Consider the following 44,344-nt stretch of genomic DNA (forward strand, 5'->3'; position numbering starts at 1 on the left):
TAATTTGTCCATTGGGTTTATAAAGAAAAAGTGCGCTACCTTCTCCATCTGTCACTTTTGTGGCCATAAGAGGAATCAATTCTAAAAACTGATTTAAATTATGGAAGCTTCTGAGAGCAAATCCTAAAGAACCCAACAAGTCTTGAATTTTATTTTGTTCTCGATGTAGCCTGGCCACGAGTTCCTTAAGTGCCACCACAGGAGTGACATCTGTTGTGGCACTGTTATTACTATCAGTAGGATGAGGTGGAAATTGTGACACAGGTTAATATTGCAATTGATAATACCAAATTTGTGGTTATTTCTAAATACTCTTTTTTGATAAATTGTTAAATTATATTGGCTGAGATTCGTTATTTTAGCAAGAGTAGAAGCAGGGTAGGACGGAATTTCTTGTGGTTGATGATTAATCTTCTGATTTTGTCAAAAATATTTCTTTGGTAATCAGTATTAATCAGAGGCTTCCAATTTTTTCATAACTGAATTAGCCATTCATATATCTTGAGAAATATAAAGTTGATCATCAATAAAATTACCTCTATTTCTTACAGGGTAGATATTAGTAATCATCAAACCAAAAACCATATAGATTTATGGTCAGTTAATTGATGATTTTTGGGTAGTTGGGTTTTTGTGAAAAACAGAGTTGTCATCATGCTTTTAACCTATATACCACAAATTTTGGCAATATTTCCGCAGATAGATTTCTTTTATGAAAAAATTCTCTTTTTTTTCCATAAATACGTAAGTTTTAGGTAACATAGATAAAACTAATTTACGCAATTTAAGGACTTCGACGCTAACACCAACCCCATTTGTCTAGATCACACTAAAATATCCGGTACGTTCCTGAAATTACAATAAGTGACTTAACTGTAATTTTAGTTATATACTTGACTCAGTACGATGAGGGAATTTGTTTGAGTTATAAATCTTGCTTTTGCGTCACATCTCAATCAAAAGCAATATCAAAAGCAATATCAACCGCTCAATAATGCTTCTACAAATTCATAACTAGAAAAGGGACGTAAATCTTCAATTCCTTCACCAGCACCAATAAAACGAATAGGTAAGCCTAACTGCTGAACAACAGCCAGGGCGACACCTCCTCTAGCTGTTCCGTCTAATTTGGTTAAAACAACGCCACTGAGTTGGGCTGCTTGGGAAAATACTTCTGCTTGTCGCAGTCCATTTTGTCCTAGAGTAGCATCAAGAACTAAAAGAGATTCAACATGGGTATTAGGAGCTTTCTTGGTGATAATTTTGCGGATTTTACTGAGTTCCTCCATCAGATTTTTCTTATTTTGCAGTCTTCCAGCGGTATCTATTAATAATAGTTCAGTTTCCCTAGCCTGAGCAGCGGTGATCGCATCAAATACCACGGCTGCTGGATCAGTGTTTTTACCTGGATTAGCGATAACTTCTACACCGCTTCTATTCCCCCAAACTTTAACCTGTTCCACCGCAGCCGCCCGGAATGTATCAGCCGCACCAATTAAACACTTATAACCGGATTTTTGTGCTAGGTGAGAAATTTTACCAATGGTTGTAGTTTTCCCCGCCCCATTAACTCCAGTAATTAACCAAATCGTGAGAGTATCTTTTTCCGGCGCGAACCTAGATTTTACATGATTTTGTAAGGGTGCATCTAGCATATCCCTAAGAATTTCTTTAAGATAGGCTATTGCTTGTTCTGGTGGAGTTACTTCTGTGAGTAGTTTTTTTTGCAGCGCAGTAATAATATATTCGGTTGCTTCTACACCTACATCAGCTTGTAGAAGTAATGATTCAATTTCATTTACAGCATCTTGATTGAGCGGTCCTTGACCAACAATTGATTTTAGGCGATTAATAATATTTCGTCGGGTTTTATCTAAACCTTGACGCAGTTTTTTCAACCAAGTAATCTCTTCTATGGAAATATCTTCCGCTTTTCTCCCTTGGGCGGCTAAAACCTCTGCTGACCATCTAAAACCATCATCAAATGCTAATTCGGGAATTGTTACCTCTGTTTCCGTGGTTATTGTCAGTATTTCTGGAATTTCGGTTTCTATGGAACTAGCAATCAATTTCTCTTGTTTAGCTTGTCTTTCTGCCGCAGCCCGTTCTAAAAAAGATAAATTAGCTGCTTCTGGTTGTAATTCGTTAACAATATCTTCGGTAGTTTCTACTGCATTTTCAGTTAGTGTAATTACTTCCTCTGTGGCTACTATTTTTTCAGGAATAGTATCTTCTGCAACAGTTACAGGTGTTACTGTTTCTATTTGTTGTTTTTCTTGAATATTTTTATACGCAGCTTTAGCAAAAGCTAACAAATCCTCCGTATCTGGTACTGTTGTTTCTGATTGAGTTGCTGCTACTGCGGGTGGTTCTGTTTGGGTTTGGGGAGTATCAGCGGATTGATGATGGGGACGATTAAACCAATTGAAAGCCATTGTAGTTGATTTAGATAAGAATTTAATTAGGAACCATGGAAGGACTTAGAAATCAAGGAAGAAAGAGAAAGAAAAGCCTTAGCACTGACCAATGATCACTGACTAAGGACAAATTTAAGCAGTTTTTTTCCGTTCACTGACTCGACGAAGAACGCCATTAATAAAACGGTGACCATCTTCTCCACTATAACGTTTAGCTAATTCTACAGCTTCATTAATAGCGATACTATCAGGGACTTTCATGAATTTTATTTCTGCGGTAGCTATTTGTAGAATATCTCTGTCAATTTGGGCTAAACGGGTCACTTGCCAATCTACTAAAGCATTAGAAATAAGTTCTTCAATAGCCTGACGATTTTCATTTACGGTAATAATTATTGCTTTGGCATAATTACGAACTTCTTTATCTTGATTAGCTAATTGAATCAATTCAGGAAAATCAACAGATGTACCTAATTGATTAATAGCGGTTTGGGTATAGGAAATTGCCTCCTTTAGCATAGTTCTAGCCGTATTCAAGTCAGCGGCTCTAGTTTCACTAGTCAATAGACGCTCATTACTCCGTTGCAGTTCTCCTGCGGCATTATTCAATGTGTCCTGTACTTCTAATGTGAGGGTGCGTACTGCCCCTAAGACTAGCTTAGAGACTAATTGTTCGTCTGATAGGGCTTCTAGTTTTTTGGGGTTTATTGGTAACTGACTGAGACTTAGCAGTGCCAATTCACGCGCTATTTGCTGGGGTTTACGACGTTGCATACAGTTGGGATGATAAAAATATGTGAATTTTGGCACAGACAAACAATTAGCTTATCTATTTTCGGATCACTTTGCCAGATTTGCATCAAGTTCAATTTTTGCTGCTGGTATTTTCGCTATTGTCTTATTTCTAGAGGTAATACTGTTGCCAGCATTGTCAGATCAGATGTTTCCATATTAGGAGCGACTATACCACCAGATACAATTATTTTAAAAGCATCTTCAACGGATATAGAAAGATTAATTACCTCTTCTTCTGGGACTATTGCATACCAGCCTGTTGTTGGGTTGGGGGTAGTGGGAATAAATATACTGATTACAGGACGAGAGATATGATTTTGGATTTCATGGCTAATTATTCCTGTCACAAAACCAATCGCCCAAATTCCCCGACGAGGATATTCTACTAATACTACACGGCGAAATTTACCATGGGAATCCTTTAGAAGTGTTTCTAATAGTTGTTTGAGGGTTTTATATACCTGACCGGCTAAAGGAATCGCGTGTAATAACCGTTCACCTAGATCTAATAACCACCTTCCAGCAATGTTTCTAGCCATTAAGCCAATGACGAGAATACTTAATAGTGGTACAGCTAATCCGACGAATAAATTAAGTATATTTACCAGGATTGGGTTTAAACCGTCAAAAGGATTAAGTTGTTTGGGAATTTGGGTAAGAAAGTTAATTACCCAGGTGGCTATGGTAATTGTTAACCAAATGGTAGTTGCTAGGGGAATTAACACCAACAAACCAGCAATTAGGTCATTTTTCAGGTCTTGTTTTAAGCGTTCCACTACCAAACTCTGGTTCTCCTTGTTTAGCTTCGTTAAACTGTTGTGATTATTTTCCATATCAGCTTAGTCACATTTGGAATATCAGAAACTGATTAGAGCAGGTTTCAGTATCTTGCAACAGGTTATTTTTCATCCCTAGAAAACACTTTTTGTATCCGTCTCTAATGGTAAAAAGTCACACTATCGCTACAAAATTCAGCCATTTCTTGCTTAGACGTAAATATAGACATCAGTACACCATGGCTCGGATTGTGAATTTGTGAGAGTGTTACTTATCTTTGCAATCATTGTAAATGATTGTTGCAAGTCTGAGAGATATTATAACAGGGAACAGGGAACAGGTAACAGGGAACAGGTAACAGGTAACAGGGAACAGGGAACAGGTAACAGGGAACAGGTAACAGGGAACAGGTAACAGGTAACAGGTAACAGGTAACAGGGAACAGGGAACAGGTAACAGGGAACAGGTAACAGGGAAAAGATTTTAAATCTCAAACTTTGCGCCTTTGCGCGAAATATAATTAATCTTTCATTTCCAAAATACCAACTAAAATATGACCGATTTCTTCAATATCATCAGGGATTCTCAAAAGAGTCATATCTTGGGTAATTTGTTGTTGTTGACGATCTAATTTACCAAAGCGCCAAATTTCTCCAGTGGTAACAGCACCATAAAACACAGATTTATTTTCTTCAATTTCCGATAAAGCAATTAACTCTACTGCGAGTTGAGTAAATCCTCTAGTTAAATCATCATTTTTGGCTTCAATAACTAACAAGCTTTGCTGAGAACGCAACAAATAATCTAGATTTCCTTTTAACCAATTATTCACATTAACTGTATACTCAATTTTTAGCTGACATTGACAACAAGTGATAACCTCCAATAAAAGGGGTGAAACTAGAGTTTCTCGTCTAGCAGTTTCATTATTCAAACTAACTAATGGTAAGAAAGAGGTGATTTTATCTTTAAGTTCTGCAATGTTCTTTAAAGGATTGGAAGTTTTAGGTAGAGTAATGGCTTTTTTAATAAATGAGTAACCTAACTCAGAGAGAATTTCCTCTATATCGTAAGGTAATTCAAAATAAGAGCGAAATGTGTAAGATTGTCCTTCTTGAAGTATTTTTTGTTTAGTCATATAGCAGAGAATTTAATTTCTCAAACTCTTATTCTTTGTGCTTTTTTGTAAGTTACGTAAGTCCTGCTTCCATTACTTTTCGCACTAAAGTTGCCAATTTATCCGCACTATCAGGAACAGAGATTGCTTTGGCATTTTTCCCCATTTTCGCCAATTTTTCTGGATATTGCAACAAATTTAAAACCTGAGTTGTGAATATTTCCTGTGTCAAATCAGACTGTTTAAACGACAACGCAGCGCCAGCTTTAGTAAACACTTCTGCATTATAAGATTGATGATCTTCTGCTGCAAAGGGATAGGGAATTAAAATTGCTGGCGTACCACAAACCGCCAATTCTGTCAAGCTACCCGCACCAGAACGACTAATAGCTAAATTAGCCCTTCGCAACAAAGCCGCCATATTGTTATAAAAAGGCAAAGCGATATATTGAGGATGTTGTAGACTGTTAATATCAGGATCATTATCACCTGTTAAATGGACTATATAAGCACCGGCTTGAAACCAAGCCTCCGCAGACTGACGTACCAATTTATTTACAGCTACAGCCCCCTGACTACCACCAAATACCACAATTAAGGGAACACCATCGGGAACAGATAAATCTAACCTATTATTACCTCCCTCGTGCAAAAATTGAGAACGGACCGGAGTACCCACAGAAAAAGTTTTAGATCGAGGTAAGTATTGAGCCGTAACATCAAAACCTATGGCCACTGCATTACACCAAGGACCAAAAAAGCGGGTAACTTTTCCTGGTAAAGCGTTAGACTCATGAAAAACCACGGGTAAACCCAAAGAACGGGCTGCAATTACCGCAGGACCTGCAATATAACCACCTGTAGTGAAAACTCCGTGGAATTTTCCCTGTTTAAGAATGCGTCTGACTTTCAAAATTGCACCAATGAGTTTAACAAAAGTGCGAAGAGAACGAAGACTCAAACCCTGCTGAAAACCCTCAACAGCGATGGTATTTAAAGGATAGGTCTCTGGAACTAAGTGAGTTTCTAAGCGGTTTGGTACACCTAACCATTCAATATTGTATTCTGGCAGTTTTTCTGCCAATGCGATCGCGGGAAACAAGTGTCCACCTGTCCCACTAGCTGCTATAAGTAATTTAATTGCTGCATTTACCATTCCTGACTATACCATTTATCGCCCAGCTTCATTAAGATAAAACAAATTCCTTATCTTTAGATCATCAAATCAGTAAAATCTTACTTATGACTAAAATTATCCCTTTATTAATGAAACGTAACAAAACATTACCCTTAGGGTTTGCCCTCCTTTCCAGTTTACTAGCAATTGGTTTATCTGTTCCTGGGCAATTGGCGCAAGCAAGTCAACCGGAGAATGCACCTTCTACACTCACTAAGCTCTTAACACAGATTGATACTGCTGCTAATCAAGGTAATGTTAAAGCTGTGATGCAATTTTACAGCCCTACATTTACTCATAGTGACGGCTTAAACCGTAAAGGCATGGAACAAGCCTTAACAGGACTGTGGAAGCGATATCCTCAATTACGTTATACTACAAAGCTAGAATCTTGGAAATCTCAAGGTAATACAATTATTGCGGAAACTGTTACCAACATTAGCGGTTTACCTGCATCTGGTAATAATAATTTAACCCTCCAGTCTACAATTAAATCACGTCAAAAAGTCACAGGTTTAAAAATTGTTCATCAAGATATTTTGTCAGAACGGACTCAACTAACCGCTGGGAGTAAACCACCCCAAGTAGAAATTAAATTACCACAACGGGTAAAAGTCGGTGAAAAATATAGTTTTGATGCCATTGTTCAAGAACCATTAGGTGAGGATTTTCTACTGGGAACAGCTATAGAAGAACCTATTCAAGCCAATAAATTTCTCAAACCCACAATTGCAAATTTACAATTTCTCAATGTTGGAGGACTTTTCAAAATCGGACGCGCACCCTCCACTCCTGGTACTCAGTGGATTTCCGCAGTTATTCGCAGGGGTGAAAATATGACTATTATTACTCAACGGTTACAAGTAGTTAAAAAGTAGGTGACAGGTGATAGGTGACAGGTGACAGGTGACAGTTAAGAGAGAATAGGGAATAGGCAATAGGCAATAGGCAATAGGCAATAGGGAATAGGCAATAGGGAATAGGCAATAGGGAATAAAAAAAATACCCAATTACTAATTACTAATCCATGCAAAACCAAATTGTTTTTATTACTGGTGCAAGTAGCGGTATAGGTGCTGCTTGTGCCAAAATTTTTGCTCATGCTGGTGCAAAACTGATTTTAGCGGCACGACGGTGGGAACGGTTACAGCAATTAGCTGATTCTTTGGATATCCCATCTGATAAAATCCATTTATTAGCACTTGACGTGTGCGATCGCTTGGCAGTAAAATCAGTTATTAATAATTTACCCCCTTCCTGGTCAAATATTGATATATTGATTAATAATGCCGGTTTAAGTCGCGGTTTAGACAAATTACATCAAGGTGACTTTCAAGACTGGGAAGAAATGATTGATACTAATATCAAAGGTTTGCTTTACCTCACCCGGTACATAGTCCCAGGAATGGTGGAACGGAATTTTGGTCATGTTATCAATATCGGTTCTATAGCCGGACATCAAACCTATCCTGGTGGTAATGTCTATTGTGGGACAAAAGCAGCGGTTAAAGCCATTTCTGAAGGCTTAAAACAAGACCTTTTAGGAACTGCTGTGCGGGTAACTTCTGTAGACCCTGGTATGGTAGAAACAGAATTTAGTCAAGTGCGTTTTCATGGTGACACAGAACGGGCTAAAAAGGTGTATCAAGGCCTTAAACCCCTAACTCCTGATGATGTGGCTGATGTGATCTTTTTCTGTGCCACTAGGCCAAGTCATGTTAATATTAGTGAGGTCTTACTGATGCCCGTTGACCAAGCCAGCGCTACTTTAGTAAATCGTCAAGTGTAACTCTCGTTCCCAGACTCCATCTGGGAATGGGTTGACAGCTTCAGATTTGTGTGTTATCGTGAATGAAACCAAGGCTGTAAGAGTTTCTGTCAAATTAAATAGCTCGAATTTCTCAAAAGTCACAAAATAAAAAAAGATCGCTCCACTCCGTTACGCTTGGCAAGGGTAAAGAAGAAAAGAGCAGAGAGCAAAAGAGCAAGAGTATAAAGGGCTACTAAGTCCTCGCCGCACCACTACATACAACCCGAAAACCAATACTGCCGTAGTAGTAGCCGAGGATGTTGTAGAGGCGAGAAGCAGAACGGCAAAGCCCAGGATTGCTGTTCCACGAACCACCGCGCAGCAGCCTAGCGTTTTGATTAGTTTTGCTTATCCATGCACTTCCATCATTAGGCGCACCATGATAGTTACCATGCCAAGTATCAGCGCACCATTCCCAGACATTGCCGTGCATATCACATAAACCAAAGGCGTTGGGCTGAAAAGTTCCTACTGGAGTTGTTCTTCCTCGATATTCTCCCTTGGAGGCATTACCATAGGTGAAGTTACCATCATAGTTTACCATATCTGTGGTGATTGTGTCACCAAAAGCAAAAGGTTTTGCAGAACCTGCACGACAGGCATATTCCCATTCAGCTTCACTGGGTAAACGGTATTTTTGTCCTGTCTTCTGAGATAGTCTAGCACAAAACTCAACCGCATCGTGCCAAGATACTTGTTCTACAGGTAGTTTATCACCTTGGAAGTAAGCAGGACGAGGATTTAATTCTCTAGCAACTGGAGGACAGGAATAAACGACTTTTTCCCATTGTTCTTGAGTAATAGTGTATTTCCCCATGTAGAAGGGCTTCACCTCTACATAGTGTTGGGGACGTTCATCATCTAAACTCTTTTCTTCTGTTTTTGGTGCGCCCATTAAAAATGTGTCACCAGGAATATAAACCATCTCTAATTTTACACCAAGACCCAAATCTTGGCTAAAAGATTGATTTGAAGATGAATTTGGAGAAGTGATAGGTAATTTATTTAATTCTTCTTGATGCTTTTTGATTTCTAGTTTGATTGACTGAATGTTAGTCTCCCACCTATTAAGAAGTCGTGGATCATTTTCATTACGTTTCCGATCTTCATACTCTTTAAGAAGTTGACGCTCTTTTTCTAATTGTTCTTTAATGTGCTGATGCCAATCCATAATTTACTTTATCCCTAATTTTTTGATCACGAACTCCCAAGCAGACTTGATATTAAAACCAGTTCCCAATTCTAATTCACCTTCATAATTAATTAAAAAAGGAACAATTGGTAAAGTGAATGTAATTTTATGTCTAGTATCTAATTCAGGAGATTTGATAATTTCGGCAATTTCTGCTTGCCTATTGGCCGGTAAAGAAGGTATACGTGATTCTAGAACTGCCAACATTTCCAGCATTTCTGACTCAGATACTTGATTAGCTGCTACTGCATTTAACATATTTTCTGTCAAAGCTAATTGAGTCTGATTTAGCTGTTCAATAATAACCCTCAAAATTGCTTGTTCAGAAGCTTGATAACGACTTAAAAGTGAGTCTTGCTTAATAAGAACAATATTTAATTTTGTGTCTAGTTGCTGTAATTGGTTTTCTATTATTTGCAGTTGATTTCCTACTACCTGGATTTGCGGTGTAGATATACAAGTTAACTGTTGTTTTAGTTCTGTATATTCTTGTGTATAATTCTTAATAGATTCCTTTTGTCGTTTGATTTCTTGTTGATATCTTCTCAGTGTCCGAGGGTTGTCTTCAACAGTTAACGCTTCCTCAAATTCTTTCAGTAATTTTTGGTCTTGGGTAATATGATCTAGTAAATCTGTCAGTCTTTGTTGGAAAATCTGGCAAAGCATGAGTTAAATACCTTAATTTAACGATTGTTGAGGTTTTAGGGAATTATTGAGGCTAGTGTATCATAAATCCCGGCTAAATTGGTATCCCGTCATTTCAAACTTTTGCGCTATGCTAAGTAGGTTGGCGTTAAAAATTGTCGTTATGACAAGGGAACAGGGAACTCTTAACAGGGAACAGGGAAGAGGTTTTGGGCAACTTTTCGTTACTTATGTTGGTTTTTTTCCGTTCACCTACTTATCAAATAGATAAATACAGATTATACTTAGGTGATGCACCCTGCCAATATGTAACTTGCGTAGATTCTACCAGAAATTGTCCAGAGGATAAAATTAAATGTCTAAACGATTGATTGAGTTAATGACACTAGCGGACGCACTTACACCAGATGAACAATTAAGTTTAATATCACACCTAACCCAAAGACTGCAACATTGCGAAATTAAACGTAAACCAAGCCGCAATTTGATGGAATTTGCCGGAATAGCACCCAATTTACTAGGTGGTATGGATGCTCAAGAATATGTTACACGCATGAGACGTGGTGAATTTCCAGATTTAGAACTTGCGAACCAGCAATTGGAAAAACAGAAGTGAGTATTACCAATAATTTACAGGGTGTGAGACGCTTATTTTTGGATACTGCTCCAGTTATTTACTTCGTAGAACAACATCCAAAATACTTTCATCTGTCCCTAGAAGTATTTGAGCAGCTTCAAAACACACCTTTAATTGGTGTTGTTTCACCTATTACTTTAGCTGAATGTTTAGTTCAACCCTATCGCTTAAAACAAACGGAATTACAGCAAGAGTTTATAGAGTTAATGACTGAAAATGACAATATTGAATTTGTGGGATTTATTAATGAAACTATAGCAATAGAAGCTGCTCAAATACGCGCTAGATATAATCTACAATTACCTGATGCTTTGCAAATTGCTGTGGCTTTAAACGCAGAATGGGAAGCTTTTCTGACTAATGATCTCACTTTCAAGCGAATTACAGAATTGCGTGTGTTGGTGCTGAATGATTTTAACAATGCTGTGTAAGCAAGAACTTTAGATGGTGCGCTACATTGTGTAAATCCACATTAACGCACCTGATAGTTAATTAAGGAACAATCAAAACAGGACAGGGAGAAAGATTGATTACTCGCGTAGTAACGCTATCAGTCGAGCCTTCTTCCGTTAAGCCTAGTCCTCGACAACCCATAATAATTAAACTGGCCTCAATTTCATCAGCAACATCACAGATAGTAAAGGCTGGTTTACCTTGTCTTTCTAGTAATTCCGCTGTAATTCCCTGTTCAGAAAATAGGGTGCGGGCATTTTCTAGAAGTTGAGCAACTATTTCTGAAGATACCATGGGACTAGTAGTAGATGCTTCCGAGTTTGGCTCTTCAACAACTGAAAGCAGAATTAAGCGGCTATTATATTTTTGCACAATATTGGCAACTATATCAGCGGCCTCTCTGGCTTCTCGACTTTGATCAATGGGAAATAAAACTGTTTTAAACATATCTCACCTCTGCGCCCCTCACTCCGGTAAAATTTTGATGGTCATATTTTCAAGACAATAACAAAAAAGTAATCAGGAGAGTTGTACTGTGTCTAAAAAAAGTTTAGCAAGTTTATCTGCGGCTGATATATCTGGAAAACGCGCTTTAGTACGGGTTGATTTTAATGTGCCTGTGGATGATCAAGGCCACATTACTGATGATACTCGGATTCGGGCGGCGCTACCAACTATCCAAGATTTGACCCAAAAGGGTGCTAAGGTCATTTTAACAAGCCATTTCGGTCGTCCCAAGGGTGTAGATGAAAAATTGCGTTTAACTCCCGTCGCTCAACGTCTTTCTGAGTTGTTGGGACAGGAAGTTATCAAAACTGATGACTGTATTGGTGATGATGTTGCTGCTAAAGTTGCAGCTTTGGACAATGGCCAAGTGCTACTGTTAGAAAATGTCCGCTTTTACAAGGAAGAAGAAAAGAACGACCCCGAATTTGCTCAAAAATTAGCAGCAAACGCTGATTTTTATGTAAATGATGCTTTTGGAACTGCACACCGCGCCCACGCTTCTACTGAGGGTGTAACTAAGTTTTTAAGCCCTTCTGTAGCTGGTTATTTGGTTGAGAAGGAATTGCAATACTTACAAAGTGCCATTGAAGCTCCTCAACGTCCTTTAGCGGCTATTATCGGTGGTTCTAAGGTTTCTAGCAAAATCGGTGTGATTGAAACTTTGTTAGAAAAATGCGATAAGTTGATCATTGGTGGGGGGATGATTTTCACCTTCTACAAAGCCCGTGGTTTGAGTGTTGGTAAGTCCTTGGTGGAAGAAGATAAACTGGAATTAGCGAAATCTTTGGAAGCAAAAGCTAAAGAACGGGGTGTGGCCTTGTTACTACCTACAGATGTGGTACTAGCAGATAAATTTGCTCCTGATGCGAATTCTCAAACCGTCAGCATTGATGCAATCCCTGATGGTTGGATGGGTTTAGATATTGGTCCTGATTCTGTAAAGGTTTTCCAAGCGGCTTTGGCTGATTGTAAGACTGTAATTTGGAATGGTCCAATGGGTGTGTTTGAGTTTGATAAATTTGCTGCGGGTACAGAAGCGATCGCTCACACTCTAGCAGAAATTGGCAAAACCGGCGCAATTACCATTATCGGTGGTGGTGATTCCGTGGCCGCTGTAGAAAAAGTAGGTTTGGCTGATCAAATGAGCCATATTTCTACTGGTGGTGGTGCGAGTTTGGAGTTGTTAGAAGGTAAGATTTTACCTGGTATTGCAGCTTTAGATGAAGCATAATTAACGTCAGATTCCCGGCTTCTTAGATAAGTCGGGAATGTAGATATTTGAGTTAGATAAGTGATAATGTGATGGCAACAATTGAAGAAATTTCTGTCAAAAACTATAGGGTTTTGCAAAATATTACCCTAAAAGATATCAAACCTTTTTCTGTTTTCCTTGGTCCTAATGGTAGTGGCAAAACTACCTTTTTTGATGTCATAGGATTTCTTTCAGATTGTCTCACTACTAATGTGAAAAAAGCCTTAGAAAAGCGGGGAAGATTTCAAGAAGTTATTTCCCGTGATTGTGGAGGTCAGGAAATTGAAATTGTAATTATATATCGTGAAAATAAGAAATCTCCTAAAATTACCTATACAGTTGCTATTGCTTTACAAAATGGCTCACCAATTGTTTCCAGAGAAACTCTCAAATGGAAACGAGGTATTCATGGCAAACCATTTGATTTTTTGAAGTTTGAAAATGGTGAAGGTGTAGTAATTAGTGGTGAAAATCCAGAAATAACTGACAATAGAATCTCCTATAAAATGGATGATCCAAGTTCTTTAGCAATTAAAACTATTGGTCAATTGTCAGATAACCCACGTATTGCGAGTTTAAGACGTTTTATTGAAGGATGGTTTCTTTCCTATTTTATCCCAGATCAAGCTCGTCAATTAGCAACGGCTGGTGCAACGGAACATCTTACTCGTGAAGGAGACAATATTGCCAATGTAGTTCAATACCTTGCTGATGAACATCAAGAAACTTTATCCAAAATTTTGGAGTTATTAGCCAAACGTATTCCTAAATTAGAAAAAGTAGAATCTGAAACGACAATTGATGGTAGACTCGCTCTTTTATTTAAAGATGCACCTTTTAGTAAACCATTTCTAGCACGTTTTTCTTCAGATGGAACACTTAAATTATTGGCATATTTGATATTATTAAATGATCCTAATCCCCCCCAATTGCTTTGTATTGAAGAACCAGAAAATGGGCTTCACCATCGGCTGCTTGATCCTTTGAGTGAAGAGTTACAAGCTTATGCAGTACGCGCACAAGTTTTTGTTTCTACCCACTCACCATTTTTTGTTAATACTATCACAGATGCTAAACAACTCTGGATTTTTCAACGAGATGATAATGGTTATGCAACTGTTACCAGGGCTGATAAAATTGAGAATGCTAAACATTTTATAGAAACCGAAGCTGGTTTAGGTGATCTCTGGTCTGAAGGATATCTGAGAGGATTACCTTATTAGTAATATCAATTATGCACATAGAATTTTTAGTAGAAGAAGCCTCCACAGAAATTGCTTTAAATTTAATTGTTCCTAAAATTATAGGCAATATTCATACTTTTAAAATTCATAACTTTCAAAGTAAAGATAGACTTTTAAAAAGATTGCCTGAGCGCATGAAAGCCTATGCTAATTTTGTAACTGATGACTTGCGAATTGTGATTTTAGTAGACGAAGATAGATCAGATTGTCAAAAATTAAAGAAGAAACTCTGTGATGCTAGTAGTATTGTAACCCAAAAAAAAGGAAATATTGTTCTTCATCGAATTGTTGTAGAAGAACTGGAGTCTTGGTTTATCGGTGATGTAGCAGCAATCAGGGCTGAATATGAAAAAATTCCTGCTTCTTTATCCCAGCAAGCTAAATTTCGTAATCCAGATGCTATTCAAGGTGGGACATGGGAAGAATTAGATAAAATTTTGAAAAAGTATGGCTATGAGACAGGGTTACAAAAAATGGACTTTGCTCAAAAAGTATCCCCCCACATGGATGTGGAAAACAACCAATCAAGAAGTTTTCAGGTTTTTCGTGATGGATTAAGAAGAATGATTAGTTAAAATTTATCTGATTATGATACAATCAATCAAATTTTATTAATGCTCAATAATTATGCTTACTTTTCTACCTAATTAACCTACTCTGGCAAAAATCAGTCAATTGTCAATTAAGTGTATTTCTTGTATATTGGTAGATACTTAATCACATTCATCATAAACCTATCTACCACTGCATAAACATGAATCAGATATGTTGTCTCAACCCGGAATGTAATCACCCATCAGTTCCCCAACATACCAAATTTTGTCCTATCTGTGGAATCCCCTTAGTTATATTAAAAAACCGCTATCAACCCTTTAAACCTTTGGGTGGTGGGGGATTTGCTAAGACCTATTTGGCGGTAGATATTGACAAATTAAACGAAAAGTGCGTTATTAAACAATTTGCACCTCAAACCCAAGGAACAACAGAACTACAAAAAGCCACAGAATTATTTTTACAAGAAGCGCAACAATTACAACAACTTGGTGAATGTCCACAGATTCCGGCTTTATTAGCATACTTCAGCGACAATAACCGCCTGTATTTGGTACAACAGTTTATTGATGGTGAGAATTTATCAACAGAACTAGAACACCAGGGAATATTTAACGAGTCTAAAATTTGGCACTTATTACAGGACTTATTACCAGTTGTGCAAGCAATTCATAGCCAGGGTATTATACACCGAGATATTAAACCAGAGAATATCATACGTCGTTATAGTGACAACAAACTATTTTTAGTAGACTTTGGCGCAGTTAAGGTAGTAAAGCCACAGCAGCGGACAGCCACAGGAACAATTATAGGATCGGCTGAATATTGCGCTCCTGAACAGTCTATGGGTAAACCATTATTTATCAGTGATTTGTATAGTTTGGGTGTGACTTGTCTGCATTTATTAACAGGAATTAGTCCCTTTGATTTATATAGTCCCTTAGAAGGTGAATGGGTATGGCGAGATTACTTGAATGGGAATGTGGTTAGTGATAAATTGGGTAAGATTTTGGACAAATTAGCTCATCCTATTCCCAAGCATCGTTATCAATCTATTCCAGAAGTTATTAATGAGTTTAATTCTGTACATCAAAATATTAACCTAGTTTCTTCTCTAGCTGTTCCGCAATTACCTGTACCTAGTGGATATCAAAAATTAAAGCAATTTTTAGAAGCTGGTAAATGGAAAGAAGCAGATGAGGAAACATTCAGGATAATGTTAGCGGTAACACAACGAGAAAAAGAAGGTTGGTTAAATGAAACAAGTATTGATAATTTTCCTTGTGATGATCTCCGTACCATTGATGATTTGTGGATAAAGTACAGTAATGGGCGCTTTGGTTTTTCTGTGCAGAACCAGATTTATCAAGGTTTGGGAGGAACGAGAAAATATAATGATGAAATCTGGGCTGCCTTTGGCGATAGAGTAGGATGGAGGACAGGAAATGAGTGGTTGTATTATGAAGAGTTAACTTTTCATACATCTGCACCACAAGGACACTTGCCCGCAATTTATCCACTGAAAAAAAATGGAAAATATCGAGGTGATGTACGACGAGGGTTTTCTTTTCTGGTATCCAAACTTCAATCTAATTCAGAAGTTATTAATACTATACCAAGTTGGTATCAAAAATTAAAGCAATTTTTAGAAGCTGGTAAATGGAAAGAAGCGGATGAGGAAACATTCAGGATAATGTTAGCGGTAACACAACGAGAAAAAGAAGGTTGGTTAGATGAAACAAGTATTGATAATTTTCCCTGTGATGATCTCCGTACCATTGATGATTTGTGGATAAAGTACAGTAATGGGCGCTTTGGTTTTTCTGTTCAGAACCAGATTTATGAAGGTTTGGGAGGAACGAGAAAATATAATGATGAAATCTGGGCTGCCTTTGGCGATAGAGTAGGATGGAGGCAAGGAGAACGGAGATTGTGGTATAAGGATGTAATATTTAATATATTTGCACCACAAGGACACTTACCTGCTAGATTTTGGGATGATTGGGATGGAAAGGGTGTAGGTGGAGGAAGTAGGTCTATAGGTCGTGTCACTTTTCTTTTGTTAAGACTGGTAAACTGTAACATCTAAAGCTATAGCAATTCCCATTCAAGTCAGGTACAAGCATTAATAATTAAACACAGATAAACGCAGACAAACCCAGATAATTTTGTACTTTATTAGACTAGGCAATGCTATAACAGAGAAATAATGAATTATTGCAGGTTCTTGGTTTCCAATATTAGGGATAATAATATGCAGCTAAAAACTCATAACCATACTTATACACCTGAAGAATATTTAGAATTAGAGGAAAAAGCACTTTATAAAAGCGAATATCGCAATGGAGAAATTATACCCATGACTGGAGGAAGTGGTAATCATAATAAAATTACACTAGCCATTGCTGCTATTTTATTATATGCCCTGAGACGCAAAAAATATGAAGTTTTTATGGCAGATATGCGTTTATGGATTCCACAATTTAAAGAATATACTTATCCTGATGTAATTGTAACTGATGGTCAGGCTAGTTATACAAGTAAAAATAATACTACAGTGACTAATCCTTTATTAATTGTTGAGGTTTTATCTAAGTCTACAAAAAATTATGACCAGGGTGAGAAATTTACTTTTTATCGTTCTATTCCCCAATTTAAAGAATATGTTCTAGTGGAACAAAATCAATATCAAGTCATGCACTATAGCAAAACTAATGAAGGAGAATGGATTTTTAGAGAATATAAATCTGAAAATGATCTTGTTAAGTTACAACATCTTGATTTGGAAATTAGTTTAATTGATCTTTATCAAGATGTTAATTTTAACGATAAAGAATAATATCAAGTTCAGATAATTACTTACGATATAAAAAGTAAAATTATGGAAACCCAAGAACTAAAAGCCTTGATTAAGGAGATGGTTAGAGAAGTATTGCAAGAAGAAAGACTAACACCTTATAATACCCTATTCTCATCTAGGAATAATACAGAAAATCAAGAATGGAATCAATTTTCTCTTGAACAGGCCATGAGAGGTTTAGAAAATGATCATCTTCCCGAATACACAGAAGCGGACATTATAGAAAAATGGCAATAGTTGGTCAAATTGTTTTATTCAAATTTCCCCTAGTTTAACTATATTATATATTTACAGTCCAATCTTCCATTTTTAAATCAGGAACTTTGATAAAATCTTGGTAATTTTGAGTTACTAAAATTGCATTTTTAACTAAAGCTATAGCAGCAATTCTTAAATCTTGTGTACCTATGTTTATTTTCTGCTGACGCAGTTTTTTAAAACATTCGCAACATTCTTGATTAAATTCTAATAAATTCATGTTACAGAAATAACGTTGAGTTATTAGTAAATTTTGGTGAGCAATTGGTAATAATTCTGGTTTAGTGGCACATCTACTAACAGCTTAATCTACCTTTTAATTGTTCTTCAAGTGTCACAGTTGTAATAAATATATTGGCAATTCCCACAATTTTGGCACGTTGAGCAATATGAGAATTTCCGTGTTGAGAAAGAGTCACAATATTAGTATCAAGAATATATCTACTCACGCTGTTTGATTCTCCTCTAAAGAAGATTCATAAGCAGCTATTTCTGCATCTAATTCACGGCGATTTGCAGCCATATCTTCTACAAATTGATCAAAAAGTGGGTCATCTTTAAAAATACCATCAAATTGAACAAAGGGATTAGAATTTTCAATATCTTCTGGCAAGATATGTATGTTTTGAACAATCTCAGTTTGTTCTATTTTGTGATCTTGATCAAGATAGATTTGATTAATTTTTTCGTCAACAATTCTATTAATCAAGGATTCTAAATCCTGTAAAGTCAGTTCGGTAATAGACTGATTATTTAGCATTTTTGCTCAATCTCCAGTGGTAATATCAGGTTTGTTTTAACTACAATTTATATAATATCAAAATTGTCTGTGATAGTGGTATGCACTTGAGTGAGATAGAGTCATCCAATCGCAAAGCCTGTAGGGGCGCAGGGTCTGCGATCTGGATTGTATTGCGTCCAAAGGATAACCGCTATAACGAAACTGGTTTAATTCTAGCATACTTACTTACTGGGGAAAAAATCAGTCAATTATCAATTTAAGTCTATTTCGTATATATTAGTAGATATTTAATCATAAATGTATCTACCACCCCACAACCATGAATCAGATATGTTGTCTTAACCCAGGGTGTCATAACCCCTCAGTTCCCGAACATACCCAATTCTGTCCTAACTGCAACGTTGCCATAGTCACCTTGAAAGACCGCTATCGTCCGATTAAATCATTAGGTAGTGGGGGATTTGGCAAAACCTATTTAGCACAAGACATTGACAAACTTAACACCCAGTGCGTAATTAAACAATTTGCACCGCAGATTACTGGTACAAACGCCTTCCAAAAAGCCAAGGAATTATTTTTACAAGAAGCACAGCAACTACAAGAACTCGGTGAACATTCCCAAATTCCCACTCTGTTAGCTTATTTTGAACAAGATAACCGTTTGTATTTAGTACAACAATTCATTGACGGTGCAAATTTATTAGAAGAATTAGAAAAACAGGGAATATTCTCAGAATCAAAAATCCGCGCCTTATTACAAGATTTATTAACAACCTTGGAGGTAGTTCACGAGTATGACGTAATTCATCGAGATATTAAACCAGAAAATATTATGCGTCGTCGTAGTGATGGCAAATTAATATTAATTGATTTTGGGGCATCAAAACAACTCCAGGGAACAGTTACAACAGGAACATTAATTGGTACTTTTGGTTATGCACCTTTAGAACAAATGCGGGATGGGAAAGTATATCCTGCCAGTGATTTATATAGTTTGGGTGCGACTTGTTTTCATTTACTAACAGGAGTTCATCCTGGGGAACTTTACCAAGAATATGGCTATGAATGGGTGAAAACTTGGCGTGTTCACTTACAAAAACCTGTTAACCGAGACTTGGACACAGTTTTAGATAAATTATTACAAAAATATTATCAAGACCGTTATCAATCTGCTGAAGACGTTTTAAAAGATTTAAAAACTTCACAATTAACAACTAAAACAGCTTATCAGTCTTCAAGCAAATCTTCTCAGGTAACATCTCAGCAACAAAAGTCACCATCACAAACATCATCTACTCAAATTAAATCAAAGCAAAATTCAATTATTCCAAAGCGGCGTATTTCTCAGCCAAATAACTCACTTGGGATAATCATGTGGAGTTCAATAGGAATTTTCGTACTGGGAACAGTTTTTTTAGGAACTCAATCGGAGCATATTCCTATTATTTGTAAACCACTGGATAACTGTGCTAGTGATGAGGAATTTAGTTCTAAATACAAACAAGCAAAAGATATAGCTGTTACTGCTCAAAATTTGTTTGAAAGTGCCAAGAATGTGGAAGAATTACGAGCATCTCAAGAACAGGTACAAGATGCGATCGCTCAAATAAAAACTATACCAACATCTGCTAAGATATACAATACTGCCCAAAAGGAACTTTCAGACTATCAAAGTCAATTAACCAAGATACAACGTCGTTTAGATAAAGAAAATCAAGCGATTGACTCCATTAACCAAGCCAAACAACAAGCTCAAGATGCAGAAGAACAGATGAGAAAGGCTAATGAACCTGAAGACTATGAAGCGGTTAAGGAGAAATGGGATAAGGCACTGGCGATTTTAAATGATATCCCTTCTGATGTTTTTATTTCAGTTACTAATCTGAAAAACAGTTATGAGTCAAAAAAGGAAGAAGTAGTTATTATAATTGGAGATTTGAACAAGCCAACACCATCACCTGAACCAACACCTACATCAACTCCTACACCTGATCCCACTCCAACACCAACTCCTACTTCTGAACGGACTCCAAGTTTATCAGATCCAAAATGGGATTATAGTGTTTTTAATTCTAGAAAAACTTACAGCGATCGAGAAATACAATATATTTTGAAATCAGGAGCTAGATATGATGATTCTAATAAACAGGTAGAGTGGATTGTTGATGAGAAAATTAACTGTTTTGGAGGTTCTCAAATTTTTGATGGCAGCAGAGTTTGCTTCAATTTTAAACTAGGAGTAGAGTTTAGTGCTGTATTTAAGGATGTAGATGGAGTCCCTATTGGTTCTCAGGTTCTTTTTGAAGATGGAGGGAATAATCCAAAGCGAGAAGGAAATATAACTACATATCGCTATAGATATATACTAACAATTCCTGATTCAGTATGGTCAGGATGGTCAAAAGTTAGTCAAGTTATTATTGAAAAACAGTAAGTTAGTAGGGTTCGTCAGTATGAGTAATTTATCGGTGTGGTTGGGATTTATAGCGCTGACGCACTCCAAGTTGAGATAAACGTGCTGATTTTCTCATTCAACTTTCTAATTCAAGCATAATTGTAGAATGTAAAAATAGTCTCATGTCTCTTGATACAAGTAAATATTTCCATCCTCCAGGAATTGGAGAACTTTGTGCGATCGCTCATACTTAAATCCAATCTTTTATCAGTTGAATATTTTGTATTTTTGGATAAATAGCATTGTACGATTTTGCATCAGCAGTAATAAATTTACAGTTTTCTCTGATGCTTAAAACTACGTAAAGGCTATCATAGACGGTTCTTTGATAATTCACGGCAAACTGATAGGCATCTTTTAATAATTCATCGGCAGGGAATATTTTTAATTGTATTTGTTGAAATAAATCAATTATCATCTCAGCTTCGTGATTTGTTAAACCTTGAAATCGCTGTATTTTCCAAACAATATTACCAATTTCTGCATAAATTAAGTCTGGTGCAATCAAGGTAATTTGTTGTGCTTGATAAGCATCAAGAATTTTATTTGCTTCTAATGAATAATCTTGAGCAATAAACCATTTAATGGCTACACTGCTATCAATGACAATTTTATCTGTGATCATCTCTCTCTATCTTCTCGTAATAATTCTGTCAAATCAGAAAATTCTCCATATTTTTGCTTTAAGTTTTCTTGCAGGGTATGTATTTTTTGAACAATTTCAGTTTTTTCTATGTTGTTGCGTTTACCAAGATTAACCTGATTAATTCTTTCATCAACAATTCTATTAATTAAGGATTCTAAATCCTGTAAAGTCATTTTGGCAATAGATTGGTTTAGCATTTTTGGTCAATCTCCAGTGGTAACACAAGGGTTTTCTTAACTACAATTTATATACTATACCAGTAGTTTACTCAATCAACTTAGCTTTATTATAGCATACATATTTACTAAGATGATTTGATTACAAAAATGAGACAGTTTATTCTTGATATTTGAATGGGCGTTTTTCTATTTCTTCAATGGGTAATAGTAGGGTTTCTTCGATATAAGAGCGAACTTAGGTTGACTTCCTGATTCCTATACCTAACTAAGATCGGAAATGCTATAAACTTTTCAATTATTCTCAGGGTTTGGGGTTTCTGTTGGTGTTTCTATGGGTGTTGGCTCTGGTTCTGGGGGATTTTCTGCTATGATAGTTAGTTGATAATCTACGGTTTCTGAGGCTGTGGAAACAACCACAAATTCATAAAATCCTGTTTCTGGTAATGTATTAGATATACTTCTTTCTTGAGAATCTTCTAAAAATGCAGTTTTCCCAGTAGGAGAATAAATTGATATTAAAACTTTTGAATTTGCTTTTAGTTTAACTTCTAAATTTTGATTTTTGGCTAGTCCAGCAATGAAAACTTTACCTCTTCCTGGTTTGAGACTCCCACTCACTGTTTTACCGGTAGCACCTTCAGGAAAGACTAATCTTTGAAATGCGCTTCTGTCAAGAATGGCGTTAAGTTGATCGTTGACAAATCCATACCAAACTTGTCCAATGGGTTGTTTGATAAAATCTTTACTTCTTTGTTCAGGAAATTTACTGAAAAAAGCAACATCCCCCAAATCATACAAAGAACGACTAGCAACGTTAATTTTATTAACTTCGGCTTTCCAGTTAGTGAGGACTGATAATGTATAAGTTCCTAGTTGACTACGGGATTCAGAACTGAGTTCTGACAGTTGTTCTAGAACTTCAGCGGCGGTTTGATCCCATTTTGCGCGTAACTTCTCATCTTCTGGACTATCGCTGAGAATACGCCCTTTTAAACTGGGGTATTTTGCCCAAAATAGATCGTTTGTAATTTTAACATAGAAGTTATAATTTATGTCTAATTCTTCACGGCGATCGCTTAATTTTTGTTTACGTTGTTTTTCCGCTGGTGAAAAATTAACTTCTGGTTTTACTGATTCCCTAGAATTGGGGTTAGATGTAATTATTGAGTGACTCCCGTTTAAATTATGACTGCGGTTTTTGAATCCCCACGTAAGTAAGCCACCGCTGGTAATTACAGCAAAGGTAATTATAAAAACATTTGTTGCCGTCCAAATACTCGGTTGAGGAGCAGTGGGAGTAATTTTAGGTGGGGAAACTGGGGTTTTCGGGGGAGAAAAAGCGATAGTTGCGGCGGTGGGGGGTTGAGTTTGGGGATAGTTAATAGGTTGAGGATTAAGGGCTTGCAGAACTTGACTAGCTGTTTGATAGCGATTACTGGCAATTGGTGATAACATTTTATCAATAATTTGCCCCAATGTAACACTTAAGCTAACTTCCCTTCGCCACTGCCAACTCAGATTATAAGTATCAATTAATTCTTGTGGTTCTTTACCTGTCAATAATACTAACATAGTGGCAGCTAAAGCATATAAGTCACTTTGGGCAGAAACCATACCCGTTTGCATTTGTTCTGGCGGGGCAAATCCCATTTTTCCCAACAAAGTTTCACTGGGAGAAGGTGTTTTTGCCCCTGTTTGATAATATTGAGAAGCGACATTTGCGGCTACTTGTTTCACGCCACCAAAATCAATTAAAACAGGTAATTGATCACTATTTCTCAACATTAAATTATCAGGAGAAATATCACGATGAATAACACCAAGAGAGTGAATATATTCCAGAACTGGTAAAATTTGCTGTAATAGTTGACGAATTTCTGTTTCTGTAAATTTTAAACCGCGTTGTTGACGATGTTTTAATAAAGAATTATAAGTTTCACCATCTACATAATCTTGAATTAAAAAAAGACTTTCTTTACCTTGTAAATTAATTGGTAATAATTCCCGAAATCTAGGAATTTGGGAATGTTGTAATTTATAAAGAACACTTGCTTCCCTTTGAAAAAGTTCCGCTGCTTTTTGGAGCAGGTCAGGAGTTTGTATTTGGGGAGAAAATTCTTTTAAAACACAATTTTCTTGAAAACGGTTAATATCTGCGGCTAAATAAGTCCGGCCAAATCCTCCTTGGCCAATTTGCCGAATTATAACATAGCGATCGCCTAAAATTTGACCTGGTTGAATATGGTGATTTACAGATGTTGGTATATTGGCAATTTTCTCTCCACATTGACGACAAAAGCTACTACCAGGGGGATTTTGATGTCCTTGAGAACAATAAAGATTAGTCATCTGTCATTTGTCATTTATCAATTGTCAACTTAGAGACTTAGCAATTAGAAGTCGCGGCTATACAAACAATGTCCGCAGCGGCGGACTCAGGAAAAATTAGGAATTTCAAACCGATTTAGGTGGTTTTTACCTGTGTAAAGCGGTTTTTAACCCCAATTTAACTAGCTATTTTATCAGATGCGATCGCATACCAAATCTGTAAAAAAGTTTTTTGATTCAGTTGACCGCGTTTTTGACCAGGAAACAAGGGTTCAAAGGTTCGATATGTGTCCGTACGTAAATCTCGGAAAGATTTATATTTACCCAATTTACCAGCTTTAGCCAGTTGTTCCCACCGTTGGGAATCTTGTTGACTATAATTACCTATTTTCCGTCTAGCTGTTTGACTTAAATTTGCCTTTTCCAAATTATTTAATAACTGATTAGCAATGTTGCTCCATTGTTCCCGTAAAGCAGCATCTTCTGGTTTTTCCGTTAATTTCCGTCCCCTCAGATTCGGATTTTGCATATAGAAAATCTCATTAACTGTATTGGCGAAAAATACCCCAGAAATTTCTAATTCTTTGAGACGACTCAAAACCTCTTGAATACTGCGTTTACTATTTTTTCCACCCCCAGAATTATTAATAGCAGGTATCTTGGGAACTGCAAATTCAGGAAATGTAATTGATGATATCTCCTTCACCGCAAAATTACTCAAAGCGAACATACCCACACCTGTTAATAACACCCCCGTTGTCATCATCAAGCTAACAGTAAAAGGACGTAACCATGCTGGCATAGGTATTTTCTGTACAAATAATGTCGTCTTATTGTGGAAGCTACCACCGATAGTACGGACTTTTTTGATACCTGGTGCGACTATTTGAGTTTTCAGCTTAGTCATATCAGGATGGGAATGATTGTGAGAATTTATCATAGTTTGCCCCCTAGATGCCATAGATGCCAAAGGTAAATCTTTAATAACTTGTTCAGCCTTTTGATAGCGATCGCTGGGCTTATGGGCTAACATCTTTCTTAACACAGTCTCTAACTTGGGACTCACCTTAATTTCCTTACCCCAAAGCCAAACCCCATTAAAACCATCATAAAGTAAATTTGGTTGTTTCCCAGTAATTAGCACTAAAGCTGTCACCGCTAAAGAATAAAAATCGCTACTTTTATATACCTTTCCTTGAAGTAACTGTTCTTCCGGTGCATAGCCTTTTTTACCTAATAAAGTTCCATTTCCCGCCAATTGCGTCCGCAAAAACCCTTGATAAGCTGGTAACTGTTTCACACCCCCAAAATCAATCAACACGGGTAAATTATCACTTTGGCGTAAAATCAAATTATCCGGGGAAATATCGCGGTGAACAATATCTAAACCATGAATATAAGCCAGCACCGGAAGAATATTGTGCAGTAAATTAATCACCTCCTCCTCACTAAAACACTTTCCCCGACTTTGACGCTGTGCCAATAATTGGTCGTAATTATCACCCTCAATATAATCTTGCACCAAAAAGAAAAGATCCTTAATTCCAATTTTTACCTGAAAAGCGGAGTGAAAAAACGGAATTTGGGAGTGTTGGATTTTTTTCAGAACACTCGCTTCCCGTACAAACAAGTCCTTGGCCTTTTGTAAATCCTGGGGTTTGACAACTTGGGGCGCAAATTCCTTTAAAACGCAGATTTTCCGAGATTTTTGCCTATCAATAGCCAAATAACTGCGTCCAAAGCCACCTTGTCCTAATATACGTCCAATTTCATAACGATTATCAATAACTTGCCCCACAGTCAAGGGTAGTGATTCACCGCAAAAAGTACAAAAACGGTGATTACTATTATTTGCGTGTTTTTGACTGCAATATACTTGCATAATACTACGAGATAAATTAAGTCTAATCAAGTTATACAACATCACCAGAAGGATTTACGCAATATTTGCTCACGGAGTATGAAAATAAAAATTCCATTATAAATATTAATAATTAGCAATATTCTGTAATTTTGAGTAAATATCTATTTTTAGGGTTGACATCTCAAGATTTTTGTTCTATTGTCATTATAATGATTAAGTCTAGCCTTTTAAATCTTAAAAACTTAATACTAATTAAAATTACCCGAAAATTACCCGCGTTCTTTGGTCTTTATTTAAAAATATAAATAAAATATATTGGAAATTTAAGATCAACGAACCACAGAGGACACAGAGGACACAGAGGACACAAAGACGGAAAAGAAAACTTTGAAAAAATTTGATGCAGTTTTACGGGAAAATGGTATGATTACCAGTCTATTTTCGACATGATAAACATAAATTAAATAAATCTAGTCAACAGCATAGTTTTTACCTGAGATAAATTATGAAATCCCCAACGGAAACCCAAAATATAATTCAAGAACTCACCAACTTTATATCTCTTCCTTTAAAGGAAAAACTTCAACGGTGTCCTGATGATGATCTAGAAATAACTGTGATCAAATTATTTCAGAAAGTCGCAGCCAATGTACCTGCATATCAAGAATTTTTGGCAAAAGCCGGAATTAAACCAGATACTATTCAAACTTTAGCAGATTTTCAGAAAATCCCGAAAATTAATAAGGAGAATTATCTAGCAAAATATCCTGTATCTCAATTGTGTTATCATGGAAAAATAGAAAACTGTGATTTTATAGCTGCTTCCTCCGGTTCTACAGGAAAATCAACATTTTGGCCGCGTTTTTTAACAGATGAATTACACATAGCCACCCGCTTTGAGCAAATTTTTCATAATAGTTTTTACGCAGATTCTCAAACTACTTTAGCAGTAATTTGTTTTTCCTTGGGAACTTGGGTAGGAGGAATGTTTACTACTAATTGTTGTCGTTATTTAGCTGCTAAAGGTTATCCCCTGACCGTCATTACTCCAGGTAATAATAAACCGGAAATTTTGCGAATTGTCCAGGAATTAGGAACTAACTTTCAGCAAGTTGTATTATTAGGATATCCACCATTTTTAAAAGATGTCATTGATACGGGTCTTGCTCAGGGAATGCAATGGAAACAATATAATATTAAATTGGTAATGGCCGGAGAAGTATTTAGTGAGGAATGGCGAAATTTAGTCGCTGAAAGAATGGGTTCTGAAAATCCCTGTGATGATTTTGCTTCTTTATATGGAACAGCAGACGCGGGAGTTTTAGGAAATGAAACCCCTTTAAGTATATGTATTCGACGGTTTTTAGCGCGTACTCCCGCAGCAGCCAAAGCATTATTTGGAGAGTCCCGTTTACCTACTTTAGTCCAATATGATCCTAGCAGTCGGTTTTTTGAAGTTGAAGAGGGAAATCTCCTATTTTCTGGGGATAATGGAGTTCCTTTAATTAGATATAGTATTCTTGATCATGGTGGTTTAATTTCCTATCCAGAAATGCTAGAATTTTTAGCAACTTGGGGTTTTAATCCTCTCATAGAATTAGAAAATCATCGCGGAATTAATCAGTTACCTTTTGTCTATGTTTTCGGACGTTCTAACTTTACAGTTTCCTATTTTGGCGCAAATATCTATCCAGAAAATATTACAGTAGGTTTAGAACAACCAATTATTAGAGAATGGGTAACGGGTAAATTTGTATTACAAGTAAAAGAAGATTTAGACAAAAACCGCTTTTTATCTGTAGTCGTCGAACTAGCACCAGGAATAGAAGATCAAGAACAGAAAAAATCATCTATTACTAACTCTATTCTGACCCAATTATTACGTCTGAATAGTGAATTTGCTAATTATGTTCCCCCCCAATATCAAACCCCCTTAGTAGAATTAAAACCCATTGGTGATCTTGAATATTTTCCCATAGGAGTCAAACACAGATATACTCGAAACAACACGAGTAAATAGGTAAGAATTGAATATCTCAAACTTTGTTTATTTGCGTATCTGCGCGAAACAACAATAATAATAACGCAACGCAACGCAATGTTTAAGACATTATCAAACTCCTACCTACAATCAAGTTATTTGCATACTGCTTACAAAGTTTGCCAACCAGTACCTTGATAACCATAATCAAAGATATCAGGATGCAATATTTCTGCTAATATCTCCACAGAATCTACCAATCGTGGACCAGGACGGTTAAAATAAGCATTACCATCGGTAATGAAAACCCTTCCACTTTGAACAGCGTGGAGTTTTTTCCATTCTGGACGTTGAGTTAATAATTCAGCTTGTTGCTGAGTCCGTTGCAAATCAAAGCCACAAGGCATGAAAATAATTACATCTGGGTTACTAGCTACTAGTGTTTCCCATTGTACATGAACAGCGGGTTTACCCATCAAACAAAACAATGATTGTCCCCCTGCTAAATTAATTAATTCAGGAACCCAATTTGCAGCAGCTATTAAAGGATCAGTCCATTCAATACAAGCTACCCTCGGCATTTCTGCATTAGAAAGCCCCTGTAGTTTGCGCTTGCAAATTTTAATACGGGCTTCTAAGTTATCCAGTATTTGTACTGAATCTACGCCGAAAGTGCGACTAACTCGTTCAATATCACCCCAAACATCTTGTAATGTGTTAGGCTGTAAAGATATAATTTGGGGTGAACTGTGGGTAAGTTGGGCAACTGCTGCTTCTACTTCTGGTAAAGTAACAGAAAAAGCATCACATTGGTCTTGAGTGACAATGTGGGTAGGGTGCAATTTCTCCAAAACATCAACTTTGATCTTGTGAATACTTAAAGCAGATTGTAGTACATCATTGACTTGATTATGAACAGAGTTCTTACTAGCATGACCATTAAAACGTGCTTGGGTACAAACTGGACGATTTACGATTTCTGGAGGATAGTCACATTCATGAGACCTGCCTACTATAGCATCAAATAAACCCAGTTTAGCGATAATTTCCGTAGCACTCGGAATTAAAGAAACAATTCTGATATCGTTATTTGTACTAATCATAGTTCCACCCCCTGCTAATAGGAGTTCAGGAGTTAAAAATAGAAAATGGTGTTAAGTTTTTTTAACAGACGTTTCTACTTTCATTGTGGCATATTTTCTGAGGGTGGGTATCTATCTTGAGGATGTTAGTATTTTTATTTTTCGCTAAGATGCTAAGGTACAAAGTTTTATTCTAGACACGAATACGCAGTTACCCATCTTAATTAGTAATTATATTAGTAATTATATTTCAAGCTGGGGATTTTATCTGAATTTAGATATTCAGATCAATAAGGTTCATGAATTGATTTACATTCCCAAAACAGTCCGGGTCCTACTATTAAAATTTGCTCATTTGGCATCATTAATTCCCAATAAGCCAGCCCAGAATCATCTTCTAAATCTGGTTCTAAAATTAGTTCGTAATGATCCTCAAATGATAAAGTAAGTTTAAAATTATGATTACCACCAAGCGCAAAATTAGTTAGTTTTTTATTTTCCAAATACTGTAACGGTATTTTAGTAAGTTCGGCAGCGTTTTGATAATTTGCGTACATATATGAATGACTGAAAATATTATCTCCTAGCATTAAATACCAAGGTGTAGCCCTAGTGCTAAGTTGCCAGCTTCCTTTGCGTAAATGTGCTAATCTAGGATGATTGTAGGCAGTCATTTCACCAAAATCTAACAGTAATTCATCACCATAACTAAATGCAATTTGATGGCAAGTTTCGCCAATAATTGGTTGAGTAATTTGATTTAGATCTAGTATTGAATTAGCAAGAGATGTTTTAGGAGTCATAATTAATATCCTCTAAAAATTCTTTAGCCTTCTGACGGAGTTCTGGATAAGTAAAATAACCTCTATCATTTAAAGTTCCACCATAACCATTTGTTTTTTCTTGCTCCAGAAATCTACCAAAAGCTTTTCTTTCTTTCCCTAACATACCAAATTCTCTCGCAATTGCATCAACCTGTTTAATATCACCTTTTTTACCCATAAATATAGATAAACCCTGATTCTGCATTTTAACATAAAAATATTAACATCTGTCAGAAACAGGATTTAAAGATTGACAAGATAAAAAAGATCCCTGACTTCTGTAATAATCTGTTATAAATTGATGGTATGAATAACAAAATATGGTCAAAAGTCGGGTATTTGTGTCAGATATAATTATTCATTACCCTCAATTGGCGCAAAACCTTGACGTTGGATGTTTTCTGTGATATGGCGTGGTTCTAAGAATTGCAAAAGATAATCTGGTCCTCCTGCTTTTGAACCGACTCCAGAAAGTTTAAATCCACCGAAAGGTTGACGAGATACTATTGCACCAGTTATATTCCGGTTAATGTATAAGTTCCCTACTTCAAATTCAGCTTGCGCTTGTTCAATGTGGGAAGGGGTACGGGAATAAAGACCACCTGTTAAAGCGTAATTTGTGTTATTTGCAACTTCTAAAGCTTCTTGAAAATCTTTAACTCTAATTACCGCTAAAACAGGTCCAAATATTTCCTGTTGTGCAATAACTCCATTTGCGGGTACTTCCGAAAAAATCACAGGACCGATAAAATATCCTTGGGTGGGTGCGGGTAAATCTAAAGCTAATTTAGCTTCTTTTTTGCCTTCTTCAATATATTCTAAAATGCGAGCTTGGGCATTAGCGTCAATTACCGGACCAACTTGGGTACTGGGTAACTCCGCTTCTCCAATATTTAAAGATTTTGTCGCTTCTACCAACCTTTCCACAAAAGCATCATAAATAGGTTCAAGCACAATTACCCGTGAACAAGCAGAACATTTTTGTCCACTATAACCAAAAGCAGATTGCACAACGCCGACAACAGCTTGGTCTAAATCAGCACTTTCATCAACAATGATCCCATTTTTGCCTCCCATTTCCGCAATTACTTTTTTGAGGTGCTTTTGACCAGGTTTTAAGATGGCGGCTTCTGCGTAAATTCTACAGCCTACTTCCTGAGAACCAGTAAAAGCAATAACATGAGTATCAGGATGATTTACCAAATAAGCACCCACTTGAGAACCCTTGCCTGGGACGTATTGAAAAACACCTTTAGGGATTCCTGCTTCTATTAATATTTCTGTAAATTTTGCTGTAATTACAGAAGAAGTTTCCGCAGGTTTGAGTAGAGTACAATTTCCTGAAACCAAAGCAGCGACGGTCATACCGCAGGCAATAGCTAGAGGGAAATTCCAGGGAGAAATTACAATTGCGATTCCTTTGGGCTGGTAAATATAACGATTAGTTTCGCCAAGAACATCGTAAATTATACCTTTATCCAGCCTTTCCATTTCCTCAGCGTAATAAAGACAAAAATCAATTGCTTCCGAAACTTCCGCGTCAGCTTCCTTAACGGGTTTTCCTACTTCCAAAACTATCCAAGCCGAAAGTTCAGCGCGTCTTTGTTCCATCAACTTCCCAGCTTGACGCAAAATATTAGCGCGTTGTTTAACGGGAGTTTTTTTCCAAGCGGGAAAAGCAGCTTTAGCAAATTTCATTGCTTCCTCAGCTTGTTCAACGCTAAGTAAACCTACTTTACCAACAACCTGACTAAAATTAGAAGGATTAAGAGAATCAACAAAAGTTGTCGTATTCACATATTCACCATTGATTAAAGGTAAATAAGTGTTACCCAACTGCGGACGCACACCCTCAAAAGCTAACCGCGACCTATTTCTGCTTTCCTCATTAGCAAAATCAGTATCCGCAACACCGCAGAACCCCCCCTTAGTCCCACCCGCAAGTGAGGAGGAAGTTAGAACTGGTATTGGTGGTGCTAACAACTCCTCAACGGGACGATTTTCCAGATTTTGGCGTAAAAAGGAGCTATTTGCGGTATTTTCCAACAACCTCCGAATTAAATAAGCCATTCCCGGTAATAAGTCACCGTAGGGACAATAGACCCGGACACGATAACCCTTATCTACCAAGGCTTTGGCTATTTTATCACCCATGCCGTAAAGCACTTGCATTTCAAAGCGACGACGGGGAACTTGAAGACTTTCCGCAATGGCTATGGCGCGAGATTGCGATCGCACATTATGACTACCTATGGCAGAATAGACATACTGATGATTTTCTAACAATAACTGGGTAATAGCTTCAAAATTGGCATCTGTGGCGACTTTATCATGATAAACCGGTTGCGGCCAATGTTTTTGAGCGGCTTTGATAGTTTCCTGGTCCCAATACGCACCTTTAACCAAGCGAATAGTAAGAGGATAACCCCGCTGTTGTAACCAAGCAATGATCTTTCTAGCGTCCTGTTCACTGTCGCGGAGATATGCTTGAATGGTCATACCAATATCGGTACGTTGACGAAATTCCGCTTCCAGTAAAAGTTTTTTGAGAATGGTTAAAGTAATGTCTTTATAGGCGTATTGTTCCATATCAAAATGTACTGCTGTACCCAATTCTTTGGCACGACGGAGTAAAGTCCGAATATGTTCGCTTACTCTCGCTTCACTACCTTCAGCATCTAAAGGGTCAAATTGGGAATAAAACGCCGTTAATTTGACAGAAACCTGGACTTTAGGGACATTTTCGCCGTCTGCTTCGTCAATAGCTGGAATTTTCGCCCAATTTTGCGATGCTTCGACCAACTGCTGCATCAATTCCAGGTATTTTTCTAAATAAGATTGTGCCTCTATTTCCGTAATTACCGCTTCACCAAGTAAGTCAATGGTGAAAGCCATTTTATCTTTTCTCAGTCTTTCAACGGTTTTGATAACTTGCTTGATATTTTCCCCAGAAATATATTTATGTGCTAAAGTTTGCACAGCAGTTCCCACTGTTGTCGCTGCTACCTGTGCAGGCATAGAATCCGGGTTAGCAAAGTTTAAAATTGCTTTTAAAGCCGCTGGTAATTCTACGGATTCATCTCCCAAATATTCTTGTAAATGGGACGCAATTTCTGATTTACTATGTAAAGCGGGTAAAGTATCTATGAACCGAAATAATTGTACTCGTAAACCGGGGTTACTCATAGCCCAGTCGAGTAATTTATCGTCCCAGCGCATTTGGTCGCGTAAAGCAGCTAAAAATGAGCGATTTTCCTGGGTAACAGCCAAAACCTGTCTAGCAATTTCTTGGGTTTTCTCTTCGTATCTGTTGCTTTCTACTTGTAATACCATAAAATTTGTTTTTTGAAGTAATTTTAAATGATGGTTATGGTCTTATTTCTAACTTAGTTAACGCCATTTTGTAAACTTTACCAGTGGGTTTGAATGTGGTTTTAGCGAATATCTGAGAAAATGGGGGTTGAGTATCCTTGTACAGGACTTACGCAAAACAAAATAAAACCTGTTTCCCATTTCTAGGTCACCTAGTCTTAGGGACTTACCTGAATATGCCTATCCCTCACGGGACGCTCCCCGTTAGCGCGGCTTTCGCTTTAGCGATACTTAGTTGATCACTCCATGAATTGTACCTAAGTTCTATTTGTAGTTAAGTGTAGTTGCACAAAAAAACGACTAATATACGATTGCAAGTATGGCTTAAATAAACAAGCTATTGTAATGGGGAAATTCTAGCAGATAAAACCAAAAAAAAACTCCTAGTATGGGTAGAATTTAATCATGGTGAGACGACAAATACTAAATCCCTAAAATCCTCAATAATTTTGAAACATCTTGATACAACTTCTTATTTCCCTGCTGTACAGATAGGTTTACTGCTGTTTTCAGGTCAGCTATAGCCCCTGGCTTATCTCCCAAGTCATAGCGGGCAATGCCTCGGACTGTGTAAGCCCTAGGGTCATTGGGATTAATCTTGATAACTTCATTAAAATCACCTATTGCTCCCTGTTTATCTCCCAATTTATACCGAGCAATGCCTCTGACTGCGTAGGCTTTGGCATCTTGAGGATTAATCCTAATAGCCTCATTGAAATCAGCCATTGCAGCCTGCGTGTTTCCGAGAGCATAGTAACTAGAACCACGATCACGATATAATAAGGCTTCAGTATAGTTAGGATCAAGGCGAATTACTTCATTATAAGCTAATATAGCCCCGCTATAGTCTTTTCTATGAAATCTATAGTCCGCTTCAACTAAATAATCATCCGCTTGTCTTATCTTACCATTCTCCACATCGGGCAGACTAATTCCCAAATTTACACCAACTCCTGCGGACCATCTAATGAATGTGTTGATGGGTATACTATAGTTTCTACCTGTTGTTCTCTCGGTCTGAAAAGAAGGATTTTCACCTTTACCGAAAATCCCTATCACTTCCCCCTGTTCATTAAAAACCGCCCCACCACTCATCCCCGGCTGTGCAGAACTTTTATGAAACAAAGTATAGCCTTCCTCTGTAATTGTCTCAGTAGCATTAGCAATAACTTGTCCGTCACGGCAATCATAAACAGGAGGTACTCTCGTCCCTCCTCTCTTGCCCGGAAAACCCGCTAGATAAATATTTGTCAGTCTTTTAACTGCATCAGAATTACCGATTTTAGCGACTGGATAATTTTGATTGCTGGTAAATTGTAAAACCGCTGAGTCCATATTATTAGTCGGCTGTTTCACGGTCTGATAATTGACTTGATAATATTGACCGTCAGGTGTGACTATTTGATATTGAGAATTAGGGTCTTTGACGACATGATAGGCAGTGAGAACCGTATAAGTATTGTTGTTACGCTGAATAATTACGCCGGAACCAGAACCATTTACCGCACCACGAATTAATACTAACACCGTGATTTTTTTCGCAATGGCATCTACTTGATTATTACTACATATTGCTGTGACTGCTTGGGGCTGAACTAAGGCTATTGATACCCCCATTAGTAACCATGGTAGTCTATAATACCATTTCATAGTGAAATTTCCTGTTAACTTGTTTGCATTGTGTAAAAGTTGTGAGTGCGAATTTCTGTTATATCCAACATTTTACACAAAATATGGTAATTTTTCACGAATCGTGACAACGACTTAGGTAGTGAACAATATAACTACATAAGTAACTACATAATCAGATAGTTATATTTAAGATAACCAATGATACCACCTCCTAAAATCAAGTAAATGCTATTAATGTGGTAGCGAATGACTAAAATTGCGGAAATAACAGCAATTCCTAAACTTAAAAAATCTATGGAATCAGTTTTAGGTGATATTAAAGTAGCTATTCCTACTTGTATTGTAGTTAGTGTCATTAAGGCTACAGCACTAACATTAACAGCATCTAAAAATGGTCTTGTCCAAGATGATTTACGAAAGGTATCCATAAAAGGATTTAAAATAGCAACAAACAAAAATGAAGGGAGAAAAATCCCCACAGTTGCTACAATTGCTCCCGGAAAACCAGCAATTATATAACCAATAAATGTTGCAGTGGAAAGCACTGGACCTGGTGTAAATTGTCCAATAGCAATACTATCTAATAACTGTTGTTGTGTTAACCAGCCATATTCTTCTACTAGTCCTCTTTGTAAAAATGCTATTAGTAAATAACCACCTCCAAAAAGGACACTACCGATTTTAAGAAAGAATAAACCCAATTTCCATAAAGATGCAGATACATGATTATTTATATTATTTGTCGCTGTACTTATTACGGTTGTCTGTAAAAATGTTTCTGCGGTTAAACCCATAATAATTAAGTTGGTTTGATTACTACTGCGTAACCAAATCATTCCTAATATTCCTCCCATTAATAATGCCACTATTTCATCAATTTTAGTAAATTGATTTATTAATCCCACAACTATAGAAATTATCAATAATTTTCGCGTTTTTACTGCTTTTTTTCCTAAACCCCAAACAGCATTAATAATAATTGCTAAAACAACGGGTTTTATTCCATAAAGTAACGGTGATATTTGCGGTAGTGTCCCGTAATTAACATATATCCAGGCCAAGAAACCAGTAATTAAAACCGCAGGTAAAATAAAGCAAACTCCAGCGACAATTAATCCTAACCACCCTGCATAAATGTATCCTATATGAATAGCCATTTCTGTGGAATTAGGACCGGGAATTAAGTTTGTTGCACCTAATAAATCTAGAAAATGTTCTTGTGTTAACCATTGACGACGTTTCACTATTTCATCTTCTATCATGGCTATATGGGCTACTGGTCCACCAAAGCCAATTATACCCAATTTGAGAAATATTTGGGCAATTTCAGTTAAGCGATTTAATGATGATTTATTCATGGTTTTTGACTAAGGGTTAAGAATAATTAAATGCAGATAAATACAGATAAGGATGGATAAAGATGGATAAAGATGGATAAATTTTAGGATTTTGATAAGGGATAGATTCATTATTTATTTTTGATTAAGGTAGCAATATTTCTGCTTGACAGCTATATCTGGATAATCCGTAAATACACCATTTACTCCTAAATTAAAAAATATTTTATATTCTTTTTCAGGATTTCCTTGTAAGTCTAAAGGTAAGAAAAAATCTTCATTTCTAAATGTCCAAGCATGAACTTGTAAATTAGCTGCATGAGCATCTATAATTAAGGATGTTGGTGATAATAATTTACCATGAATATCTCTGGGAATTAATAAGTTTTTATGTACCCCTATTGCTTCTGCATATTCGGCAATTTCTTTTAACCCTTTTGGTGTTAATAAATCTCTATATGTACGCTGATCATTGTCTATAACAAAATCATAGGGTTTACCAATATCATTAATTAATTGTACTAATGGTAAATCTGTTTTCTGAGATAATTCTTTGAGGTTACTCACTGCAAATGATTGAATAAATACAGGTAAATTAATCCCCTGCAAATTCCATAATAAAGTTGCTTCTAATGGTAAACCAATCTCTTGAAAATAAATCGGATGTTTGGTTTCTGGATAAATACCAATATTGCGACCAATTTTTTCACTTTTATCCTTGACTAAATCAATGATTTCTGCAAAAGTGGGAATCGTAAACATTCCGTTATAAGCTGTATTGTGGGGACGAATTTGGGGAATACGTTCTTTAGCCGTTAAAGTTTTGATTTCTGCTATGGTAAGATCTTCTGTAAACCAACCTGTTTTAATTTCACTATCAATGATTTTAGTAGTTCTTAAATAAGCAAATTCAGCATGATCAACAATATCCGTAGTTTCTGATATTTCATTTTCATGACGGGCAATTAAAATACCATCTTTAGTCATTACTAAATCTGGTTCAATATAATCAGCACCTAAATCAATTGCTAACTCATAACTCTCTAAAGTATGTTCAGGACGGTAGCCACTCGCACCTCGATGAGCGATAATAATAGGAGACTGATTTGTGAAAGTTTGAATCATGGTTTTTCTCTATAATTAACGTTCTGCTACTGCTTTATTCTTCCTTCCTGTCCTTTGCGTCTTTGTGGTTCATTCATATCAGTATTCTTCCCCCGAAAAAGGAGTATAATTCTTTCATTATGAAACTTATGATCTCAACTCAACCCGAATTAAAACGTATAGAAGAATTACGATCTTTGTTACAAAAAGCTAGTTATGCTTATTATGTTTTAGATGCACCAATAATGGAAGATACAGTTTATGATCGGCTATATCGAGAATTACAAGAATTAGAAACGAAAAATCCAGAATTAATTACTCCCGATAGTCCTACCCAGCGTGTTGGAGAAAGACCTGCAACCCATTTTACCTCAGTCCGCCATAATATTCCTCTATACAGTCTGGAAAATGCTTTTAATATTGAAGAATTGCAAAATTGGGATCAACGTTGGCGGCGACATCTACCAAATCAATATAATACCGTAGAAATAGAATATGTATCTGAATTGAAAATTGATGGTGCGGCTTTGGCCTTAACTTACGAAAATGGAGTTTTAGTCAGAGGTGTAACTAGGGGAGATGGCATAATGGGTGAAGATATTACCCAAAATGTCAGAACTATCCGCTCAATTCCCCTACGTTTGAATTTTGACGGCTTGGAAAATATCGCCAAAGTGGAAGTAAGAGGAGAAGTGTTTCTACCTTTACAGGTATTTAAAGAAATTAACGAAAAAAGACAAAAAGCTGGTGAACAAGTATTTGCTAACCCGCGCAATGCTGTAGCTGGTACGCTAAGACAATTAGACTCCCGTATTGTCGCCCAACGACAGTTAGATTTTTTCGCTTATACACTACATATTACCGGGTTAGATGATTCCAGTATTGCCAATACTCAATGGGAGGCTTTGGAATTATTGCAAAAAATGGGTTTCCGCATTGATACTAATCATAAACTCTGTTATTCTATTCCTGAAGTCGCTGCATATTATCAATATTGGGATACTGAACGGCTCAACTCTCCCTATATGACTGATGGAGTTGTAGTTAAATTAAATACTTTCAAACTCCAGGAGCAATTGGGTTTTACACAGAAATTTCCCCGCTGGGCTATAGCCTTAAAATATCCCGCCGAAGAAGCCCCAACCCGTGTAGTAAAAATTACAGTTAATGTCGGCAGAACCGGCGCATTAACTCCCTTGGCGGAAATGTTACCAGTACAATTAGCGGGAACAACTGTTTCCCGTGCTACCTTGCATAATAGCGATCGCATTGAACAGTTAGATATTCGCATTGGTGACACCGTAATTGTGCGTAAAGCCGGAGAAATCATTCCCGAAGTAGTCCGAGTAATCAAAGAATTGCGTCCCCCTGACACCCAACCTTTTATTATGCCTTCCCATTGTCCCGTCTGTGGACAACTGGTAGTCAGAGAAACTGGCGAAGCTGTTACTAGATGTGTAAATGCCTCCTGTCCCGCCATTCTCAAAGGTGAAATCGAACATTGGGTAAGTCGTGACGCTTTGGATATTAAAGGTGTAGGGGAAAAACTGGTGTATCAATTAGTAGAAAAAGGTTTAATACATTCCGTGGCTGATTTATACGAGTTGACAAAAGATCAATTATGTGAATTAGAACGCATGGGAGAAAAATCAGCGGAAAAATTGATCAAAGCGATCGCCCAATCAAAAATTCAACCTTGGTCTAGGGTATTATATGGTTTAGGCATTCGTCATGTAGGTAGCGTCAACGCCCAATTATTAACCCAAAGGTTTACCACCGTCGCCGAATTAACAGCCGCCAGACAATCAGATATTGCCGGCGTTTATGGTATCGGTGCAGAAATCGCCCAATCAGTGTATCAATGGTTTCATACAGTAGCAAATCAAACTTTAATTTTCCGTCTTCAATCCATGGGGTTACAATTAGCAAACAGCCCGCAAACCAAAGCTGTGGGCGAGATTAATCAAAAATTTGCCGGGAAAATCTTTGTAATTACTGGCACATTACCAACCTTAAAAAGGGAGGAAGCAAAAGCTTTAATTCAAAAATCTGGTGGTAAAATTACTGATTCAATTAGTAAAAAAACAGATTTTTTGGTAGTAGGAGCAGAAGCCGGTTCTAAATTAGAGAAAGCGCAGAATTTGGGAATTAGCCAATTGACTGAGGCGGAGCTATTGGCAATGCTGGCAGAATAGTTGTAAACAGACACTTGTTAAATTCTGTTACAGTTCTAATAGTCAAGTGAAAGTGGCCGCAATTTGGAGTATAAACCATGAATTCCCTATTCAGTAAAACAGTTAGTATTGCCATAGCTACAACCACCCTTCTGGTCAGCGCCCCTAGCTTCGCAGAAACTAAGTCTCCTGCTAATCATACTACACCTGTTACCACTACACACACCGTAGGCACAATTGTCGAAGTTGCCAGCGCCAACAGTTCCTTGAAAACCCTAGTCACAGCTATCAAAGCTGCAGGTTTGGTAGAAACCCTCTCTGGCAAAGAACCACTCACTGTATTTGCGCCTACAGACGCAGCATTTAAAGCTTTACCAAAAGGAACTTTAGCAAAACTCCTCAAACCAGAAAACCAAGACACCTTAGTTAAAATATTAACCTATCATGTAGTTCCTGGGGCAATTACCTCTAAAGATATCAAAGCTGGTGAGGTCAAAACAGTTGAAGGTGCTGTAGTTAAGGTTCAAGTAAGAAAAGGTCGAGTTACTGTAAATAACGCCAGAGTAACAAGAGCAGACGTTAAAGCCAGTAACGGAGTGATTCATGTAATTAATAAAGTCCTACTTCCTCCCGATGTAAAATTGTAGGATTTTTGCTCAACCAAGATTCCCAAATTCTTGAGGAATGCTTGAGGAATGGGGGAATCTTTTGGTTGACAACCCATTTACAATAAAAATTAGTAATTCCAACTTTGAAACAAACCTTAATCACGGGTATTATATATTTGATTAGTAGTACAAACTGCGATTTTTGATTTCTGGAGCTATTCAATGTCAATTTATGCCGGTAATTTATCCTATAACGTTACGGAAGAAGCCCTGAAAGAGGTTTTTCAAGAGTATGGAAATGTTAAGAGAGTCCAAATACCCACAGACAGAGACACTGGTCGTGTTAGGGGCTTTGCATTTGTCGAAATGTCATCAGACGCAGAGGAACAAGCCGCAATTGCTGCTCTTGACGGTGCTGAATGGATGGGACGCGTCTTAAAAGTTAACAAAGCTAAACCCAAAGAAGAGCGTGGTGGCAGAGGAGGGGGTGGTTACGGCGGTGAACGCAACCGTTACTAAGTTTTACCACTAAAATGTTGTTAGGAAAGTTTTGGATCGTGATTTTAGATACTTGCAGATTCCCCTAACCCCCTTAACAAAAGGGGTAATTAAAGTCCGAGTCCCCCTTTCTCCGAGGGATTTAAGGGGATATGAAAATATTTGATACGCTATGAGCGACTTTTCAAACATCCCCTAAGACTCTAAAATATCATATTTTCAGGACAGGGTAAATCTCTGTCTTTTTTTTTATGAGGACTTACCCAAGAGGTAACTTCTCTCTCCTAAGAGTTTGATGGTAAATTTTGCGACTTACTAAACAACCTCTTATACATAAACATCAAAACCAGTTCACTTTCGACTTTTTCTATATTACCCGGACTAGCCACCAACAGCCAGAAGTATTTAACTATTCCTGGTACTTGGCTATTATGTAAAAATAATTTAAAAAAAAATTTATTCCATTTAGTCATTATTAATAATGCCTAAAAGTTGCCGTTGATTAGTAATTTTTCAGGAGCGTTATCCATGATATCAATAACTGGGTGTAGCTTTATTAAATTCTGGTTTGGTACTATTGCAAAAACAACTATTACTATCTTTAACTTCCACTTAAAAACAAGATCAAAAGAGAATAGATAACAGGCAATATTTTTTTTAAACTTACTTTTTTATCCCTCAATTCAGATAAAAAGTCACTTGGATTAATAGGATTTATTGGCATTATTTAAATTTTATTAATCAGTCAAAATACATAATCAATACTGATGTTGATAAATCAGTCATGTATTATGATCTTCAAAGAAATGCTGGTATTAGAACTTGAATATAAGTCCTTTTATCCCATTTCTGATTTCACTCATAAATATGCCTGAGAATCAGAATACAGCATAAATTTATCAGGGTGTCCAAATAACTACCAAAATTGAGCCGCGCTCAACAACATCACCATAAAAGTTAAGCGATCAATATGTTTGGTAATTGTGGCAAGAACCTGAGAACAAATTCCCTATTACTGATTTTATCAATGTTGCTGCCAACATTGGGAATAAGTAACTCTGCAATGGCAGCAGCACAAATTCATGCAGCTTATTCAGCATTAGAGATTTCTATCCCCATTAGTGTTTTAGAAAACTATGCTAAACATGGTATTGTTAATACAAACTTTGCCCAATATTATCAATATATTCCTACAAGTACACTACAAGAATTAAGGAAAATTTTAATTCAATCAGTCAAAATTAGTCCTGCTGTAGCTTCTCAATTTCTCGACACTCAACAGGGTAAATTTATCTTAAAAAGGTTGACAGAATTAATTAAAACTAAATCCCATTCTCCAGAATCAGAATTTCAGAATTTACGCACAGCTTTAATTTCCGCTGCTGCTGAACCAGAAGGATTAAATTTATTAAATTTATTACGTAAATATCCTCAAGATAGTATTAGTATTGATGTGGTTTATGGTTGGAGAATTGCTAGGGAATTAGAGCAAATGATCAGCGCAACTCAAAAAGCGATCGCTACATTAACACAAGTATCAAATTCAGAAGCAGCGACCATTTCCCTAGAGAATTTATCTAAATTACCGCAGCAGCCAAATTTCCCAATTCAAAAACAAACATTAAAGTTATTCGACTCATTACGTAATCGGCATTTATCCACTGATATCTATATTCCTAATACCCAAAATTCTGCCCCTGTAATTGTCATTTCTCACGGTTTAGGTTTAAACAGTAGTAACTTTCGTTATTTAGGAAAATACCTAGCTAATTATGGTTTTGCTGTCGTCATTCCCAATCATCCAAGTAGTTATGAAGAAAAAGTAAAATCCTTAATAAATAGTAATCAAGTCATACAAGCTCATGAATTTAAAGATAGACCTTTAGATATAAAATATATTTTAGATCAATTGGAATCAGATTCACAATTTCAGAAGCGGCTTAATTTCCAACAAGTAGGAGTATTTGGCCAATCTTTAGGAGGTTATACTGCATTAGCTTTAGCTGGAGCAAAAATTAACTTTCAACAACTAGAAAAAGACTGTGATTTAAACAAATTAAGAAATACCTGGAATATGTCCTTACTCTTGCAATGTCGGGCTTTAGAATTACCAAATCAATCGGAAAAAGAATATGATTTACAAGATAAAAGAGTCAAAGCTGCTATCGCTGTTAATCCTATTACCAGTTCCATTTTTGGACAAGTCGGTTTAAGCAAAATTCACACCCCAATTATGATTATTGGTAGTAGTGAAGATACTGTTGCCCCTGCTTTATATGAGCAGATTTTGCCTTTTTCTTGGCTTACTTATCCCCACAAATATTTAGTCATGCTACTTGGTGCTACTCATTTTTCTACCATTGGTAATAGTAACCTTGAGAGTACACAAATAGCATTACCTAAAGATATGGTAGGTGATGCTTCTCAAGCCCGTCGTTATATGAATGCTTTAAGTTTACCTTTCTTTCAAACTTATGTAGCTAAAAAACTAGAATATATTTCCTATCTTAACGCCGCTTATTTTCAGACTATTTCTAGTCAGTCCCTTGGTTTAAATCTTGTTCAGTCCCTTGATCATATTAAATTAGCGCCAGTTTTAGATGATCACTTCCATAAAAACCAAATTCGTAAAAAAAAACTTTCTCATATCATAGTCCGCTTTGGATTTTGGATACTGGGTATTGGTGTTTCCTTACTTCACTTATTGATATTTTCCTCCTAATTCAGATTCCCAACTTCTTTAAGGAGTCGGATATCTTATTCTTGACAATTTGTGTAAAAATACAAAGACATCAAATCTTAAATCTAAAATTGTGCAAGGTTTTCTTAATTTAAACAAACCATTTGACTGGACTTCTCATGACTGTGTAGCCAAAGTGCGAAAACTGCTGAAAATGAAACGAGTAGGACACGCAGGAACTTTAGACCCCGCAGCTACCGGAGTATTACCTATAGCTTTGGGTAAAGCCACAAGATTGTTACAATATTTACCAGGAGAAAAAGCCTATCAAGCCACTATTCGTCTAGGTGTACAGACTACTACTGATGATTTACAAGGTGAAATTATTACCTCCAAACCTTGTCCCGGCTTGGATTTAGAAAATGTAAAAACTGCACTTTCCCAGTTTATTGGTAAAATAGAGCAAATTCCCCCTAATTATAGCGCCATTCAAGTTGATGGCAAACGCCTGTATGATTTAGCACGTAAAGGGGAAATGGTCGCAGTTCCAGTGCGAACAGTAGAAATTTCTCAAATTCAGGTATTAGACTGGCGAGACAGTGATTTCCCAGAATTAGATATAGCTATATCTTGCGGTGCGGGAACTTATATTCGGGCGATCGCTCGTGATTTGGGTAGTATATTAAGCATAGGTGGTACTCTATCCGCCCTCATGCGTACAGAAAGCAGCGGTTTTCAAATCCCAGACAGTCTCACATTCACAGATTTAGAAAACCAACTACAAACAGGTAGATTTCAACCTCTAGCCCCAGACGCACCATTACAACATTTAGCATTTGTAACTTTACCAACAGTATCAGCTAAAAAATGGTGTCAAGGTCAAAAAATTGCCCTCAATCTTGATATTCCCGACTTTGTGCGGGTTTACGAAACAGAAAACAATTTTTTAGGAATCGGAAAATTACAAGATGACTTATTAATTCCCCAAATGGTATTTTCTGATCTGACAATTCCCTCTCTACAATTATAAAACCCACATTCCGCACCCCAAACTGTCACAGAGGTAAATTACGTAGAGAAAAAATTAAAGAGAGCATCAAAACAAACATATAAAGTGAAAAAAGGCATTTGAGAAACAGTAAATC

The 44,344-nt window shown here is 36.8% G+C and carries 40 protein-coding genes (1 of these 40 running past the window's edge); 17 read left to right on the forward strand and 23 right to left on the reverse strand.

The genetic code is table 11. The annotated features are described in order from the left end of the window. The 6 genes from H6F62_RS10330 to murG form a co-directional block, all read right to left on the reverse strand. Positions 1-262: the beginning of a PP2C family protein-serine/threonine phosphatase gene (locus tag H6F62_RS10330; RefSeq protein ID WP_137908842.1), read on the reverse strand. The gene continues 1,130 nt to the left of window position 1, outside the view; the window shows 262 of its 1,392 coding nt (coding positions 1-262); the start codon lies at positions 260-262; the stop codon falls past the left edge of the window. Between the two features lie 718 nt (positions 263-980). Continuing rightward, positions 981-2,435 carry a signal recognition particle-docking protein FtsY gene (gene ftsY / locus H6F62_RS10335; protein WP_137908841.1) on the reverse strand — a complete coding sequence of 485 codons (1,455 nt, stop codon included), beginning with the start codon at positions 2,433-2,435 and terminating at the stop codon, positions 981-983. Positions 2,436-2,549: 114 nt separating this feature from the next. Next, positions 2,550-3,191, reverse strand: coding sequence for a transcription antitermination factor NusB (nusB, locus tag H6F62_RS10340; RefSeq protein WP_137908840.1), 642 nt, complete (start codon positions 3,189-3,191; stop codon positions 2,550-2,552). 116 nt (positions 3,192-3,307) lie between these two features. Beyond that, a complete protein-coding gene (locus tag H6F62_RS10345) occupies positions 3,308-4,045 on the reverse strand; it encodes a DUF502 domain-containing protein (protein WP_137908839.1) in 738 nt (245 codons plus the stop codon). 464 nt (positions 4,046-4,509) lie between these two features. Further along, positions 4,510-5,127, reverse strand: a complete 618-nt coding sequence (locus tag H6F62_RS10350; protein ID WP_028085380.1) for a hypothetical protein — start codon at positions 5,125-5,127, stop codon at positions 4,510-4,512. Positions 5,128-5,179: 52 nt separating this feature from the next. Next, entirely contained in the window at positions 5,180-6,262 is a 1,083-nt protein-coding gene (gene murG, locus H6F62_RS10355) for an undecaprenyldiphospho-muramoylpentapeptide beta-N-acetylglucosaminyltransferase (protein WP_190371974.1), read from the reverse strand. An 86-nt stretch (positions 6,263-6,348) separates the two neighbouring features. Between murG and H6F62_RS10360 the strand changes: the two genes are divergently transcribed. Together H6F62_RS10360 and H6F62_RS10365 are read left to right on the forward strand one after the other, a co-directional pair. Next, on the forward strand, positions 6,349-7,161 hold the full coding sequence (locus tag H6F62_RS10360; RefSeq protein ID WP_190371975.1) for a nuclear transport factor 2 family protein: 813 nt from the start codon (positions 6,349-6,351) through the stop codon (positions 7,159-7,161). A gap of 149 nt (positions 7,162-7,310) precedes the next feature. Further along, positions 7,311-8,072 carry an SDR family oxidoreductase gene (locus tag H6F62_RS10365; protein WP_190371976.1) on the forward strand — a complete coding sequence of 254 codons (762 nt, stop codon included), beginning with the start codon at positions 7,311-7,313 and terminating at the stop codon, positions 8,070-8,072. Positions 8,073-8,286: 214 nt separating this feature from the next. Here the strand turns inward: H6F62_RS10365 and H6F62_RS10370 are convergent, their stop codons facing one another. Together H6F62_RS10370 and H6F62_RS10375 are read right to left on the reverse strand one after the other, a co-directional pair. Then, positions 8,287-9,264, reverse strand: a complete 978-nt coding sequence (locus H6F62_RS10370; RefSeq protein ID WP_190371977.1) for an SUMF1/EgtB/PvdO family nonheme iron enzyme — start codon at positions 9,262-9,264, stop codon at positions 8,287-8,289. 3 nt (positions 9,265-9,267) lie between these two features. Next, a complete protein-coding gene (locus tag H6F62_RS10375; RefSeq protein ID WP_190371978.1) occupies positions 9,268-9,951 on the reverse strand; it encodes a hypothetical protein in 684 nt (227 codons plus the stop codon). Between the two features lie 334 nt (positions 9,952-10,285). Here H6F62_RS10375 and H6F62_RS10380 point away from each other — a divergent pair, with 334 nt between their 5' ends. Next, positions 10,286-10,546, forward strand: coding sequence for a hypothetical protein (locus H6F62_RS10380; protein WP_190371979.1), 261 nt, complete (start codon positions 10,286-10,288; stop codon positions 10,544-10,546). Beyond that, positions 10,543-10,998, forward strand: a complete 456-nt coding sequence (locus tag H6F62_RS10385) for a PIN domain-containing protein (protein WP_190371980.1) — start codon at positions 10,543-10,545, stop codon at positions 10,996-10,998. The genes H6F62_RS10380 and H6F62_RS10385 overlap by 4 nt, the downstream gene beginning before the upstream one ends. Before the next feature lie 61 nt (positions 10,999-11,059). Here the strand turns inward: H6F62_RS10385 and H6F62_RS10390 are convergent, their stop codons facing one another. Then, positions 11,060-11,467 (reverse strand): universal stress protein, encoded by a 408-nt coding sequence (locus H6F62_RS10390; protein ID WP_137908831.1) that lies wholly within the window; start codon positions 11,465-11,467, stop codon positions 11,060-11,062. An 88-nt stretch (positions 11,468-11,555) separates the two neighbouring features. Here H6F62_RS10390 and H6F62_RS10395 point away from each other — a divergent pair, with 88 nt between their 5' ends. The 6 genes from H6F62_RS10395 to H6F62_RS10420 all read left to right on the forward strand — a co-directional run bounded on the left by H6F62_RS10395 (position 11,556) and on the right by H6F62_RS10420 (position 17,672). After that, entirely contained in the window at positions 11,556-12,758 is a 1,203-nt protein-coding gene (locus H6F62_RS10395; protein ID WP_190371981.1) for a phosphoglycerate kinase, read from the forward strand. A gap of 71 nt (positions 12,759-12,829) precedes the next feature. Continuing rightward, entirely contained in the window at positions 12,830-14,002 is a 1,173-nt protein-coding gene (locus H6F62_RS10400; RefSeq protein ID WP_199306410.1) for an AAA family ATPase, read from the forward strand. An 11-nt stretch (positions 14,003-14,013) separates the two neighbouring features. Next, complete coding sequence (locus tag H6F62_RS10405) at positions 14,014-14,598, forward strand: DUF4276 family protein (protein ID WP_190371982.1); 585 nt, start codon at positions 14,014-14,016, stop codon at positions 14,596-14,598. Positions 14,599-14,777: 179 nt separating this feature from the next. Continuing rightward, positions 14,778-16,664, forward strand: a complete 1,887-nt coding sequence (locus tag H6F62_RS10410) for a serine/threonine-protein kinase (RefSeq protein ID WP_190371983.1) — start codon at positions 14,778-14,780, stop codon at positions 16,662-16,664. 165 nt (positions 16,665-16,829) lie between these two features. Further along, on the forward strand, positions 16,830-17,414 hold the full coding sequence (locus tag H6F62_RS10415; protein WP_137908827.1) for a Uma2 family endonuclease: 585 nt from the start codon (positions 16,830-16,832) through the stop codon (positions 17,412-17,414). 42 nt (positions 17,415-17,456) lie between these two features. Beyond that, positions 17,457-17,672, forward strand: coding sequence for a hypothetical protein (locus H6F62_RS10420; RefSeq protein WP_190371984.1), 216 nt, complete (start codon positions 17,457-17,459; stop codon positions 17,670-17,672). A gap of 43 nt (positions 17,673-17,715) precedes the next feature. Here H6F62_RS10420 and H6F62_RS20515 read toward each other — a convergent pair whose 3' ends face one another. The 3 genes from H6F62_RS20515 to H6F62_RS10430 all read right to left on the reverse strand — a co-directional run bounded on the left by H6F62_RS20515 (position 17,716) and on the right by H6F62_RS10430 (position 18,453). Beyond that, on the reverse strand, positions 17,716-17,913 hold the full coding sequence (locus H6F62_RS20515; protein ID WP_199306411.1) for a type II toxin-antitoxin system VapC family toxin: 198 nt from the start codon (positions 17,911-17,913) through the stop codon (positions 17,716-17,718). A 76-nt stretch (positions 17,914-17,989) separates the two neighbouring features. Continuing rightward, entirely contained in the window at positions 17,990-18,142 is a 153-nt protein-coding gene (locus H6F62_RS20520) for a hypothetical protein (RefSeq protein ID WP_199290851.1), read from the reverse strand. Continuing rightward, positions 18,139-18,453 (reverse strand): hypothetical protein, encoded by a 315-nt coding sequence (locus H6F62_RS10430; RefSeq protein ID WP_190371985.1) that lies wholly within the window; start codon positions 18,451-18,453, stop codon positions 18,139-18,141. Before H6F62_RS10430 ends, H6F62_RS20520 begins: the two co-directional genes overlap by 4 nt. Before the next feature lie 301 nt (positions 18,454-18,754). On the opposite strand from H6F62_RS10430, the gene H6F62_RS20950 reads away from it, so the two are divergent. Then, on the forward strand, positions 18,755-20,869 hold the full coding sequence (locus H6F62_RS20950; RefSeq protein ID WP_242025969.1) for a protein kinase: 2,115 nt from the start codon (positions 18,755-18,757) through the stop codon (positions 20,867-20,869). A 211-nt stretch (positions 20,870-21,080) separates the two neighbouring features. Here the strand turns inward: H6F62_RS20950 and H6F62_RS10440 are convergent, their stop codons facing one another. From H6F62_RS10440 to H6F62_RS10455, 4 genes are all read right to left on the reverse strand, one after another. Beyond that, the gene (locus H6F62_RS10440) at positions 21,081-21,515 is read right to left on the reverse strand and encodes a type II toxin-antitoxin system VapC family toxin (RefSeq protein WP_190371986.1); all 435 of its coding nucleotides are present in this window, start codon (positions 21,513-21,515) and stop codon (positions 21,081-21,083) included. Beyond that, positions 21,512-21,733, reverse strand: a complete 222-nt coding sequence (locus H6F62_RS10445; RefSeq protein WP_137908429.1) for a hypothetical protein — start codon at positions 21,731-21,733, stop codon at positions 21,512-21,514. The genes H6F62_RS10440 and H6F62_RS10445 overlap by 4 nt, the downstream gene beginning before the upstream one ends. A 273-nt stretch (positions 21,734-22,006) precedes the next feature. Then, complete coding sequence (locus tag H6F62_RS10450; protein ID WP_190371987.1) at positions 22,007-24,064, reverse strand: serine/threonine-protein kinase; 2,058 nt, start codon at positions 24,062-24,064, stop codon at positions 22,007-22,009. A 157-nt stretch (positions 24,065-24,221) separates the two neighbouring features. Then, complete coding sequence (locus H6F62_RS10455; RefSeq protein WP_137908425.1) at positions 24,222-25,925, reverse strand: serine/threonine-protein kinase; 1,704 nt, start codon at positions 25,923-25,925, stop codon at positions 24,222-24,224. A 487-nt stretch (positions 25,926-26,412) separates the two neighbouring features. On the opposite strand from H6F62_RS10455, the gene H6F62_RS10460 reads away from it, so the two are divergent. Beyond that, complete coding sequence (locus H6F62_RS10460) at positions 26,413-27,927, forward strand: phenylacetate--CoA ligase family protein (RefSeq protein ID WP_137908424.1); 1,515 nt, start codon at positions 26,413-26,415, stop codon at positions 27,925-27,927. A gap of 131 nt (positions 27,928-28,058) precedes the next feature. Here H6F62_RS10460 and H6F62_RS10465 read toward each other — a convergent pair whose 3' ends face one another. The 7 genes from H6F62_RS10465 to H6F62_RS10495 all read right to left on the reverse strand — a co-directional run bounded on the left by H6F62_RS10465 (position 28,059) and on the right by H6F62_RS10495 (position 37,260). Then, positions 28,059-28,991: a cobalamin-binding protein gene (locus tag H6F62_RS10465; protein ID WP_137908423.1), complete on the reverse strand. Its 933-nt coding sequence runs from the start codon at positions 28,989-28,991 to the stop codon at positions 28,059-28,061. Between the two features lie 266 nt (positions 28,992-29,257). Further along, complete coding sequence (locus H6F62_RS10470) at positions 29,258-29,773, reverse strand: hypothetical protein (protein ID WP_190371988.1); 516 nt, start codon at positions 29,771-29,773, stop codon at positions 29,258-29,260. Then, a complete protein-coding gene (locus H6F62_RS10475; RefSeq protein ID WP_242025970.1) occupies positions 29,763-29,999 on the reverse strand; it encodes a hypothetical protein in 237 nt (78 codons plus the stop codon). Before H6F62_RS10475 ends, H6F62_RS10470 begins: the two co-directional genes overlap by 11 nt. 149 nt (positions 30,000-30,148) lie before the next feature. Beyond that, entirely contained in the window at positions 30,149-33,127 is a 2,979-nt protein-coding gene (gene pruA / locus H6F62_RS10480; RefSeq protein WP_190371989.1) for an L-glutamate gamma-semialdehyde dehydrogenase, read from the reverse strand. A 462-nt stretch (positions 33,128-33,589) separates the two neighbouring features. Further along, positions 33,590-34,816, reverse strand: a complete 1,227-nt coding sequence (locus H6F62_RS10485) for a serine protease (protein WP_137908416.1) — start codon at positions 34,814-34,816, stop codon at positions 33,590-33,592. 146 nt (positions 34,817-34,962) lie between these two features. Beyond that, positions 34,963-36,156 carry a chromate efflux transporter gene (gene chrA / locus H6F62_RS10490; RefSeq protein WP_190371990.1) on the reverse strand — a complete coding sequence of 398 codons (1,194 nt, stop codon included), beginning with the start codon at positions 36,154-36,156 and terminating at the stop codon, positions 34,963-34,965. A 114-nt stretch (positions 36,157-36,270) separates the two neighbouring features. Beyond that, the gene (locus H6F62_RS10495) at positions 36,271-37,260 is read right to left on the reverse strand and encodes a glycerophosphodiester phosphodiesterase (protein ID WP_137908414.1); all 990 of its coding nucleotides are present in this window, start codon (positions 37,258-37,260) and stop codon (positions 36,271-36,273) included. A 128-nt stretch (positions 37,261-37,388) separates the two neighbouring features. Here H6F62_RS10495 and ligA point away from each other — a divergent pair, with 128 nt between their 5' ends. The 5 genes from ligA (at position 37,389) to truB (ending at position 44,229) form a co-directional block, all read left to right on the forward strand. Beyond that, positions 37,389-39,434, forward strand: a complete 2,046-nt coding sequence (gene ligA, locus H6F62_RS10500; protein ID WP_137908432.1) for an NAD-dependent DNA ligase LigA — start codon at positions 37,389-37,391, stop codon at positions 39,432-39,434. A gap of 77 nt (positions 39,435-39,511) precedes the next feature. After that, positions 39,512-40,060 (forward strand): fasciclin domain-containing protein, encoded by a 549-nt coding sequence (locus tag H6F62_RS10505; RefSeq protein ID WP_137908413.1) that lies wholly within the window; start codon positions 39,512-39,514, stop codon positions 40,058-40,060. 183 nt (positions 40,061-40,243) lie between these two features. Then, positions 40,244-40,540, forward strand: coding sequence for an RNA-binding protein (locus tag H6F62_RS10510; RefSeq protein WP_137908412.1), 297 nt, complete (start codon positions 40,244-40,246; stop codon positions 40,538-40,540). A 1,006-nt stretch (positions 40,541-41,546) separates the two neighbouring features. Next, on the forward strand, positions 41,547-43,241 hold the full coding sequence (locus H6F62_RS10515; RefSeq protein ID WP_190371991.1) for an alpha/beta hydrolase: 1,695 nt from the start codon (positions 41,547-41,549) through the stop codon (positions 43,239-43,241). 91 nt (positions 43,242-43,332) lie between these two features. Further along, the gene (gene truB / locus H6F62_RS10520) at positions 43,333-44,229 is read left to right on the forward strand and encodes a tRNA pseudouridine(55) synthase TruB (RefSeq protein ID WP_137908410.1); all 897 of its coding nucleotides are present in this window, start codon (positions 43,333-43,335) and stop codon (positions 44,227-44,229) included. Positions 44,230-44,344 lie beyond the last annotated feature (115 nt).

This window comes from Anabaena sp. FACHB-1391 (assembly GCF_014696755.1).
GTDB lineage: Bacteria > Cyanobacteriota > Cyanobacteriia > Cyanobacteriales > Nostocaceae > Dolichospermum > Dolichospermum planctonicum.

Excerpts from the sequence above, each read along its gene's own strand:
- H6F62_RS10415 (WP_137908827.1), top strand. The coding sequence starts at position 16,830 with ATGCAGCTAAAAACTCATAACCATACTTATACACCTGAAGAATATTTA.
- H6F62_RS10360 (WP_190371975.1), top strand. The coding sequence starts at position 6,349 with ATGACTAAAATTATCCCTTTATTAATGAAACGTAACAAAACATTACCC.
- H6F62_RS10365 (WP_190371976.1), top strand. The coding sequence starts at position 7,311 with ATGCAAAACCAAATTGTTTTTATTACTGGTGCAAGTAGCGGTATAGGT.
- H6F62_RS10410 (WP_190371983.1), top strand. The coding sequence starts at position 14,778 with ATGAATCAGATATGTTGTCTCAACCCGGAATGTAATCACCCATCAGTT.
- H6F62_RS10445 (WP_137908429.1), bottom strand. The coding sequence starts at position 21,733 with ATGCTAAACCAATCTATTGCCAAAATGACTTTACAGGATTTAGAATCC.
- murG (WP_190371974.1), bottom strand. The coding sequence starts at position 6,262 with ATGGTAAATGCAGCAATTAAATTACTTATAGCAGCTAGTGGGACAGGT.
- H6F62_RS10475 (WP_242025970.1), bottom strand. The coding sequence starts at position 29,999 with ATGCAGAATCAGGGTTTATCTATATTTATGGGTAAAAAAGGTGATATT.
- H6F62_RS10510 (WP_137908412.1), top strand. The coding sequence starts at position 40,244 with ATGTCAATTTATGCCGGTAATTTATCCTATAACGTTACGGAAGAAGCC.
- H6F62_RS10350 (WP_028085380.1), bottom strand. The coding sequence starts at position 5,127 with ATGACTAAACAAAAAATACTTCAAGAAGGACAATCTTACACATTTCGC.
- H6F62_RS10390 (WP_137908831.1), bottom strand. The coding sequence starts at position 11,467 with ATGTTTAAAACAGTTTTATTTCCCATTGATCAAAGTCGAGAAGCCAGA.
- H6F62_RS10440 (WP_190371986.1), bottom strand. The coding sequence starts at position 21,515 with ATGATCACAGATAAAATTGTCATTGATAGCAGTGTAGCCATTAAATGG.
- H6F62_RS10375 (WP_190371978.1), bottom strand. The coding sequence starts at position 9,951 with ATGCTTTGCCAGATTTTCCAACAAAGACTGACAGATTTACTAGATCAT.
- chrA (WP_190371990.1), bottom strand. The coding sequence starts at position 36,156 with ATGAATAAATCATCATTAAATCGCTTAACTGAAATTGCCCAAATATTT.
- H6F62_RS10460 (WP_137908424.1), top strand. The coding sequence starts at position 26,413 with ATGAAATCCCCAACGGAAACCCAAAATATAATTCAAGAACTCACCAAC.
- H6F62_RS10455 (WP_137908425.1), bottom strand. The coding sequence starts at position 25,925 with ATGCAAGTATATTGCAGTCAAAAACACGCAAATAATAGTAATCACCGT.
- H6F62_RS10380 (WP_190371979.1), top strand. The coding sequence starts at position 10,286 with ATGTCTAAACGATTGATTGAGTTAATGACACTAGCGGACGCACTTACA.
- H6F62_RS10370 (WP_190371977.1), bottom strand. The coding sequence starts at position 9,264 with ATGGATTGGCATCAGCACATTAAAGAACAATTAGAAAAAGAGCGTCAA.
- H6F62_RS10420 (WP_190371984.1), top strand. The coding sequence starts at position 17,457 with ATGGAAACCCAAGAACTAAAAGCCTTGATTAAGGAGATGGTTAGAGAA.
- H6F62_RS20515 (WP_199306411.1), bottom strand. The coding sequence starts at position 17,913 with ATGAATTTATTAGAATTTAATCAAGAATGTTGCGAATGTTTTAAAAAA.
- H6F62_RS10405 (WP_190371982.1), top strand. The coding sequence starts at position 14,014 with ATGCACATAGAATTTTTAGTAGAAGAAGCCTCCACAGAAATTGCTTTA.
- H6F62_RS10450 (WP_190371987.1), bottom strand. The coding sequence starts at position 24,064 with ATGACTAATCTTTATTGTTCTCAAGGACATCAAAATCCCCCTGGTAGT.
- H6F62_RS10505 (WP_137908413.1), top strand. The coding sequence starts at position 39,512 with ATGAATTCCCTATTCAGTAAAACAGTTAGTATTGCCATAGCTACAACC.
- ligA (WP_137908432.1), top strand. The coding sequence starts at position 37,389 with ATGATCTCAACTCAACCCGAATTAAAACGTATAGAAGAATTACGATCT.
- H6F62_RS10495 (WP_137908414.1), bottom strand. The coding sequence starts at position 37,260 with ATGATTCAAACTTTCACAAATCAGTCTCCTATTATTATCGCTCATCGA.
- H6F62_RS10470 (WP_190371988.1), bottom strand. The coding sequence starts at position 29,773 with ATGACTCCTAAAACATCTCTTGCTAATTCAATACTAGATCTAAATCAA.
- H6F62_RS10345 (WP_137908839.1), bottom strand. The coding sequence starts at position 4,045 with ATGGAAAATAATCACAACAGTTTAACGAAGCTAAACAAGGAGAACCAG.
- H6F62_RS20950 (WP_242025969.1), top strand. The coding sequence starts at position 18,755 with ATGAATCAGATATGTTGTCTTAACCCAGGGTGTCATAACCCCTCAGTT.
- H6F62_RS10465 (WP_137908423.1), bottom strand. The coding sequence starts at position 28,991 with ATGATTAGTACAAATAACGATATCAGAATTGTTTCTTTAATTCCGAGT.
- H6F62_RS10400 (WP_199306410.1), top strand. The coding sequence starts at position 12,830 with ATGGCAACAATTGAAGAAATTTCTGTCAAAAACTATAGGGTTTTGCAA.
- ftsY (WP_137908841.1), bottom strand. The coding sequence starts at position 2,435 with ATGGCTTTCAATTGGTTTAATCGTCCCCATCATCAATCCGCTGATACT.
- nusB (WP_137908840.1), bottom strand. The coding sequence starts at position 3,191 with ATGCAACGTCGTAAACCCCAGCAAATAGCGCGTGAATTGGCACTGCTA.
- pruA (WP_190371989.1), bottom strand. The coding sequence starts at position 33,127 with ATGGTATTACAAGTAGAAAGCAACAGATACGAAGAGAAAACCCAAGAA.
- H6F62_RS10485 (WP_137908416.1), bottom strand. The coding sequence starts at position 34,816 with ATGAAATGGTATTATAGACTACCATGGTTACTAATGGGGGTATCAATA.
- H6F62_RS10430 (WP_190371985.1), bottom strand. The coding sequence starts at position 18,453 with ATGCTAAATAATCAGTCTATTACCGAACTGACTTTACAGGATTTAGAA.
- H6F62_RS10515 (WP_190371991.1), top strand. The coding sequence starts at position 41,547 with ATGTTGCTGCCAACATTGGGAATAAGTAACTCTGCAATGGCAGCAGCA.